Origin of the sequence: Pseudomonas lurida, from assembly GCF_013522705.1 — a bacterium.
Classification (GTDB): Bacteria; Pseudomonadota; Gammaproteobacteria; order Pseudomonadales; family Pseudomonadaceae; genus Aquipseudomonas; species Aquipseudomonas quebecensis.
Genome location: NZ_JAAMRE010000008.1, coordinates 1 through 57,508 on the forward strand (window position 1 = coordinate 1; position 57,508 = coordinate 57,508).

The 57,508-nt window shown below is 62.4% G+C and carries 54 protein-coding genes and 1 pseudogene (1 of these 55 cut by a window edge); 20 read left to right on the forward strand and 35 right to left on the reverse strand.

The features are described from left to right. Positions 1-380: 380 nt before the first annotated feature. The 13 genes from G7025_RS09060 to G7025_RS09120 all read right to left on the reverse strand — a co-directional run bounded on the left by G7025_RS09060 (position 381) and on the right by G7025_RS09120 (position 15,306). The gene (locus G7025_RS09060; protein WP_375139327.1) at positions 381-800 is read right to left on the reverse strand and encodes a group I truncated hemoglobin; all 420 of its coding nucleotides are present in this window, start codon (positions 798-800) and stop codon (positions 381-383) included. Beyond that, positions 800-1,657, reverse strand: coding sequence for a DUF3034 family protein (locus tag G7025_RS09065; protein ID WP_181078301.1), 858 nt, complete (start codon positions 1,655-1,657; stop codon positions 800-802). Before G7025_RS09065 ends, G7025_RS09060 begins: the two co-directional genes overlap by 1 nt. A gap of 10 nt (positions 1,658-1,667) precedes the next feature. Next, positions 1,668-4,019 carry a putative bifunctional diguanylate cyclase/phosphodiesterase gene (locus G7025_RS09070; protein WP_181078303.1) on the reverse strand — a complete coding sequence of 784 codons (2,352 nt, stop codon included), beginning with the start codon at positions 4,017-4,019 and terminating at the stop codon, positions 1,668-1,670. Further along, complete coding sequence (locus G7025_RS09075) at positions 4,003-4,680, reverse strand: methylamine utilization protein (protein ID WP_181078305.1); 678 nt, start codon at positions 4,678-4,680, stop codon at positions 4,003-4,005. Before G7025_RS09075 ends, G7025_RS09070 begins: the two co-directional genes overlap by 17 nt. Before the next feature lie 195 nt (positions 4,681-4,875). Then, positions 4,876-7,212, reverse strand: a complete 2,337-nt coding sequence (locus G7025_RS09080) for a putative bifunctional diguanylate cyclase/phosphodiesterase (protein ID WP_181078307.1) — start codon at positions 7,210-7,212, stop codon at positions 4,876-4,878. Positions 7,213-7,422: 210 nt separating this feature from the next. Then, a complete protein-coding gene (locus G7025_RS09085) occupies positions 7,423-8,601 on the reverse strand; it encodes an ABC transporter substrate-binding protein (protein WP_181078309.1) in 1,179 nt (392 codons plus the stop codon). Continuing rightward, positions 8,598-9,572 (reverse strand): CobW family GTP-binding protein, encoded by a 975-nt coding sequence (locus tag G7025_RS09090; protein WP_181078312.1) that lies wholly within the window; start codon positions 9,570-9,572, stop codon positions 8,598-8,600. Before G7025_RS09090 ends, G7025_RS09085 begins: the two co-directional genes overlap by 4 nt. Beyond that, positions 9,569-9,868 carry a hypothetical protein gene (locus G7025_RS09095; protein ID WP_181078314.1) on the reverse strand — a complete coding sequence of 100 codons (300 nt, stop codon included), beginning with the start codon at positions 9,866-9,868 and terminating at the stop codon, positions 9,569-9,571. Before G7025_RS09095 ends, G7025_RS09090 begins: the two co-directional genes overlap by 4 nt. A gap of 13 nt (positions 9,869-9,881) precedes the next feature. Next, entirely contained in the window at positions 9,882-10,631 is a 750-nt protein-coding gene (locus G7025_RS09100; protein WP_181078316.1) for an SDR family NAD(P)-dependent oxidoreductase, read from the reverse strand. A 317-nt stretch (positions 10,632-10,948) separates the two neighbouring features. After that, a complete protein-coding gene (locus tag G7025_RS09105) occupies positions 10,949-11,710 on the reverse strand; it encodes an SDR family NAD(P)-dependent oxidoreductase (RefSeq protein ID WP_181078318.1) in 762 nt (253 codons plus the stop codon). A gap of 10 nt (positions 11,711-11,720) precedes the next feature. Further along, entirely contained in the window at positions 11,721-13,061 is a 1,341-nt protein-coding gene (locus tag G7025_RS09110; RefSeq protein WP_181078320.1) for an MFS transporter, read from the reverse strand. Positions 13,062-13,084: 23 nt separating this feature from the next. Next, positions 13,085-13,963 (reverse strand): polysaccharide deacetylase family protein, encoded by an 879-nt coding sequence (locus tag G7025_RS09115; protein ID WP_181078322.1) that lies wholly within the window; start codon positions 13,961-13,963, stop codon positions 13,085-13,087. An 11-nt stretch (positions 13,964-13,974) separates the two neighbouring features. Then, positions 13,975-15,306, reverse strand: coding sequence for an amidase (locus G7025_RS09120; protein WP_181078608.1), 1,332 nt, complete (start codon positions 15,304-15,306; stop codon positions 13,975-13,977). A 336-nt stretch (positions 15,307-15,642) separates the two neighbouring features. On the opposite strand from G7025_RS09120, the gene G7025_RS09125 reads away from it, so the two are divergent. From G7025_RS09125 to cmoB, 6 genes are all read left to right on the forward strand, one after another. Continuing rightward, positions 15,643-16,632 (forward strand): GntR family transcriptional regulator, encoded by a 990-nt coding sequence (locus tag G7025_RS09125; RefSeq protein WP_181078324.1) that lies wholly within the window; start codon positions 15,643-15,645, stop codon positions 16,630-16,632. Between the two features lie 140 nt (positions 16,633-16,772). Beyond that, entirely contained in the window at positions 16,773-19,193 is a 2,421-nt protein-coding gene (gene lon, locus G7025_RS09130) for an endopeptidase La (protein WP_181078326.1), read from the forward strand. Positions 19,194-19,383: 190 nt separating this feature from the next. Continuing rightward, a complete protein-coding gene (locus G7025_RS09135; protein WP_181078328.1) occupies positions 19,384-19,773 on the forward strand; it encodes a protease inhibitor I42 family protein in 390 nt (129 codons plus the stop codon). A gap of 1 nt (position 19,774) precedes the next feature. After that, positions 19,775-20,431, forward strand: coding sequence for a lysoplasmalogenase (locus tag G7025_RS09140; RefSeq protein ID WP_181078330.1), 657 nt, complete (start codon positions 19,775-19,777; stop codon positions 20,429-20,431). Positions 20,432-20,467: 36 nt separating this feature from the next. After that, complete coding sequence (gene cmoA, locus G7025_RS09145; RefSeq protein ID WP_181078332.1) at positions 20,468-21,211, forward strand: carboxy-S-adenosyl-L-methionine synthase CmoA; 744 nt, start codon at positions 20,468-20,470, stop codon at positions 21,209-21,211. Then, positions 21,208-22,164 (forward strand): tRNA 5-methoxyuridine(34)/uridine 5-oxyacetic acid(34) synthase CmoB, encoded by a 957-nt coding sequence (cmoB, locus tag G7025_RS09150; protein ID WP_181078334.1) that lies wholly within the window; start codon positions 21,208-21,210, stop codon positions 22,162-22,164. Before cmoA ends, cmoB begins: the two co-directional genes overlap by 4 nt. A gap of 140 nt (positions 22,165-22,304) precedes the next feature. Here cmoB and tadA read toward each other — a convergent pair whose 3' ends face one another. From tadA to lptF, 10 genes are all read right to left on the reverse strand, one after another. After that, positions 22,305-22,802, reverse strand: coding sequence for a tRNA adenosine(34) deaminase TadA (gene tadA, locus G7025_RS09155; protein WP_181078336.1), 498 nt, complete (start codon positions 22,800-22,802; stop codon positions 22,305-22,307). After that, on the reverse strand, positions 22,802-24,184 hold the full coding sequence (locus tag G7025_RS09160; RefSeq protein WP_181078338.1) for a multicopper oxidase family protein: 1,383 nt from the start codon (positions 24,182-24,184) through the stop codon (positions 22,802-22,804). The genes tadA and G7025_RS09160 overlap by 1 nt, the downstream gene beginning before the upstream one ends. A 127-nt stretch (positions 24,185-24,311) precedes the next feature. Further along, positions 24,312-25,055, reverse strand: coding sequence for a pyridoxine 5'-phosphate synthase (pdxJ, locus tag G7025_RS09165; RefSeq protein ID WP_034096056.1), 744 nt, complete (start codon positions 25,053-25,055; stop codon positions 24,312-24,314). 52 nt (positions 25,056-25,107) lie between these two features. Further along, on the reverse strand, positions 25,108-25,797 hold the full coding sequence (recO, locus tag G7025_RS09170; protein ID WP_181078340.1) for a DNA repair protein RecO: 690 nt from the start codon (positions 25,795-25,797) through the stop codon (positions 25,108-25,110). 141 nt (positions 25,798-25,938) lie between these two features. Beyond that, on the reverse strand, positions 25,939-26,841 hold the full coding sequence (era, locus tag G7025_RS09175) for a GTPase Era (RefSeq protein WP_016978271.1): 903 nt from the start codon (positions 26,839-26,841) through the stop codon (positions 25,939-25,941). Continuing rightward, positions 26,834-27,523, reverse strand: coding sequence for a ribonuclease III (gene rnc / locus G7025_RS09180; protein ID WP_033902449.1), 690 nt, complete (start codon positions 27,521-27,523; stop codon positions 26,834-26,836). Before rnc ends, era begins: the two co-directional genes overlap by 8 nt. A 146-nt stretch (positions 27,524-27,669) precedes the next feature. Next, positions 27,670-28,524: a signal peptidase I gene (gene lepB, locus G7025_RS09185; RefSeq protein ID WP_181078343.1), complete on the reverse strand. Its 855-nt coding sequence runs from the start codon at positions 28,522-28,524 to the stop codon at positions 27,670-27,672. A 5-nt stretch (positions 28,525-28,529) separates the two neighbouring features. Then, positions 28,530-30,329, reverse strand: coding sequence for a translation elongation factor 4 (lepA, locus tag G7025_RS09190; RefSeq protein ID WP_181078344.1), 1,800 nt, complete (start codon positions 30,327-30,329; stop codon positions 28,530-28,532). Positions 30,330-30,480: 151 nt separating this feature from the next. Next, entirely contained in the window at positions 30,481-31,560 is a 1,080-nt protein-coding gene (gene lptG, locus G7025_RS09195; RefSeq protein ID WP_181078346.1) for an LPS export ABC transporter permease LptG, read from the reverse strand. Then, the gene (gene lptF / locus G7025_RS09200; RefSeq protein WP_181078348.1) at positions 31,553-32,671 is read right to left on the reverse strand and encodes an LPS export ABC transporter permease LptF; all 1,119 of its coding nucleotides are present in this window, start codon (positions 32,669-32,671) and stop codon (positions 31,553-31,555) included. Before lptF ends, lptG begins: the two co-directional genes overlap by 8 nt. Positions 32,672-32,956: 285 nt before the next feature. On the opposite strand from lptF, the gene G7025_RS09205 reads away from it, so the two are divergent. The 5 genes from G7025_RS09205 to rlmF all read left to right on the forward strand — a co-directional run bounded on the left by G7025_RS09205 (position 32,957) and on the right by rlmF (position 39,489). Further along, positions 32,957-34,447, forward strand: coding sequence for a leucyl aminopeptidase (locus G7025_RS09205; protein WP_181078350.1), 1,491 nt, complete (start codon positions 32,957-32,959; stop codon positions 34,445-34,447). Between the two features lie 60 nt (positions 34,448-34,507). Next, positions 34,508-34,936 carry a DNA polymerase III subunit chi gene (locus G7025_RS09210; RefSeq protein ID WP_181078352.1) on the forward strand — a complete coding sequence of 143 codons (429 nt, stop codon included), beginning with the start codon at positions 34,508-34,510 and terminating at the stop codon, positions 34,934-34,936. Between the two features lie 7 nt (positions 34,937-34,943). Next, a complete protein-coding gene (locus G7025_RS09215) occupies positions 34,944-35,333 on the forward strand; it encodes a DNA polymerase III subunit chi (RefSeq protein ID WP_181078354.1) in 390 nt (129 codons plus the stop codon). Positions 35,334-35,456: 123 nt separating this feature from the next. Beyond that, positions 35,457-38,303: a valine--tRNA ligase gene (locus tag G7025_RS09220; RefSeq protein ID WP_181078356.1), complete on the forward strand. Its 2,847-nt coding sequence runs from the start codon at positions 35,457-35,459 to the stop codon at positions 38,301-38,303. 169 nt (positions 38,304-38,472) lie between these two features. After that, positions 38,473-39,489: a 23S rRNA (adenine(1618)-N(6))-methyltransferase RlmF gene (gene rlmF / locus G7025_RS09225; RefSeq protein ID WP_181078358.1), complete on the forward strand. Its 1,017-nt coding sequence runs from the start codon at positions 38,473-38,475 to the stop codon at positions 39,487-39,489. Between the two features lie 68 nt (positions 39,490-39,557). Here the strand turns inward: rlmF and G7025_RS09230 are convergent, their stop codons facing one another. Beyond that, positions 39,558-39,839 (reverse strand): HU family DNA-binding protein, encoded by a 282-nt coding sequence (locus tag G7025_RS09230; RefSeq protein ID WP_003188840.1) that lies wholly within the window; start codon positions 39,837-39,839, stop codon positions 39,558-39,560. A gap of 396 nt (positions 39,840-40,235) precedes the next feature. On the opposite strand from G7025_RS09230, the gene yejK reads away from it, so the two are divergent. Both yejK and G7025_RS09240 read left to right on the forward strand, forming a co-directional pair. Next, positions 40,236-41,240, forward strand: coding sequence for a nucleoid-associated protein YejK (gene yejK / locus G7025_RS09235; RefSeq protein ID WP_123480628.1), 1,005 nt, complete (start codon positions 40,236-40,238; stop codon positions 41,238-41,240). Continuing rightward, positions 41,240-41,590 carry a glutaredoxin family protein gene (locus G7025_RS09240; protein ID WP_181078360.1) on the forward strand — a complete coding sequence of 117 codons (351 nt, stop codon included), beginning with the start codon at positions 41,240-41,242 and terminating at the stop codon, positions 41,588-41,590. Before yejK ends, G7025_RS09240 begins: the two co-directional genes overlap by 1 nt. On the opposite strand, the gene G7025_RS09245 is transcribed toward G7025_RS09240, so the two are convergent. The 5 genes from G7025_RS09245 to G7025_RS09265 are packed head-to-tail and all read right to left on the reverse strand — an operon-like array spanning position 41,591 to position 45,354. After that, the gene (locus G7025_RS09245) at positions 41,591-42,568 is read right to left on the reverse strand and encodes a FecR family protein (RefSeq protein WP_181078362.1); all 978 of its coding nucleotides are present in this window, start codon (positions 42,566-42,568) and stop codon (positions 41,591-41,593) included. Next, positions 42,565-43,140, reverse strand: coding sequence for an RNA polymerase sigma factor (locus G7025_RS09250; protein ID WP_219855228.1), 576 nt, complete (start codon positions 43,138-43,140; stop codon positions 42,565-42,567). The genes G7025_RS09245 and G7025_RS09250 overlap by 4 nt, the downstream gene beginning before the upstream one ends. A gap of 13 nt (positions 43,141-43,153) precedes the next feature. Then, complete coding sequence (locus G7025_RS09255) at positions 43,154-43,480, reverse strand: DUF3325 domain-containing protein (protein ID WP_181078364.1); 327 nt, start codon at positions 43,478-43,480, stop codon at positions 43,154-43,156. Next, complete coding sequence (locus G7025_RS09260; protein WP_181078366.1) at positions 43,481-45,055, reverse strand: PepSY-associated TM helix domain-containing protein; 1,575 nt, start codon at positions 45,053-45,055, stop codon at positions 43,481-43,483. Further along, on the reverse strand, positions 45,052-45,354 hold the full coding sequence (locus tag G7025_RS09265; protein ID WP_181078368.1) for a DUF3649 domain-containing protein: 303 nt from the start codon (positions 45,352-45,354) through the stop codon (positions 45,052-45,054). The genes G7025_RS09260 and G7025_RS09265 overlap by 4 nt, the downstream gene beginning before the upstream one ends. A gap of 171 nt (positions 45,355-45,525) precedes the next feature. On the opposite strand from G7025_RS09265, the gene G7025_RS09270 reads away from it, so the two are divergent. From G7025_RS09270 to fecA, 3 genes are all read left to right on the forward strand, one after another. Then, the gene (locus G7025_RS09270; protein ID WP_181078370.1) at positions 45,526-46,014 is read left to right on the forward strand and encodes a sigma-70 family RNA polymerase sigma factor; all 489 of its coding nucleotides are present in this window, start codon (positions 45,526-45,528) and stop codon (positions 46,012-46,014) included. Next, positions 46,011-46,949, forward strand: a complete 939-nt coding sequence (locus G7025_RS09275; protein ID WP_181078373.1) for a FecR domain-containing protein — start codon at positions 46,011-46,013, stop codon at positions 46,947-46,949. The genes G7025_RS09270 and G7025_RS09275 overlap by 4 nt, the downstream gene beginning before the upstream one ends. Before the next feature lie 90 nt (positions 46,950-47,039). After that, complete coding sequence (gene fecA / locus G7025_RS09280; protein WP_181078375.1) at positions 47,040-49,379, forward strand: TonB-dependent Fe(3+) dicitrate receptor FecA; 2,340 nt, start codon at positions 47,040-47,042, stop codon at positions 49,377-49,379. Here fecA and G7025_RS09285 read toward each other — a convergent pair whose 3' ends face one another. Then, entirely contained in the window at positions 49,380-50,252 is an 873-nt protein-coding gene (locus G7025_RS09285) for a LysR family transcriptional regulator (RefSeq protein ID WP_181078377.1), read from the reverse strand. Between the two features lie 105 nt (positions 50,253-50,357). Between G7025_RS09285 and G7025_RS09290 the strand changes: the two genes are divergently transcribed. Then, complete coding sequence (locus tag G7025_RS09290) at positions 50,358-51,866, forward strand: MFS transporter (protein WP_181078379.1); 1,509 nt, start codon at positions 50,358-50,360, stop codon at positions 51,864-51,866. Positions 51,867-51,926: 60 nt separating this feature from the next. On the opposite strand, the gene G7025_RS09295 is transcribed toward G7025_RS09290, so the two are convergent. After that, entirely contained in the window at positions 51,927-52,337 is a 411-nt protein-coding gene (locus G7025_RS09295; protein ID WP_181078381.1) for an HPF/RaiA family ribosome-associated protein, read from the reverse strand. A gap of 214 nt (positions 52,338-52,551) precedes the next feature. Beyond that, positions 52,552-53,499: a LysR substrate-binding domain-containing protein gene (locus G7025_RS09300; protein WP_181078383.1), complete on the reverse strand. Its 948-nt coding sequence runs from the start codon at positions 53,497-53,499 to the stop codon at positions 52,552-52,554. A gap of 137 nt (positions 53,500-53,636) precedes the next feature. On the opposite strand from G7025_RS09300, the gene G7025_RS09305 reads away from it, so the two are divergent. Together G7025_RS09305 and G7025_RS09310 are read left to right on the forward strand one after the other, a co-directional pair. Then, positions 53,637-55,013 carry an L-serine ammonia-lyase gene (locus G7025_RS09305; protein ID WP_181078385.1) on the forward strand — a complete coding sequence of 459 codons (1,377 nt, stop codon included), beginning with the start codon at positions 53,637-53,639 and terminating at the stop codon, positions 55,011-55,013. A 309-nt stretch (positions 55,014-55,322) separates the two neighbouring features. Next, a complete protein-coding gene (locus G7025_RS09310; protein ID WP_181078387.1) occupies positions 55,323-55,640 on the forward strand; it encodes a DUF3509 domain-containing protein in 318 nt (105 codons plus the stop codon). Here G7025_RS09310 and G7025_RS09315 read toward each other — a convergent pair. From G7025_RS09315 to G7025_RS09325, 3 genes and pseudogenes are all read right to left on the reverse strand, one after another. After that, positions 55,637-56,125, reverse strand: a complete 489-nt coding sequence (locus tag G7025_RS09315) for a phosphate-starvation-inducible protein PsiE (protein ID WP_181078389.1) — start codon at positions 56,123-56,125, stop codon at positions 55,637-55,639. The genes G7025_RS09310 and G7025_RS09315 overlap by 4 nt on opposite strands. A gap of 168 nt (positions 56,126-56,293) precedes the next feature. Next, a pseudogene (locus G7025_RS09320) lies at positions 56,294-56,554 on the reverse strand (type II toxin-antitoxin system RelE/ParE family toxin); the annotation flags it as partial. 154 nt (positions 56,555-56,708) lie between these two features. After that, on the reverse strand, positions 56,709-56,954 hold the full coding sequence (locus tag G7025_RS09325; protein ID WP_181078393.1) for a DUF6124 family protein: 246 nt from the start codon (positions 56,952-56,954) through the stop codon (positions 56,709-56,711). Positions 56,955-57,377: 423 nt separating this feature from the next. Here G7025_RS09325 and G7025_RS09330 point away from each other — a divergent pair, with 423 nt between their 5' ends. Then, a protein-coding gene (locus G7025_RS09330) for a YebG family protein (protein WP_012722374.1) crosses the window boundary here: on the forward strand, positions 57,378-57,508 show its 5' portion. Its footprint extends 130 nt past the window's final position; 131 of the gene's 261 nt are visible here — the first part of the coding sequence; the start codon lies at positions 57,378-57,380; its stop codon lies off the right edge, out of view.

The following is a 57,508-nucleotide window of genomic DNA, read 5'->3' on the forward strand; positions in this document are numbered from 1 at the left end:
ATCAGCGAATTCCATCAGGGACAGAGGCACCGCCTCACTTAAAGTCCGGATGTATGGCTGCAACCTTATCCCGTCTGTGTTTTCACGAATTGAGTGCTTGGCATACTGGGGGCGTCCATGTATGAGCAGACGTGATGTGGTGAGCAGGCTTGCCCTGCGCCGGGCTGCGAAGCAGCCCCTTTCCAGGCGATGTGGTCTTGTCTGGCACACCGTGGTGTCTTGGTTTGGGGCTGCTTCGCAGCCCAGCGCGGGGCAAGCCCGCTCACCACAACAAGCCTGCTCACCACAAGGTTGTGGGTCAGCCTGTGAGGTTTATATAGATGCCGCCGGCCATCCGGGGGCAAGCCCCCTCCCACATTGGAATGGGGTTGGAGCGGGGATCAGTGCTCGATCACTTCGCCGCGCATGGGCGCCAGGCGGGCGAGCAGGCGGTTTTGTGTGGGCACTGAGATCCCTTCGCTGTCCATCGCTTTGATCAGATCCTCCACCAATGCGTTGAAGTCACTGCGGCTGACGTTCTGGCCTTTGTGGCTCTCGGCCATGCTGTCGCCGGTGTAGGTGCATGGGCCACCGGCTTCGACGCAGAACTGTTCGATCAGTTTGTTGCGCAGGCGCTGGATGTCGATACGCCGGAAGCGCTCGACGATGCGGTCGTCGCGGGCGATGTTGAGCAGCATGCCTTCGACGATGCGAGTGATGCCGGGCATGGCGCCGAGGTCTCGGTAGAGGCTGTCGTCCTTGGGCGGTTGCTGGGCGCAGGCGCTGAGCAGCGCCAGCAGCAGCACGGGTAATACACGCATCAGAAACTCCCCTGGACGGACAGATAGGTGCCGTTCTGGTTATCCAACGTGGCGATCTCGCCAAGGCGGGCATAGGCCAGGACAAACGACACCTGCTTGCTGGGGAAGTAAGCCAGAAACACATCCGCCCAGTCGCTTTCACCGGCGAACGACAGGTTGTCGGGTTTCTCGCGGTACTCCACGCCCAATGCCCAGCGTGGGTTGAACAACAGCGCCACCGAGCCCTCCTTGAGCAGGCTGCGACGGTCGCGGCGGTCGCCACCGAAGCCGAGCAGGCCGGTTTCATTGGCGCGGCTGTAGCGCAGGCCGCCGTTGACCAGCACGTTGTAGCCAAAGGCTGCGCCCATGAACAGACGGCTGGCGGCCAGGTAGCCTTCCACGTCGCTGTCACGCTTGGCGCCGACCAGGCGCGGAATATCGAACGTGTTCTGATGCTTGTATTGGAGGCCTAGCGAAACCTGGGGCAAGCGGTCGTAGATCACATCGCCGAACAGCCGCACTTTTATCCCCAGCACATCCTGACCGAGGTGGTCGTCGGGCAGGTTCAGCTTATGCACCAAGGTGCCCAGGTCAAAACGTTGCCGAGCGAAGGAGACTTCCACGCGGTTGTCGTAGGCCAGCGCCAACCCGGCGACATCGAGCCGATAATCCGGCAGATTGACCGTGGTGGCGAACGCCGTCGCGCCCCATTCGTGCTGTTCGCCATAACCGCTGAGCACCGCCCACGGTGTGATGCCGCCGCCCGCAGCGCCTTCCAGGCTGCTGGCGCCGCCGGTGGCGATCAGGCGACCGTTATCGGCCAGGGCGGCGGGCACGTTCAGGGCGGCCACGCAGCCGATCAAAAGAGAAAGACGCACGTCATGCCCCTCAATGTACCCGCGAAGTTTGCGCACTGAGAGGCAAGGCCACCCAGGCTTCGAAAGCGTCGGCGCTCAAGGGCCGACTGATCAGGTAGCCCTGCGCCGTATCGCACTGCCAGCGCTCCAGCAGGCGCAGGCTGTGGGCGTATTCGACGCCTTCGGCGACCACCTTGAGGCCCAGGTTGTGGCTCATCTCGATGGTCGAGCGCACGATCACCGCGTCTTCACTGGTTTCATCCAGGTTGCGCACGAACGACTGGTCGATCTTCAATTCCTGCACCGGCAGGCGCTTGAGGTGGGCCAGTGACGAATAGCCGGTGCCAAAGTCATCCACCGACAGGCTGATGCCACAATCACGCAGCAGGTGCAGCACCTTCAGGGCCTTTTCCGGCTCGCGCATCACCGCACTCTCGGTGATTTCGAACACCAGTTGTTCGGCCGGCAGGCCATAGCGCCGCAGCAGCGTCGAGACGCGGTGGGCCAGCTCATCGCCGAGCAAGTCCTCGGCCGAGATGTTCAGCGACAGTTGCAGGTACAAGCCGCGTCGGTTCCATTCGCACAACTGGCGGATACCCTCCTCGATAACCCACTGGGTCAGCAACTGAACGCTGCCCGAGCGCTCGGCCAAGGGAATGAATTCCGCCGGCGAGACCATACCGAACTGCGGATGCTGCCAGCGCAACAGGGCTTCGGCCTGGCGCACGTGGCCCTGGCGAATATCCAGTTTGGGCTGGTAATGCAGCAGCAGTTGCCCCTGGCCGGGCGCATGGCGCAGGTCGCGGATCAGGGTGATCTGGCGACGATGGGCGAGGTCGCGCCCCGGTTCGTACACCTGCAGGCGACCGGGCATCTGCGCGGCATCCTTCATGGCGATCGCCGCGCGCTCAAGCAGGCTGTGGGCGGTGTCGCCATCGGCCGGATACGCCGCAATGCCCAGGCGGCAGTCGAGTGCCAGGTCGTGGTCGCCGATACGTTGCGGACGCAACAGCAGTTGCTGGAGCTTGTCGGCCAGGCCTACCGCTTCGTCGCGGCCCGCGCCATCGAGCAGCAGTAAAAACTCGTCGGCCATCAGGTGCGCCAGCGTATCGCGCGGACGCAACGCGGCCTGCAGGCGCCGGCTGACGTTGAGCAGCAGCGCGTCGACGGCCTCCGGCCCGGCGGTTTCGCTGGCGGCGCGCAGGTTGTCGATGCCCAGGCAAATCAACGCCATTGGCCGCTGCATGGCAATCGCACTGCCCAGGCGCTCCACGGCCAGCGCGCGGTTGGGCAACCCGGTGAGCCGGTCATGCAGCGCATTGTGGGCCAGTTGCCGCTCGCGCTCGGCGATGCCGCTTTGCATCGCATTGAGCGCCAGGGCCAGGCGACCCAGTTCATCGCTGCGGGTCAGGGTCACCGGGGTCTGGTAGTTGCCCTGCCCGATGCGCTCGGCCGCCTGGGCCAGTGTCTGCACCGGCCGCGATACACCACGCGCCAGCAGCAAGGCGCCGATCAACGACGCCGCCAGCGCGACCAGGGCGATGGCGAGGATCTTTTCATCCAGCGGCACAAAGGCTTGCATCGCCGAATCCAGTGGGCTTTGCAGCAACGCCAGCACCTGACTGTCGGCATTGGTGGCCAATACCAGCGATTGGCTGAGAAAACGGTGTTCGAGGTGCTCGGTGGTGGACACACCCTCATGCCTGGATGGCCCGAGCATCAGGCTGACGATACTGTCGCGCAGTACCTGGGGTTGGGTGCTGACCAGCGTTCCCGGCTGCTGGCGGTCGATGGCCAGGAACGACACCTCCAGGTTGCTCAACGAGCGCAATTCATCGGCGAATGCCGTGTCCATGCTGAAGCCCATCACCACCCGTGCGATCGGCAACGGCGCCAGCACCGGCGCTTCCACCAGCAGGTGCGGGGTGCCCTGCAATGGCACGATCAACAGCGCGGCCTGGCGCTGGCGGCGCATTTCGCGCAACGCCTGGTCATAGCGAAAACTGGAACCCTCGGCGACTTCGTCGACGGTGCTGGCCAGGACTGTGCCGTCCATGCCCAGCAGGATCATGTCGCTGGCATTGATGCGTTTGCCGTGGTTGAGCAGCACCGAGCGCATCGTCGCCGAATCGCCACTGGCCACGGCATCGCGAAAGCCAAAGTCGGCGGCCAGCAATTGCACACCGTCGGCCAGGCGCCGGCCGCGTACATCCAGCAAACGCTCGAACACCCGCGTCCCCACCTCCAACTGTGCCGATGCCTGGCCCTGGACAGCCTGGCGGGTGGCGACCTTGACGCTGAAATACAACGCACCGATCACCACCAGCAGCAGCAGGATCAGGACCGTGGCGACCCGCGCCTGGTAACTACTGCGCAGTTTCACGGGCAGCTCGATTGAAAGCGTCGCCGAAGGCCGTCGGGGCCGGGGGCAGGTCCGCCGACGCGGGCTCAAGTGTGAGCAGCACACGGTGGCTCAGGCCTGCGGCGGGAATATGCAGGGTGCCACCGTCCATCGGCTGCAGATCGGCCAGTTGCGGGTGCCACACCGTGGCGCGGTAATCGCCTGGAGTCAGTTGCTCCAGGCGCACGCGGCCCTGGGCATCACTGACGCCGAAGTGCGGATCGTCGGTCACGTAGATGTAGCCGAGCATCCAGTCATGGATATTGCAGCCCAGCACTACCACACCCGGCTTGTCGAACAGCAGCGGCGCCGTCGGCGTGCCTTCGTACAGGCGCAGCTCGAAGCGCTTGGCGGTCGAAAAGGAATACACCTGGTGGCGAATATTGTCGCTGTTGGGGAACCGCACCTGCGTGCCGGTATGCACCGCCAGCACATGCGGCGCGAAGCGCTGGCCGCGTTGGTCCATCTCGGCGCTGGATACGACGGCCGCCGCGCCGGCCGGGCCTTGCAGCGTCACCACCGCGTCGGCGACCGGGCGCCCGTCGGCCTGCTGCATCAGCACTTCAAGGGTCGCTGCCGAAGCAGGACCGGCCGCCGCCAGCAACAGTATTAGGTGGGATAACAGGTGAATACATCGGGCCATGGGAGATCCGGTAGAAAACGGCCAGCCTTGGCGAAAAAGAACGATCACAGCCATGATGCCGCAATCAAGGCAAAATGCCACCATCGAACCACGGGAGACGCCAAACCGTTGGTCGGTAAAAAACGCTGCAATCGGTCAGGCTCCATCACTGTTATCGACCCTCTGCGAAAAAGCTGAAGCCGGTCAAGGCGATTGCTAGACCGCCGTGCGTTCGCGCCGCATCCACATTTCAAAGGCCATCGCGTTGAGTGGCCGGCTGATCAGGTAACCCTGGGCGGTATCGCAGTTCCATTGCTTGAGCAGCCTCAGGCTGGGTTCGAACTCCACGCCTTCGGCGACCACCTTGAGTCCCAGGCTATGGCTCATCTCGATGGTCGAGCGCACGATCACCCCATCGCCGCCATCGCTGTCGAGGTTGCGCACGAACGACTGGTCGATCTTCAACTCCTGCACCGGCAGGCGCTGCAACTGGGCCAGAGAAGAATAGCCGGTGCCGAAATCATCCACCGACAGGCTGATGCCGCAGCCACGCAATTGCTCGAGTACGCTCAGGGCCTGCCGCGGGTCGTGCATGATCGCGCTCTCGGTGATTTCGAACAGCATCTGGCGGGCCTCCACATCATGCTGCGCGAGCAACGTGGTCACACGGATCGCCAGGTCGTCGTCGGCCAGGTCGTCCACCGAGATGTTCACCGACAGTTGAATCAGCAGGCCTCGCCGCGCCCAGTCGGCGATCTGGCGGATGGCTTCCTCGATCACCCACAAGGTGAGGCTGGACATACTGCCGGTACGCTCGGCCAGGGGGATGAACTCGGCGGGCGAGACCAACCCCAGCCTGGGATGCTGCCAACGCAGCAGCGCTTCGGCCTGGCGGACCTGGCCATGCTTGAGGTCGAGCTTGGGCTGGTAGCACAGGTGCAGCGCGCCTTCGGCGGCGGCGCGGCGCAAGTCGCGGATCAGGGTGATCTGGCGTTGGTGGGCCAGGTCGCGGTCCTGCTGATAGATCTGCAGATGGCCCGGCAGGGTCGCCGCGTCGTGACGGGCGATGGCGGCGCGGCTGATCAGCTCTTCCACCTGCTGACCATCGGTGGGGTACGCCGCGATGCCGATGCTCACTTGATGGCGCAGTTCGTCGCGGCCGATGCGCTGGGGTTCGGTGAGCAGCGCATAGAGACGGTCGGCGCGGGCCACGGCACGGCTGACCTGGGTATTTTCCAGCAACAGTAGAAATTCGCTGCCGGACACACGTGCCGCCGTGTCGCTGGCCAACAGGCTCATGGACAGGCAGCGGCTGGCTTCGCGCAACATCTCTTCGACGCCCTGGGGGCCGAAGCCTTCGTTGATTGCGCGGTAGTTTTCGATGCCCAGGTACAGCAGCACCACCGGCCGCCGCGCACTGATCGCACTGCCCAGGCGTTCCATGGCCAGGGCGCGATTGGGCAGGCCGGTGAGGGGGTCGTGCAGGGCGTTATGGGCCAGTTGCCGTTCACGCATGGCAATCGCGCTTTGCATGGCGTTGAACGCCCGCGCCAGCAGGCCGAACTCATCGTGGCCCCGCACCCGCACCGGCGTGCGGTAGTCACCGGCACCGATCCGCCCGGCAGCTTCCACCAGGGCAGTGAGCGGCCGCGACACGCGCCGCGCCAGGAACAATGCGCCGGCCAGTGACACCACCAGCACCGCCAGGGCAATCCCGAGGAATTGCCGATCCAGCGGCGCGAAGGCTTCCACGGCATGGTCCAGCGGGCTTTGCAGGAGCACCCGCACGTCATCGCCCTCGCCCGTGTTGCCCAGCGACCGCACCTGGCTGAGCACACGCTCGCCGTAGAAGCGATGGATATGCGCCTCGGTGTCCGGGTTAGCGCCACGCAACAGGTTGAGCACTGCGGCCTGATAGGCGTCGGGCTGGGTGCTGAACAATTGACCGGCCTCCCCGTCCCGCACGCTGAGGAACGACACCTCCAGGTTGCTCATGGAGCACAGCTCATTGGCGAACAACGTGTCCATGGGAACGCCCATGACCACACGAGCGATGGGCACGTCGTCGACCACCTCGTCCTGCACCAGCAGGTAGGGGCGCCGATCCATGGTCACAATCAATATTTGCAGGCCGCTGCGCCGTGCGCGACGCAGTGCGTCGGCATAGGGGAAGGCCTGGCCGCGGGTGAACCCAGGCAAGGTGCTGACCCTTACCGTGCCGTCCAGGCCCAGCACCAGCACTTCGCTGGAACGAATGCCGCTGCCGTGGCGCTGCAGCGCCGCCAGGATCGACGCGCTGTCGCCGTCGGCCACTGCACGGACGAAGGGGCCATCGGCGGTGAGCCAGTCAAGGTCGTATTGCAGGCGCCGGCCTCGCAGATCCAGCAGGCGTTCGAACACCTGGCTGCCGGTTTTCAGTTGGGCTCGCGCCTGGTTTTCCACGGCGCGAGTAGTGGCGGCCTGGACCGCCAAGTAGGTAGCCACGACCACCACCAGCAGCAGCAACGCCCACACGCCGGCGATGCGGGTCTGGAACGTATGGCGCCACGTCATCGGCGTGCCCTCTGGCAACGTTCGTATGTATGTGCCACTGCGTCCCTGTGTCATGTGCATTCCCTGCGACAGCTGACCTGGCGTCAAAAAATACCCGTCCCATTCGGGTATTCGTGTTGAGCAGATTAGCTCGCGGCAGGCGCTTGTCCACCCAATAAAACCGGGGGCCTGAGCGTCAGCTTATTGGCGACAGAGGGTTGGCTTTGCGCGTCAGGCCGGCCCTCGCGCGCGCATGAAATCCCCCCAGCGGCGCACCAGGTAATTGTGCTCGTCCATTACCGAGTTCCACACCGCGATATGGCCCATGCGCTGTTCGTAGGAACCGCCGTCGCGCACCTCGCCCCGGTCGATCAGCGGCAGGCCGTCGCTGCCCGGCAGTTCTTCGCGTGCGGGTTTGCCGGCGTACCAGTAATCCCACTCGGCGGCGCTCAGGTGGTCGCGACTACGGGCCGGGTTGCCGATGTAATAGCCCTGGCGCGCCATCACCGCACCGGGCCAGCCCGACAGCCACCAGTTGAGGTAGGCATAGGCGGCGTCCAGCACCGGACCCTGGGCATGGCGTGACAGCGACAAGCCACCGAACCAGGCGCGATAACCTTCACGCGGCACCGCCAGGCGGTATTTAACGCCGGCACGATGCAGGCGCATCAGGGTCGGCGACCACAGGCTCTGGATATCAATGTTCGGGCTGAGCATCAGTTGCGCGGCTTCTTTGTCGTCCGACCAGAACGCTGCGAAGTGCCCTTCCTTCTGCTTGCGCACCAGGATATCGGCGAGCACGTCGATGTCTTCGATGCTCATATTGCCTATGTCCTTGAAGCTGGCGAGCCCGGCGCCCTGCACCGCCAACGCGGCATCCAGCGCGCCGATGGCGGCGTCGCTTTGCAGCGCGGTACGCGCGCGCCATGCCGGGTCCAGCAGCCAGCCCCAGCTTTCATTGCCGTGGCAAAAGCCGTCGGGCAGACGCTCCGGGCGGTAGGCAAAACTGTCGGCATTGTGGGTCAGGGGCAGCATGCTGATGCGTTCGGTCACGGTGCTGCCGAGGCTGCCGTCGTGCTGCACGAACAGGCGCTCGCTGGGCACGCTGCCGCTGCCCAGGCGGTCACCGGGGCTGAGGCGCCCGCGCTTGGGCAGGTCGTTGATCTCGTGCCACAGCGCGATGCGTCGCGTGTCGATGGGCTGGATCGCCCGCGCCGGCCAGACGAAATCGACGTTATGGAACCATTGGTCATAAAGGTCGTAGCTGTCGGGTTGCATCACCGCAATGCGCTGTGCCTGCTCGACATCGTGCACCTGGTAGACCAGGCGGATGCCAAGTTCCTGCTCGGCCCGCACGCGCAAGGTTTCGAGCAAGGTCACGGAGGTGCCGAGGACGCGCAGCGTAATCATCGGGCGAACCGCCGCGAAAACACCTCGAACGATCGGCGTAACCGCGCGGCATCCAGGCCGCGCAGGATAAATACCAAGCGTGATTGGCGGTCGCTGCCCGGCCATGCAGGCAAGTGCACCGGCGCATGCAGGCAATGCTGCACGCCATGAATGACGATGGGGGCGGTACTGGCGTTCACGTTGAGCAGTCCTTTGACCCGGAGGATTCGGTCGCCGTGGCATCTTAGCAGCATCGACAACCACACCCCGAAGCCCACCCAGTCCAGCGGCTGTTCGAAGGTCAGGCAGCACACCTGCGCGGCGCCGTGGGTCGCGGTGGTGGATCGGTGCAATTGCCAGCGCTGCACCTCCAGCGCGGGCTCGGCGCTGCGCACACCTTCGCCCAGCAGCAATTGGTCGCCGCTGAGGATGGCGTGGGTATCGAGGATCGGTGTACCGGCGTTCAGCGCCCGCAAATGCGCGCGCAACCACGTGCAGTCGCCGGCCAGGTCGGTCTTGCTCAGCAGCAGGCGGTCGGCCGCCGCCACCTGAGCCAGCCACTCAGGGTGCAGGCGCTCCTGCAGGGCGGCGTGGCTGGCGTCCACTAACGTGATGACCAGGCCTATATGGAAACGCCCGCGCAGTTGCGCGTCATTGTTCAGTGTGGCCAGGATCGGCGCCGGGTCGGCCAGGCCGGTGGTTTCCAGGATCACGCGCTTGAACGCCGGGATCTCACCGCGCTCGCGGCGCTGCAACAGGGCCAGCAGCGCGTCTTTCAACTCGCCGCGAATCGAACAGCAGATACAGCCGCCGGGCAGCAGCACGGTGTCCGGCGCGACCTCTTCGACCAACAGATGGTCAATGCCCACATCGCCGAATTCGTTGATCAACAACGCCGTTTCGCCCAGGCTTTCACCTTGCAACAGGCGCGTGAGCAAGGTGGTCTTGCCGCTGCCGAGGAAGCCGGTGATGACATTCAAGGCAATGCTCATGAGGTTGACTCCAAGTGATCCAACAGCCTTGGGTCGAGCGGGTCCAACGGGCGGCCGAGCATGCTTTCGGCCGCCTGCCAGAGCTGATCCAGGCCGCTGGCCAGGGCCTGTTTGCCGGTCGCGCCCATCAGCAAATAGGAGGCGCCCTGGAAGTCTTCGACCTTGAGGCGGAACACTGCGAGCACCTGGTTGATCGCGGCGATGCGGCGCAGGCGCTCACGGCGCCTGGGCACGGCATCGCCCAAGGGGTCGCTCCAATGCAGGTCTTCGCCGAGCAGTCCGCAGAGTCCGCACATGGCTATACCCCGCTCATGGCATGACATCGCCGGCATTCGGGCCCAGCGTCTGGCCGACGAACAGATTGCCGCCCGGCTCGCTGGCCAGCAGCACGGCGGTGGGTGCCACTTCATCGGCCAGGCCGAAGCGGCCAAGCGGTAACTCGGCAGCCTTGGCGCGTTTCCAGGCCGCGCTGATCCCGCCTACCAACGGCGTTTCGATCGGGCCGGGGGCGATGGCGTTGACCAGCACGTTGTCCTTGGCGACTTCCAGAGCCAGGGATTTGGTAAAGCCAATCACCCCGGCCTTGGCGGCGGCGTAGTGGCTCAGCTCGGCGCCGCCCTTGATGCCCAATTGCGAGGCCACGTTGATAATCCGCCCCCAGCGCTGCGCCAGCATGTGCGGCAAGGCGCGCTGACTGGCGACGAATACGCTGGTGAGGTCGACGCGCAGCATGTCGTTCCACCTTTCGATGGACAGATCGACGCAACGCGCCTGGGTCAGCATGCCGGCGTTGTTGACCAGAATATCGATGCCGCCGAAGTGCTCGACACACCGGTCGACCCCGGCCTGAGCGCCTTCGACCGTACCGACATCGGCCACGCACTCGACCACCTCGGCCCCCAGGTTGCGGCAGGTGATGGCGGTTTCGGCGAGGCTGGCGGCATTGCGGTCGGCCAACAACAGGCGCGCACCTTCAACCGCATAAGCGCGGGCGATGGCGGCACCAATGCCGCTGCCGGCACCGGTGATCACAGTGCGACGATCAGTGAGTTGAGGCATATCGATTCTCCAGAAACAAACACAATTCCAATGTGAGAGGGGTCTGCCCCCCGATTGCAGCGGTTCAGCCAGGACAGCTGTGTCTGGCACACCCCCATCGGGGGCAAGCCCCCTCCCACAGTTGAAGCCAGTACATCCGCCGGGCCAGTGTCCTTCCAATGTGAGAGGGAGCTTGCCCCCTCCCACCGTTAAAGCGAGTACATCCGTCGTCCAGCGGCATTCCAATGTGGGAGGGGGCTTGCCCCCGATTGCGGCGGTTCAGCCAGGGCAGCTGTGCCTGACCCACCACCATCGGGGGCTTGCCCCCCTCGCACACATCAGTCAGGCCAGCGTACGGTCAGGCCACCGTCGATGACGATGCTCTGGCCGGTCAGGTAGCTGGACGCATCACTGGTCAAGAACTGCACCAGCGACGCCACTTCATCGGCGCGCCCTACCCGGCCCAGCGGAATAGCGCGGGCGGCTTTGGCCAGGCCTTCAGGGCCGAGGGAGTTTTTTGCGTCCAGGGACTGCGGCGTCTCGATCAGCCCCGGGATCACTGCGTTGCACCGAATGCCCAGTGGCGCCAGTTCCACCGCCAGGGAGCGGCACAACCCCGGCACACCAGCCTTGGCGGCGGCGTAGTGACTGTGGTCCTGCCAGCCGTACACGCCGCCGGCAATCGACGAGATTGCCACCAAGGCGCCGCCCTCGCGCATATGCCGGCTGGCGGCGCGGAACGTGCGCATGACGCCGGTCAGGTCGACATTGAGCATCTCGTCCCACAGCGCATCGGTCATCTCCAGCAACGGTGCGCGACGCAGCAGGCCGGCGTTGGCCACCGCATAGTCGAGCCGACCGAAATGCTGCATGGCCTGTGCGGCCAAGGCGTCCACCGAGGCGGTGTCGCCCACGTCCAGCAGCAGCATCAGGCACACGCCGCCGGCCTGTTGCACCAGGCTCACGGTGGTGTGCGGGTCATGGGGATCGGCCGGGAAATACCCGCCCACCACCGTCACGCCGCTGCGCGCATAGGCCACGGCGAGGGCTTGGCCGATGCCGCTGGCGGCACCGGTGATCAAGGCAACTTTACGATTCATCTCACACTCCTTACTGCACGGTTTCCGGGCGGACATGGCGCGCGGCGAACATCAGCGCACCGGACAGGAAGCACGGCACCGCGCCGAACCACAACGCGGCGGTCTGCCAGTCGCTGCCGGCGGACAACACCTGGGTGGCACCAAACCCTGCCACCACCGCACCGATAGGCCCCATGGCATGGATGATCGCGCCGCCGGTGGCGCGGATGCTGGTGGGGAAGCTTTCGCTGATAAAGAACAGCGCCGCCGAGTACGGCCCGATCAGGAAGAACAGGCCCAGGCTATACAAACCGACCACCATGGCCATGTTGCTGGGGCCGAACAGCATGCCGGCGAACGACAGGCCGCCAAGCATCCAGCCCAGGCCGATCACATTGCGGCGGCCGATCTTGTCGCCCATCCAGCCATGGCTGAGGTAGCCGCAGTAACCCACCAGGTTCGACAGCACCAGGATGATCAGCGAGTTCTCGAACGAGATGTGGTGCACGCTGACGATCACCGACGTGCCCAGCACACTGAACACCTGGATCGCCGCCCAGTTGAGCAACAGCGCGGCGCCGATCACCAGGGTGGCGCGGCGTGCCGGACCACGGAACGCGGCTTTGAGCCCGGCCTTGCTGTGTTCGTCGTAGTCCACGCCATAGGTCGCGGCGACGTTCTGCGCTTCGTTCACCGCGCCGCTTTTACGCAGCTCGCTGATGCGCTGATGGATCTGGAACTGCGGGCTCTCCTTGAGCTTGCGCGCCATGATTGCGATGACGATGGCCGGGATCGCCGCGAAGATAAAGCAGCCCTGCCAGCCGATGATCGGCAGCAACAACGCGGTCAACCCCGCCGCAATCAACGCCCCTACCGGCCAGCCGCCCTGCACCAGGCTGTAGATGAAGCCGCGACGTTTGGTCAGTCGCGGGTCTTGCGAGGCGCCGTACAGTTCGGTCAGGTAGGTGGCGTTGACGGTTTCTTCGGCATAGCCCAGACCGCCCAGGGAACGGATCAGAATCAGCGGCGACTTGCCCCATGCCCCGCCGATCGCGGTCAGCGCTGAACACAGCGCCGACCCGGCCACGGTGAAAATAATCCCTTTGCGTCGCCCCAACTTGTCGACGATGGGGCCGATGGCCAGGGCGACCACGGCGGTGCCCACCGCCACCCAGGTCGCGATCTCGGCTTGCTCCACTTCGCCCCAGCCGAAATGCCGGCCGATCTCCGGCAGCAAGGTGCCGAACAGGATGAAGTCATACACCGCAAACACCCAGGCGAAAAACGCGATCCAGGTGGCGAAGCGCACTTCCTGGGACGACAGTTGCCGGGGCTTCCAACCGGTCAGGTCAAGCTTGTTGTAGATGGACATGGGTGGCGCCTCAAGGGATGGGGTCAGGTACGCGGTTGACGACGGATAAAGTCGTCGGCGATTTCATCGAACGTGACAAAACGCACCCCGGCATGGCCCTGGATGTGCTCGATCAGGCGCTCGAGCATCAGCAGCACTTGCGGGCGGCCGGATACGTCGGGGTGGATGGTCATGGTGAACACCGCGTGTTCGTGTTCGCGGTAGACCCAGTCGAACTGGTCGCGCCACATTTCTTCGAGGTGACGCGGGTTGACGAAGCCGTGGCTGTTGGGGGCTTTCTTGATGAACATCATCGGCGGCAGGTCATCCAGGTACCAGTTGGCCGGGATCTCCACCAGGTCGGTTTCTTCGCCGCGCACCAGGGGTTTCATCCAGGTGTCGGGGTGCTGGCTGTAGTCGATCTTGGTCCAGCTGTCGCCCTTGCGCACGTAGTAGGGGTGGAAGTCGTTGTGCATCAGGCTGTGGTCGTACTTGATGCCTTTTTTCAGCAGCAGCTCGTTGGTGACCTTGCTGAATTCCCACCACGGCGCAACGTAGCCGGTGGGGCGTTTGCCGGTGACCTGGGTGATCAGCTCGATGGATTTATCCAGCACGATTTCTTCCTGCTCGGCGGTCATCGCAATCGGATTTTCGTGGCTGTAGCCATGCACACCGATTTCGTGGCCGGCGTCGGCCACCGCCTTCATCTGCTCGGGGAAGGTTTCCATCGAGTGGCCGGGAATAAACCAGGTGGTGCGCAGGCCGTAGCGCTCGAACAACTTGAGCAGGCGCGGCGCGCCGACTTCGCCGGCGAACAGGCCGCGGGAGATGTCGTCCGGCGAGTCTTCGCCGCCGTAGGAACCGAGCCAGCCGGCGACGGCGTCAACGTCGACGCCAAATGCACAGAGGATGTCTTTAGCCATGGTGTGTCTCCTTAAACGTTAAGTACGGATTCGACGGACAACGCGGCGCGCAGCAGGCGCGCGTCCTCCCCCGTCGGGGCGCTGAGCAGCATCCCGGTGGGCAGGCCCAGGGCGTCGCGGCCGCTGGGCAGGGTCACGCCGGGCATGTCCAGCAGGCTGCCGGGCATGGTCAGGCGCAGGGTGGCGAGGTTGGTGGTGGCGAAAAGTTGATCGTCGGCTTCCAGTGGGGCCAGGGGCGGGGCGACGTGGGCGACGGTGGGTGTGATCAGGATCGCGCCGTCGAGGTCGTCGACCACGTGTTGTTGCAGGCGTTGGCGCGCTTCGATCAGGCCGATCAACTGGCTGGCCGGCAGGCCGCGCGCGGTTTCAAGGCGGCGCCGCACGCGTGGATCAAGTTGCGCGGCGTTGCAGCTGTCGAGCAGGGCCTCGTGCAGGGCGAAGGCTTCGAAGGCACCGAGCCAGCCTTGTTGCTGGATCAGTTCCAGCGTGGCCTTGAAAGCGGGGCTTTCCCGATTTTCGATCAAGGCACCGGCGGCCTTCAGTTGCTCCACGGCGCGCAGCAGGTTATTGCCCACGGCCGGCTCAACGTTGCTCAGCACACTGTGCTCCAGCACAAACCGCTGCCCCTTGAGGCTGCGCGGCATGTGGCGTTGAGCTCGGCCGTGGAGCAGATCGTCCAGGGTCAGTGCATCGCGCACGCTGCGCGTCAACGGGCCAAGGCTGTCGAGGGAACGGGCCAGAGGGAAGACGCCGTCGCGGCTGTAGCGCCGGCTGCTGCTGCGATACCCCACCAGGCCGTTGAGCGCCGAGGGGATGCGGATCGACCCGGCGGTGTCGGTGCCCATGGCGATCGGCACGATACCGGCGGCGACGGCCACCGCCGAACCGGACGACGAGCCGCCGGGAATCCGCGGCTGATCGCTGCCATAGGGGTTGTGCGGCGTACCGTAATGCGGGTTGAGGCCCAGACCGGAATAGGCCAGTTCACTGAGGTTGGTTTTGCCGACGCTGACCATCCCGGCGCGGCACAACAGGCCGACAATGGGCGCATCGAGCACGGCGGCGGGCGCATTACGACGGTAGGCGGTGCCGGCGGTGGTGACGCTGCCGGCGACGTCGAACAAGTCTTTCCACACCAGGGGCACACCATCGAACCCGCTCAGTGGCTGACCGGCACGCCAGCGGGCGGCGGCGGCCTCGGCTTCACGGCGGGCGCGCTCGGCGGTGAGGCTGATAAACACGCTGCTCGACCGTTGGGCCTGGTCGAGCGCATGTTCAAGCGCTTGCACCGGATCGCTGCGACCGCTGGCGAAATCCTCGGCCATTGACGTGGCATCTGGCATCATCACACCCCACTCTAAAACGTACATATTAATAAAATGTACATTTTACAAAGGCAGTATCCGTGCCAGCCTGTGTTCGTGGGTTGACGATTAATCCGTGGCTGTCGCCAAGAATCGCGGGATAGAGGCTTTTCCAACGTTGGAAAAATCTGACGGGTAAAGGAAATCTCCGCCAGGCCCAAATAATGTATGTTTTATTAATAAATACATTTTGGTGCAGAAAAGTAACAACGCCTCGGCCAAGGCCCCAAAAAAGTGCCTCCGGCGTGGCGCAGAGTGACAGGCGCTTCTATGAGAGAATCCCCGGCCATCGTCCTACATGCCTTTGAGAAATCGATGAAAGCAGCATCCTCCTCGGCCTCCCGTTACGCGATGATTCACCAGGTGTTGCGTGACGCGATTGTCAGCGGCACCGCGCGGCACGGGCTGGTATTGCTGGAAGCGCCCCTGGCCGAACTGTTCGGCACCAGTCGCGTGCCGGTGCGCAAGGCGTTGGATCTGCTGCATGACGAAGGCCTGATCTGCCGCTTCAACGGCCGTGGTTATCTGATCAACCCCGAAGGCCTGGCGATGGAGCCGCTGCGCCTGCCCTTGAGCCATGCGCACCTGGGCCTCAATGGCGAGGCCGAACTGATGGACACTCGGCCGCTGGGCGAGCGCATCGTCGAGGAGATCGGCGCGGCGCTGTCCACCTGTATCGCCTTCGGCCATTACCGCCTGGATGAGCAAGCTGCCGCCGACCATTACGGGGTAAGCCGCGCGGTGGTGCGTGAGGCGCTGATGCGCCTGCGCGACCGCGGCCTGGTGGAAAAGGAGCCCTATTCCCAATGGCTGGCGGGGCCTCTGACCGCGCGGGAAGTCACCGAAGATTACGAATTGCGCGCCTGCCTGGAACCCGAAGCCTTGCGCCAGAGTGCACCGAACCTCGACCGCGACATGCTGGAAGCCATGCTGCAGCGCGTACTGGATGCCCAGGCCAGCCCCCAGTGCAGCCTGGAAGCCATCGAGCAGATCGAAGAGGACTTGCACCAGCGCTGCCTGGCCGGCCTGCAAAACCGCAAGATTGCCGCGTTGATTCGCCAGGGCCAGAGCCCGATGATCATCAGCCGGATCTTTTACCGATTGCTGGGGATCGGCGCCGACCCGGCGATGCTCGCCGAACATCGCTTGATTTTGGAGCTGCTGCTGCATGGCGCATTCGATGCGGCGGCGTTGAACCTGCGCGAGCACTTGCAACGGGCCCGGCAGCGGATGCTGCAGCGCTTGAAAGTGCTATCGGTGCTGCCGGAACAGCCACTCCCCGCCTACCTTCATAAAATCAGCTGACCCAATGTGGGAGCAGCCCCCTCCCCCATGAGCGGGTCGCCGCAGTAATTTCATGCAATATGTTGCTATCTCACCCCCACCATTGAAACCACCGCTACCTCGCCCCATCTAAGCACCATACTTCCTGATGCAGGTGCCCCATGAGCGACCAGCAAGAATTTCCCGATTACGACCTTAACGACTACGCCGATCCCGAAAACGCTGAAACCCCCTCGACCAATACCGGCCTGGCCCTGCCCGGTCAGAACCTGCCGGACAAGGTCTATATCATCCCGATCCACAATCGGCCGTTTTTCCCCGCGCAAGTGTTGCCGGTGATCGTCAATGAAGAGCCCTGGGCCGAAACCCTGGAACTGGTGAGCAAGTCCGAGCATCACTCCCTGGCCCTGTTTTTCATGGACACGCCGCCGGAAGACCCGCGCCACTTCGACACTTCCAGCCTGCCTTTGTATGGCACCCTGGTGAAGGTGCACCACGCCAGCCGCGAAAACGGCAAGCTGCAATTCGTCGCCCAGGGCCTGACCCGCGTGAGGATTCGCACCTGGCTCAAGCACCACCGCCCGCCGTATCTGGTGGAAGTCGAATACCCGCACCAGCCGTCCGAGCCGACCGACGAGGTCAAGGCTTACGGCATGGCGCTGATCAACGCCATCAAGGAACTGCTGCCCCTCAACCCGCTGTACAGCGAAGAGTTGAAGAATTACCTCAACCGCTTCAGCCCCAACGACCCGTCGCCGCTGACCGACTTTGCCGCCGCCCTCACCTCCGCCACCGGCAACGAGCTGCAGGAAGTGCTGGACTGCGTGCCCATGCTCAAGCGCATGGAGAAAGTACTGCCGATGCTGCGCAAGGAAGTCGAAGTCGCGCGCCTGCAAAAAGAGCTGTCCGCGGAGGTGAACCGCAAGATCGGCGAGCACCAGCGCGAGTTCTTCCTCAAGGAACAGCTCAAAGTCATCCAGCAGGAGCTGGGCTTGACCAAGGACGACCGCAGCGCGGACGTCGAGCAGTTCGAGCAGCGCCTGGAAGGCAAAGTGTTGCCGGCCCAGGCGAAAAAACGCATCGACGAAGAACTGAACAAACTGTCGATCCTGGAAACCGGCTCGCCGGAATACGCGGTCACGCGCAACTACCTGGATTGGGCCACCTCGGTGCCATGGGGCGTGTACGGCAAGGACAAGCTCGACCTCAAGCACGCCCGCAAGGTGCTGGATAAACACCACGCGGGCCTCGACGACATCAAGAGCCGCATCCTCGAATTCCTTGCCGTGGGCGCCTACAAAGGCGAAGTCGCCGGTTCCATCGTGCTGCTGGTGGGTCCGCCGGGCGTGGGTAAGACGAGCGTGGGCAAATCCATCGCCGAATCCCTGGGCCGGCCGTTCTACCGTTTCAGTGTCGGTGGCATGCGCGACGAGGCCGAGATCAAGGGCCATCGCCGCACCTACATCGGCGCCCTGCCGGGCAAACTGGTGCAGGCGTTGAAAGATGTGGAAGTGATGAACCCGGTGATCATGCTCGACGAGATCGACAAGATGGGCCAGAGCTTCCAGGGCGACCCGGCGTCGGCGCTGCTGGAAACCCTGGACCCGGAGCAGAACGTCGAATTCCTCGACCACTACCTGGACCTGCGCCTGGATCTGTCCAAGGTGCTGTTCGTGTGCACCGCCAACACCCTGGATTCCATCCCCGGCCCATTGCTCGACCGTATGGAAGTGATTCGCCTGTCGGGCTATATCACCGAAGAAAAAGTCGCCATCGCCAAGCGCCACCTGTGGCCCAAGCAACTGGAAAAAGCCGGTGTGGCGAAGAACAGCCTGACCATCAGCGACGGGGCACTGCGCGCGCTGATCGACGGTTACGCCCGTGAAGCCGGGGTGCGCCAGCTGGAGAAGCAGCTGGGTAAACTGGTGCGCAAGGCCGTGGTCAAGTTGCTGGATGCGCCGGACACGGTGATCAAGATCGGCAACAAGGATCTGGAAAGCTCCCTGGGCATGCCGGTGTTTCGCAACGAACAAGTACTGTCCGGCACCGGGGTCATCACCGGCCTGGCGTGGACCAGCATGGGCGGCGCGACCTTGCCGATCGAAGCGACGCGCATCCACACCCTCAACCGTGGCTTCAAGCTCACGGGCCAGTTGGGTGAAGTGATGAAGGAGTCCGCCGAAATTGCCTACAGCTACATCAGTTCGAATCTGAAATCGTTCGGCGGCGATCCGAAATTCTTTGACGAAGCCTTCGTGCACCTGCACGTACCGGAAGGCGCCACACCGAAGGACGGCCCGAGCGCCGGCGTGACCATGGCCAGCGCGCTGTTGTCGCTGGCACGCAACCAACCGCCGAAAAAAGGCGTGGCCATGACCGGCGAGCTGACGCTGACCGGGCATGTGCTGCCGATTGGCGGCGTGCGCGAAAAAGTCATCGCGGCGCGGCGTCAGAAGATCCATGAACTGATCCTGCCGGAACCGAACCGTGGCAGCTTTGAAGAATTGCCGGAGTACCTGAAGGAAGGCATGACGGTGCATTTCGCCAAGCGCTTTGCGGATGTGGCGAAGGTGCTGTTCTGATAGACCGTTAGCGCTTGCACTGGCCTCATCGGGGGCAAGCCCCCTCCCACACTTGAATGGGTTCACAACTCAACCTGTGGGAGGGGGCTTGCCCCCGATGGCGTAAGTGGCCGCAACCTGTATCCAGCGTGTAACACCCGGTCTTATCTTCGGTTATGCTCGGTCTTCGTCGCCAAACATCGGAGCCCTCATGACCGCTGCCCGCCTGCTTCTCCCCTTGAGCCTTGCCCTGCTGACCGCGTGTGCCAGCGCGCCGAAGCAAAACGTCAGCGTGGACAATCAGAGCGCCTGCCCGCTTCAGCTGAAAAGCGGACAAAACCTGATCCTCACCCTGCCCAGCAACCCCACCACCGGTTATCGCTGGGCCATCCAGGATTCAGCCGGCGGGGTGTTGCGCGCACTGAGTCCCGAGGTCTATAGCAGCAGCGAATCCGGGGTGATCGGCGGGGGCGGCCAATCGACGTGGCGCTTCCAGGCCTTCGCACCGGGCCAGGGCCGTTTGCGCCTGACTTCCCAGCAACCCTGGGAGCCCGAAGCCGAGCCCGTCGAGAGCTTCGACTGCGCCATTACGGTCAACTGACATGCCTTGGCTGATTCTCGCGCTGATGGGCGCCGGCACCTTTATCTACGGCCTGACCACTCACGCCACACTGTTGTGTCTGCTGGTCAAGCCGTTGCCGGTGCTGGCGCTGTTGGGCTGGCTGCATGATGCGCCACCCACCGACTATCGACGCTGGATCAGCCTGGGACTGATTTTTTCGCTGCTGGGCGATGTACTGCTGGCCTGGCCGGGAGACCTGTTTATCTTTGGCCTGGGCGCGTTTTTGCTGGCGCATCTGGCGTACCTCAAGGCTTATTTCAGCGATTGCCGGCGTCTGGCGCTGCTGCCGTTGATCCTCGCGCTGGGCGTGGGCGCCGTGTTGCTGAGCATCCTGATTGGCCACGGCCTGGGCGACCTGCTGGTGCCGGTGGTGGTCTACGCCCTGGTGATCAGCGCCATGCTCTGGCGCGCGCTGGCCCGCTTGGGCAGCGATGTGCCCAAGCGTTCGGCGCTGCTCGCCGCGGCGGGGGCGACATCCTTTGTGTTTTCCGACACGCTGATCGGCATCAATCGTTTCGTGGTGGCGTTTGAGGCAGCTCCCTATTTGTTGATTGCAACCTATTGGCTGGGCCAGTGGGGCATCACGGCCTCGGCTTTCCATCAGACAACCCGCGCATCCGCTGACCAACTTGGCTAAAATGCCGGCCTTTCCCCCATCGTCGCCGGAACAACCGTGAGCCAAGAACCCGATCGCCTATTCGCCCAGCCCCTTCCCCAGGTGCCGGACTTCGCCTTTAACGAGGACGTGGTGCGGGTGTTCCCCGACATGATCAAGCGTTCGGTGCCCGGTTACCCGACCATCGTCGAAAACCTCGGCGTGCTGGCCGCGCAGTTCGCCCAGCCCCACAGTGTGCTCTACGACCTCGGTTCGTCCCTTGGCGCAGTGACCCAGGCGTTGCGGCGCCATGTACGCACCGAGGGTTGCACGGTGATCGCGGTGGATAACTCGGCGGCAATGGTCGAGCGCTGCCGCCAGTACCTCAATGGCCAGGACTCGATGTTTCAGGAGTTGCTGCCGGTGGAGGTGGTCGAGGGCGATATTCTCGCGCTGCAATTCCAGCCGGCCTCGGTGGTGGCGCTGAACTTCACCTTGCAGTTCATCGCGCCCGAGGAGCGCCTGGCATTGCTCGGGCGTATCCGTCAGGCGCTGCTGCCCGGCGGGGCGCTGATCCTCTCGGAAAAACTGCGCTTCAATGACCTTGAAGAACACGCGCTGCTCACCGACCTGCACGTCGCGTTCAAACGCGCCAACGGCTACAGCGAACTGGAAATTGCCCAGAAGCGCAGCGCCATCGAAAACGTCATGAAACCCGACAGCCTCGAAGAACACCGCGAACGCCTGTTGGCGGCCGGATTCTCGAAAGTGGTGCCGTGGTTCCAGTGTCTTAACTTTGCCTCGTTGATTGCCTTGCCATGATTGATTTGTCCCCCCTCGCCCGCCATCTGGTCGGCACTCCCCTGGCCGTCTGGGCTCAGGGCCTGCAGGCGCAGCTCGACAGCAAGATGGAGAAGGGGCATGGCGACCTTGCGCGCTGGCAAAGTGCGTTGGATGCGCTGCCAGAGCTCCAGCCCAGCCAAGTCGACTTGCTCAATGGCCTGACCCTGGACGCCGATTGCGACGACGCCACCCGCGCACAGATGCACACCGCGCTGATGGGCCTGAGCCCGTGGCGCAAAGGCCCGTTCCATTTGTTCGGCGTGCATGTGGACACCGAATGGCGCTCGGACTGGAAGTGGTCGCGCGTTGCTCCGCACCTGGACCTCAAGGGCAAACGCATCCTCGATGTCGGTTGCGGCAACGGTTACTACATGTGGCGCATGCTCGGTGCCGGCGCCGACAGCGTGATCGGCGTGGACCCCAACTGGCTGTTCTTCTGTCAGTTCCAGGCTGTGCAGCGCTATCTGTCCGAGCCCAGGGCCTGGCACCTGCCGTTCCCCTTCGAAGACCTGCCGGCGAACCTGGAAGGCTTCGACACGGTGTTTTCCATGGGCGTGTTCTACCACCGTCGCTCACCCATCGAGCATTTGCTGGCGCTGAAGGACACCCTGGTCAAGGGCGGCGAGCTGGTGCTCGAAACATTGGTGGTGGAAGGCGATCAGCAACAGGTGCTGGTGCCGGAAGACCGTTATGCGCAGATGCGTAACGTGTGGTTCCTGCCGTCGGTACCGGCATTGATGCTTTGGCTGCGGCGTGCCGGGTTCAGTGATGTGCGGTGTGTGGATGTGAGTGTGACCACGGTGCAGGAACAGCGTGGGACGGAATGGATGAAGTATCAATCCCTCAGCGATTTCCTCGATCCGGATGATCACAGCAAGACGATTGAAGGGCTGCCGGCGCCTATGCGGGCCGTCATCATCGCCAAAAAGTAAGCCCCCGTCCCGCTGGAAAAATGAAGCTCAAAATATGGGTGGAGGCTTGCCCCCGATTTCAGAGTGTCGGTCAGCATAGCCTTAGCTGACCCGCCGTCATCGGGGGCAAGCCCCCTCCCACATTTGATCTGCTGTGTTCTTTAGAGGGCGGGTTTGGCCCGGCGGGCTTTGAAGAATTCGCTCAGCACCGTGCCGCACTCCTCGGCCAGCACACCGCCTTCAAACAACACCCGATGATTCAAAAAACCCTGGGTGAAAAACTGCCCCTGGCTTTGCACAATCCCGGCCTTGGGCTCCAACGCGCCATACACCACCCGCGCGATGCGTGAATGCACGATCAGCCCGGCGCACATGCTGCACGGTTCCAGGGTCACGTACAGCGTACTGCCCGGCAGGCGGTAGTTGCTGACAGCTTGCGCGGCGGCGCGGATGGCGACCATCTCGGCATGCGCGCTGGGGTCGTGGGTGCTGATGGGGCAGTTGAAACCACGCCCGATGATTTCGCCGTCCTGCACCAGCACCGCGCCGACCGGCACTTCACCCAGCGCCGCGCCTTGGGCGGCGAGGGCCAGGGCTTGGCGCATGAAGTCCTGGTCACGGCTGCGGTCGATGATTGCGATGGGGCGAAACTGGCGCATCACGCCACCTCGATGGCGGCCATCAGGCCGGTTTCCATATGGTCGATCACGTGGCAGTGGAACATCCACACCCCTGGGTTATCCGCCACCAGCGCTACGCGGGCGCGTTCGTTTTTGCCCAGCAGGTAGGTGTCGGTGAAGTACGGGATCACCTTGTGGCGGTTCGAGGCGATCACCTTGAAGCTCATGCCGTGCAGGTGGATGGGGTGCTGGTACTGGGTCATGTTCTTCAATTCGAAAATGTAGCTCTTGCCCTTTTCCAGCCTGGCGATCGGGCGGTCGGCGCAGGTCTTGTCGGTGATGTCCCAGGCCTGCCCGTTGATCTGCCACAGGCTCGGCGGCTTGCCGTTGTCGACATTGACCGAGACCGAACCGACCCACTCGAAATTGAAGTTGAGCTTTTCGGCATTGGCCAGGTCCGGCTCGCTGATCGGGTTGGCGGGCAACGCCGCGGGCCACTCGGCGGGCGCGTCGGAGCCAGGCACCGAACGAAAGGTGCCCAGGCGCACCGGGCCGTTGCGGATCGACAGTTCTTCACCCGCCGGCGGCGCCTTGATTGCCAGGCAGATGCGCATGCCCGGGCCCAACCAGTATTCCTTGCCCAGCGGGCGCGGTTCGACGGGATTGCCGTCCAGCGCGTAGATCCGTGCTTCGACGTCGGGAATATTGATGCGATAGGTCAGGGTGTTATCGAGGTTGAGCAGGCGCACGCGGGTAATCTGCCCGGCCGGCAGATCGATCACCGCCTGGGACACGCCATTGATCGTCGACAAGCGCCCGGCCGTACCGCCACGCGCGGCCTCACGGGGAATGCTGAAAGCGACAAAGGCGCCCTCGTCATCCACGTGCCAGCTTTTCAGGCTCAGGGTGCGTTCGTGCTTGAAACCGGTGGGTTCGCGCTCTTCGATGATCAACGGCCCGACCAGGCCCCGGCCAAGTTCTTCGCTGCTGTTGACGTGGGGGTGGTACCAGTAGCTGCCAGCGTCGGGCACGCGGAATATGTAGTCGAAATATTCGCCGGGCAGCACTGGCAACTGCGAGACGTAGGGTACCCCGTCCATTTCCAGCGGCAGGCGGATACCGTGCCAGTGGATGGTGGTGGCGACCGGCAGATGGTTGATAAAGCGCACCCGCAACCACTCACCCTGGCGCACACGCAACTCGGTGCCCGGCGCCGATGGGCCGAACGCCCAGGCTTGAGTCTTGTGTCCCGGCACCAGCTCAACATCCAACGGTGCCGCGATCAGTTCGTAATCGTGCCCCGCTTCGGCCTCGGCGACTTTCCCCAGCCAGTAGCGGTAGGCCCCACCGGCACCGACGCCCACTACGGCCAGGCCTGCCAGGCCACCCAGGATTTGTCGACGGGAAAAGGATCGGGACACAACAACCTCACGTATCGGCCGCAGGCATGTGGCCTGCAAAGGGCAGATACGATACACCTGCGCGGGCTAAACAGTAAGGGTTCTCATGTGGGAGGTGACGCCCTCCCACATTGCAGCTTGGCTGTTTTTAGTGCTTGGCGGCGGCCAGGATCAGGGCCTTCATTTCGGCAACCGCGCCTTTGAAGCCGACGAACAGCGCGTGGGCCACCAGGGCATGGCCGATGTTCAGTTCGTTGATGCCCTTGATCGCGGCGACGGCCTCGACGTTGTGGTAGTGCAAGCCGTGACCGGCATTGACGATCAAGCCTTCATTGAGACCGCAGTTCACGCCTTCGATAATGCGTTGCAGCTCGTCTGCGACCTCTGTCGGCGTGGTGGCATCGGCGTAGCGGCCAGTATGCAGTTCGATGGCGGGCGCGCCGACGCGGCGCGAGGCCTCGATCTGGCGCGGGTCGGCGTCGATAAACAACGACACTTCGCTGCCGATCTTCGACAAACGCTGCACCGCCGCCTTGATCCGCGCTTCCTGGCCCGCCACATCCAGGCCGCCCTCGGTGGTCAGTTCCTGGCGGGTTTCCGGCACCAGGCAGATATGCGCCGGACGAATGCGCTCGGCGAACGCCATCATTTCTTCGGTAACGCCCATCTCGAAATTCATACGGGTTTGCAGCACATCCTTAAGCAGCAGCACATCGCGCTCCTGAATGTGGCGGCGGTCTTCGCGCAGGTGCACGGTGATGCCGTCGGCGCCCGCTTCTTCGGCGTCCAGCGCGGCCTTGACCGGATCCGGGTAGCGCGTGCCCCGGGCCTGGCGCAGGGTAGCGACGTGGTCGATGTTGACGCCAAGAAGAATGCGATTGCTGGTGGTCACGGAAGCGCTCCTGAAAAGGGGAAAGAAACGCTGCACAGCATACACGGGGATGTCAGGGCTTTCGAAACAACTCGCGACTGACCAGCGGTCGCCCGCCCAGGTGCACGGCCAGGGCCTGGCGCATCAGGCGCTTGGCGGCGGACAAGGCGCCGGGCGCGGTCCAGTCGGCTTCGCTCATGGCCAGCAGCTCGGTGCCCTGAAATAGACCGGGTTGCAGCAAGTAGACACGCTCCAGCCCCGCGTCCACTTGCAGGCGATACATGCCATCGGCGGCGATGGGGTCGCCGTGCAGGTCGTTGTGCAGTTCGAAGCCGTAGCCCAGGTCGTCGAGCAGGCGCCATTCGAAGGCGCGCAGCAGCGGCTCCAACGCGCGTCCTTCGGCCAGGGCCAGCAAGGTGGCGGCGTAGTGATCGAAGACCGCCGGGTGCGGGTCTTCGGCGGGCAGCAGGCGAATCAGCAGCTCATTGAGGTAGAGACCACTGAACAAGGCATCGCCATTGAGCCAGGCCGATGTGCCGACACTTTCCAGGCGGCCGACGTTCTTCAGCTCGCCCTTGCCGCGAAACTCCACGTCCAACGCCACAAAGGGCCGCGCCAATGTCCCGGCCTTGCCCCGCGCGCTACGCAACACCGCGCGCAGGCGGCCTTGGGGCGTGAGAAAATCCACCAGCGCGCTGGTCTCGCGGTAGGCACGGCTGTGCAGGACGTAGGCGAGTTGGCTGGGGGGTTGGGATTGGGACATGGGTTCTCTATCGTGAAAACAACACAAACCTAATGTGGAAGGGGCTTGCCCCCGATGGCGGTGGCTCAGTCACGTATTTATTAACTGATCCACCGCTATCGGAGGCAAGCCCCCTCCCACATTTTTGGCCCTGCGGCGTCCTTACAGGTCGCCGTAGCCAAGGGAACGCAACGCGCGCTCGTCATCGGACCAGCCGCCTTTCACCTTCACCCACAGGTTGAGCATGATTTTGGAGTCGAACAGCAATTCCATGTCCTTGCGCGCTTCGGTGCCGATGCGCTTGATGCGCTCACCCTTGTCGCCAATGATGATCTTCTTCTGGCCATCGCGCTCCACGAGGATCAGCGCATGGATATGCAGGGTCTTGCCCTGCTGTTTGAATTCTTCAATTTCGACGGTGATCTGGTAAGGCAGCTCGGCGCCCATCTGGCGCATGATTTTCTCACGCACCAGTTCGGCGGCGAGGAAACGGCTGCTGCGGTCGGTGATCTGGTCTTCCGGGAAGAAGTGCTCGTTCTCCGGCAGGTGCTCGGCGATCACGCGCTCCAGGGCATCGAGGTTGTGGCCGTGCTGGGCGGAGATCGGGATGATCTGCGCGTTCGGCAGTTGTTCCTGCAGCCAGCTCAGGTGCGGCATCAGCTCGGCTTTGTCTTCGATGCGGTCGGTCTTGTTCAGCGCGACGATCAACGGGCCGGTGACGTATTGCACACGCTCCAGAACCATTTGGTCTTCGTCGGTCCACTTGGTGCGGTCGACCACGAAGATCACCACGTCGACGTCTTTCAACGCCGCCGAAGCGGTTTTGTTCATATAGCGGTTGAGGGCTTTCTCGCCACCTTTATGCATGCCCGGCGTGTCGACGTAGACCGCTTGCACGTTGCCTTCGGTCTTGATGCCCAGCATGTTGTGGCGGGTGGTCTGTGGCTTGCGCGAGGTGATCGCGAGTTTCTGCCCGAGGATGTGGTTGAGCAGCGTGGACTTGCCCACGTTGGGGCGGCCGACGATGGCAACATAGCCACAGCGTGTTGCGGTTGAATCAGTCATGGCCATTCTCCACGCCCAGGGCAATCAGTGCTGCGGCGGCCGCTACCTGTTCGGCAATACGACGGCTCACACCCTGACCTCGGCTTTTTTCGTTCAATAAGGTGATTTCACATTCCACGAAGAACACGCGGCAATGGGGCTCGCCCTGGATATCCACCACTTCGTAGCGTGGCAGTTCGCACCCGCGCGATTGCAGGAATTCCTGCAGACGGGTCTTGGGGTCTTTGTTGGTGTCGACCAGGGTAAGGCTTTCGATTTCCGACGTCAGCCACGCGGTAACCCGCTCCTTGGCCGCTTCCATGCCTGCATCCAGGTAGATCGCACCGATCAGCGCCTCGAGGGCATCGGCCAGGATCGATTCACGACGAAACCCGCCGCTTTTCAATTCGCCGGAACCCAGGCGCAGATATTCGCCCAAGCCAAAGCCACGAGCCAGTACGGCCAGGGTCTCGCCTTTCACCAGGCGTGCGCGCAAACGCGACAGCTGGCCTTCACGGGCTTGAGGGAAACGCTCAAACAGCGCTTCACCGGCAACGAAATTGAGAATGGCATCACCGAGGAATTCCAGGCGCTCGTTATTGCGCCCGGCGAAACTGCGGTGTGTGAGGGCAAGGACCATCAGTTCCTGGTCCTTGAAGGTGTAACCGAGCTGGCGCTCGAGACGACTGAGAGAAACGGTCACGGTTTATCCATATTGAGTTGGTGGCACCGGCGGCCATCGACGATTGACGCAGTGTTCAAATTCAAATCCTGGTGGGTGCTGCCTGAGGCCGGAATTGTCCACGCCCCAGAAAAGCATTCGGCGCTGTGTTCACAGCGCCGTCTGTATTACTTGATCAACCCGACCCGCGAGAAATTCGGCAGGTGGCTGAGCTTGGGTTCCGGCCAGCTCATCCAGACGGCGAAAGCCTTGCCGACGATATTCTCGTCGGGGACCATGCCCTGGAGCTCCTTGGGAATCGTTGCATCATCCCAGTAGCGGCTGTCATTGGAGTTGTCGCGGTTATCGCCCATCATGAAGTAATGGCCGGCCGGTACTTTCCACTGACCTCCCTGCATGGTGCGGCTCATGGCCTTGTGCACCAAGTGCTCGGAGTCTGCGCCCAGTTGTTCCTTGTACACGGCGACATCACCCAGTTGCGGGTCGTACGTGGTGCCGATCATCTGATCGGTGATCAATTGATCGTTCACGTACAGATGCTTGTCGTGCGTATAGCGAACGGTATCGCCGGGCAAGCCGATCACGCGCTTGATGTAGTTGACGCTAGGGTCCGCGGGGTAGCGGAACACCATCACATCGCCGCGTTGCGGGTCGCCGACTTCAATGACTTTCTTGTCGATCACCGGCAGGCGAATCCCGTAGGAAAACTTGTTCACCAGAATGAAGTCGCCCACGTCCAGGGTAGGTTTCATGGACCCCGAAGGGATCTGAAACGGCTCCACCAGGAACGAACGCAGCACCAGCACGATGAACAAAACCGGGAAGAACGACTTGCCGTATTCAACCAGCAGGGGCTCTTTGTTCAGCTTCTCGATCACCACGCCATCGGGCTGGCTGACGCTGCCCTGATAGGACGCGATAGCCGCCCGACGACGCGGGGCGAAGAACACCAGATCGAGCAACGCCAGGAGGCCGCACACGGCAACGGCGATGACCAGCAACAGCGGGAAATTTAGCGACATAGGACCTAACTATCCAACCTGAGCACCGCAAGGAAGGCTTCTTGTGGAACTTCCACGTTGCCCACTTGCTTCATGCGTTTTTTACCGGCCTTTTGCTTCTCAAGCAGCTTGCGCTTACGGCTTACGTCACCGCCGTAGCATTTGGCCAGTACGTTCTTTCTGAGTGCCTTGACGGAAGTTCGCGCGATGATCTGCCCGCCGATGGCGGCCTGGATCGCAACGTCGAACATCTGGCGCGGAATCAGTTCTTTCATTTTCTCGGTCAACTGGCGACCTTTGTAGTGCGCGTTGTCCTTGTGCACGATCAGTGCCAGGGCATCAACCTTATCGCCGTTGATCAACACATCCAGTTTCACCAGATTAGCCGATTGGTAACGGTCGAAATGGTAATCCAGCGAAGCATAGCCGCGACTGGTGGACTTGAGACGGTCGAAGAAGTCCAAGACCACTTCGTTCATCGGCATGTCGTAGGTCACTTGGACCTGGGTACCGAGGAACAGCATATCGCGCTGCACGCCGCGCTTTTCGATACACAGGGTAATGACGTTGCCCAAGTGTTCCTGCGGAACCAGGATATTGGCCCGCACGATAGGCTCGCGCATGTCTTCGATCGCCGACAGATCCGGAAGCTTGGAGGGGTTGTCGACGTAAATCGTTTCACCGGTTTTGAGCAACAGCTCGAAAATAACGGTGGGAGCGGTGGTGATCAGGTCCAGGTCGTATTCGCGCTCGAGGCGCTCCTGGATGATTTCCATGTGCAGCATGCCCAGGAACCCGCAGCGGAAGCCGAAGCCCAGGGCGTCGGAGCTTTCCGGGGTGTACTGCAACGACGAGTCGTTGAGGGTCAGCTTTTGCAGGGCTTCGCGGAAATCTTCGAAATCGTCGGAGCTGACCGGAAACAGGCCTGCATATACCTGCGGCTGAATGCGCTTGAAGCCCGGCAGCACGTCGACGTCCGGCGTGGAGCTGAGCGTCAGGGTGTCACCCACCGGCGCGCCGTGGATGTCCTTGATGCCAGCGATGATGAAGCCTACTTCACCGGCTTTCAGATCAACGGTCGCGGTGTGCTTGGGGTTGAACACCCCGACGCTGTCCACCAGGTGGATCTTGCCGGTGGACTTGACCAGAATCTTGTCGCCCTTCCTCACGCGGCCATGGCGCACGCGCACCAGGGAGACAACGCCCAGGTAGTTGTCGAACCAGGAGTCGATGATCAACGCTTGCAGCGGATCTTCGATATTGCCGGTGGGGGCCGGAATGGTGTGGACCAGGCGCTCGAGCACTTCGTCGACGCCCAGGCCGGTCTTGGCGCTGCAGGTGACGGCGTCGGTGGCGTCAATGCCGATGATCTTCTCGATCTCTTCCTTGACGCGCTCGGGCTCGGCCTGCGGCAGGTCGATCTTGTTCAGCACGGGCATGACTTCCAGGCCCTGCTCGATCGCGGTGTAGCAGTTGGCAACCGACTGTGCTTCAACGCCCTGGCCGGCGTCGACCACCAGCAGGGCACCTTCACAGGCCGCCAGGGACCGGCTGACTTCGTAGGTGAAGTCAACGTGGCCCGGGGTATCAATGAAGTTCAGCTGGTAGGTGATGCCGTCTTTGGCCTTGTAGTACAGCGTGACGCTGTGGGCCTTGATGGTGATCCCGCGCTCGCGTTCGAGGTCCATGGAGTCCAGGACCTGGGCTTCCATTTCACGCTCGGCAAGGCCGCCGCACATCTGGATGAATCGATCGGCCAGCGTCGACTTGCCATGGTCAATGTGGGCGATGATGGAGAAATTGCGGATATGACTCAAATCACTCACGGATCAACACTCAAAAAGGCTGCAGGCAGATTGCCCGCTGAAAAATAGCCGGGAATTGTACCTGATGGTCAGGCCAGGCGTCATCTTTGCTGACCAGAACAAAAATGCCCCGATCTTCCAACCGGGGCATTTTTTGTTCATAAGCGCGCTATCAACCGGCTCGACGCAGCAGCCAGAACCCGGCCAGGGCGCAGATGGCGGTGGGCACCAGCACTGCGAACAGTGGCGAGAAGCCAAACACCAGGCTCGAGGGACCGAGCAGGTCCTGGGCAATCCGGAAGGTAAAGCCCACCAGCACGCCGGTGAACACCCGCTGGCCAAGGGTCACGGAACGCAGCGGCCCGAAGATGAACGAGATCGCCATCAGCACCAGCGCGGCGGTCACCACCGGCTGCAATACCTTGACCCAGAAAGCCAGCCAGTAACGACCGTTATTCAGGCCCTGATCCTTGAGATAGTGGATATAGCTCCACAAACCGGAGATCGGCAGGCTTTCCGGGTTCATCACCACCGTATTGAGCAGTTCCGGCTTGAGGGCGATGTCCCAGGCCTCGGTCGGCACGTTGATCACTTCGGTGCTGGCCTTGGTGCCTTGGCCGGCGTTGCGGAAATAAGTGGTGGTGACATCGCTCAGTTGCCATTTTTCCGCGTCGTACTGCGCACGTTTGGCGAAACTGGACGACAACATGTGGCGTTCTTTGTCGAAGGTATAGCGCGTCACACCGATCAACAGGCCGCCAGGTTGCACGGCGTTGATGTGGATGAATTCTTCACCCTGACGATGCCACAGGCCGTGCTTGGCGCTTTGCGCGTCGCCCGAACCCTGGGCCAGGGCGCGGTTGGCCTGGGCCGTGGACTCGGCTGGCGGCGCCACGTATTCACCGATCAGCACGCTGCACAGCATCAACAGCAGCATGGGTTTCATCACCGCCCACACGATACGACCGATGGACACACCGGCGGCACGCATGATGGTCAGTTCGCTGTTGCTGGCCAGGCTGCCGAGGCCGATCAGGCAACCGATCAGCGCGGCCATCGGCATCATGTCGTACAGGCGACGCGGCGCGGTGAGCGCTACGTAGCTGAGCACGTCGGTGACCGTATAGGTATCGCTGACGTTACCCACTTCATCGATGAAGGCAAACAACGAGGCCAGGCCCAGGATGATGCCCAGTACCGCCAGGATGGCGATGAGCACACTGCTACCGATGTAGCGATCAAGCTTAGCCACGGGCCAACTCCTTCTGGCCACGACGGCTCTTCATCTTCAAACGAACAGGTTCCCAATAAAGCAGCCCCAGGCCGATCACCAGGAAGATTGCGTGCACCCCCCACAGGCCTAAGACCGGCGAAAGCTTGCCTTTCTCCAGGGAACCACGAGCGGAAATCAGCAGGGTGAGGTAAGCCATATACAGCAGAATTGCCGGCAACAGCTTGAGGAATCGGCCCTGGCGTGGGTTGACGCGCGACAGCGGCACGGCCATCAAGGTCACGATAAACACCAGCAGCGGCAGGGAAAGACGCCATTGCAGCTCGGCGATGGAGCGCAGCTCCGGGTTGCCGAACAGCTGCGCCGTAGGAATTGCGTCGCGGTCGGTGACTTCGTTGCTGACGTCCGGACGAGCCAGCATCACACCGTACGTGTCGTACTTGATCGCGCGGTAATCGGCCTGGCCCGGGCTGCCGTCATAGCGGTAGCCGTTTTCCAGGATCAGATAGCGGCTGCCGTCGGGACGCACTTCCTGGCGACCCGAGTCGGCCACCAGCACGGAAATGCCACGGTCCTTCTTATCCTGGCCCAGGCGTTTTTCGGAGATGAATACCCCACCCAGGTTGGCGCGGTCTTCGGTCATGGTTTCGGTGTAGGTCACCCGAGTGCCATCGCTGAGCGCCTGGAAACGGCCCGGCTCAAGGGTGTCGAACTCGGTCATGGCATCCTGTTTGTTCAGCACCAGCTGGAACTGCATGGCGCCCTGGGGGGCCAGGCTCAGGCTCAGCCAGGCTACGATCAGAGCAATGCCGGCTGCCGGGATCATGGTCATGGCCAGCAGGCGCTGCTGGCTCATGCCGGTGGCCGAGAGCACGGTCATTTCGCTTTCGAGGTAGAGGCGACCGTACGCGAGCAGGATCCCGAGGAACAGGCCCAGCGGCAGGATCAGTTGCAGGAACCCCGGCAGGCGAAAGCCCATGATCAGGAACAGTGAACCTGGGTCCAGGGCGCCGGAAGCCGCCTGGGCGAGGTATTTGACGAAACGACCACTCATGATGATGACCAGCAGCACCGCACTCACGGCACTCAGGGTCAACAGGACTTCGCGGGACAGATAACGGAAGACGATCAAACCAGACACTCCAGGGTTGTCAGGCTAAGGCGGCCAAACAAGCAAGCATACCGAGTCAGCCCCCTTTACGAGGGGCCGGCTAAAAAGATGGCGCATTATCCTGTGATTGACCGCGCCTGTCACTGCGCAACCTCACGTGCATGCACAAAGGCTGCGCCAAGGGTTGTCAGGCTCCGCCGGCGAGGTTCAAACTGCGGCCTTTGTCGCTGGCGGTTTACACGACTGCCAAGCTTTAAAGCCTGGGTACAGACGCCAGGCTCACAGACCTTTATAAGGGACCCGAACATGGAATTGGTTGTAAAAAGCGTTAGCCCCGAAACGTTGAAGACCGCCACCCTCGTGGTCGCCATCGGCGAAGACCGCAAGCTCGGTGTCGCCGCCAAGCAACTGGATGAGCTCAGCGGCGGCGCGATCAGCGCGGTGCTCAAGCGCGGTGACCTGGCCGGCAAAGTGGGCCAGAGCCTGCTGCTGCAAAGCCTGCCCAACCTCAAGGCCGACCGCGTGTTGCTGGTGGGCGTGGGCAAGGACGCCGAACTGGGCGACCGCCCGTTCCGCAAGATCATCAGCGGTGTGCTCGGCACCCTCAAGGGCCTGGGCGGCGCCGATGCGACGCTGGCACTGGATGAAATCGTGGTCAAAGGCCGCGACAGCTACGGCAAGACCCGCCTGCTGGCCGAAACCCTGGTGGACGGCGGCTACGTATTCGACCAGTTCAAGAGCCAGAAAGCCGAACCCCGTGCCCTGAAGAAAATCACCCTGCTGACCATCAAGGCCGCCCAGGCTGAAGTGACCCGCGCCGTGACCCATGCACAGGCCATCGCCAACGGTATGTCGTTCACCCGCGACCTGGGCAACCTGCCGCCGAACATCTGCCACCCGACGTTCCTGGGCGAGCAGGCCAAGGCGCTGGGCAAGGAATTCAAGGGTCTCAAGGTTGAAGTGCTGGACGAGAAGAAGATCAAGGACCTGGGCATGGGCTCGTTCTATGCCGTGGGCCAGGGCAGCGACCAGCCGCCACGCCTGATCGTGATGCAATACAACGGCGCCAAGAAATCCGAGAAGCCATACGCCCTGGTAGGTAAAGGCATCACGTTCGACACCGGCGGTATCAGCCTCAAGCCTGGCGCCGGCATGGATGAGATGAAGTACGACATGGGCGGCGCCGCCAGCGTGTTCGGCACCCTGCGCGCCGTACTGGAGCTCAAGCTGCCGATCAACCTGGTGTGCATCCTGGCGTGTGCCGAGAACATGCCGAGCGGCGGTGCTTCGCGACCAGGCGATATCGTGACCACCATGAGCGGCCAGACCGTGGAAATCCTCAACACCGACGCCGAAGGCCGCCTGGTGCTGTGCGATGCCCTGACCTACGCCGAGCGTTTCAAGCCGCAGGCCGTGATCGACATCGCCACCCTGACCGGTGCCTGCGTGGTCGCTTTGGGCGCTCACACCTCCGGCCTGTTGGGTAATAACGACGAACTGATCGAGCAACTGCTCAGCGCCGGCAAGGCCGCCGACGACCGCGCCTGGCAACTGCCGCTGTTCGATGAATACCAGGAACAGCTGGACAGCCCGTTCGCCGACATCGCCAACATCGGTGGGCCGAAGGCCGGCACCATCACCGCAGCGTGCTTCCTGTCGCGCTTTGCCAAAAACTTCAACTGGGCTCACCTGGATATCGCCGGTACCGCCTGGACCAGCGGCGGCAAAGACAAGGGCGCCACCGGCCGTCCAGTGCCGTTGCTGACTCAGTACCTGCTCGATCGCGCCAAAGCTTAACCAACGCCCCCTCCCCCCTTTGCCTCTATAAAAGGGGGGCGGGCCGTTGCAGGAACCCACATGCCCCAAGTCGACTTCTACATATTGCCCAGCGCCGATCCCTCCGCGCGCCTGGACTTTGCCTGCAAACTCACGGAAAAAGCCTGGCGCATGGGCCATCGCATCTACCTGCATTGCAGCGATGACGCCCAACGCGAGGAACTCGATGCCCGCCTGTGGCGCTTCAAAGGTGAGAGCTTCGTGCCCCACGGCCCTGCGGAAGCCGAACCCGAAGGCCGGGTGGTGCTGGGGCGGGGCGATAACTGCGGCGACCACCAGGACCTGCTGGTCAATCTGGACTTGAAAGTCCCGTCCTTTGCCGGAACATTCGCCCGCGTCGCGGAGGTGGTGGTGGAAGATCCGGCTATTCGTCAGGCTGCGCGGGAGAGTTTCCGTTTCTACCGCGAACAGGGCTATCCTTTGCAAGATCACCGGTTACAACGACTTTGAGCACACGATGGACACTTCCAACCCGTTAAAAAAAGATGACCACCTGCTGGACGACCTGGAGTCGATCCGTCAGTTGCTGGGTGATGAGGGTTTGCAACCGCCACTGCTGACCGAAGCGGTCAACGGTGAGGTACAGATCCCGCTGTTGTTCGACATGGTCGGCGGCAAGCCGGTTGCGCCGCAGCCGAGTGTCGAAGCCCCGGCCGTCGTGGAAGCCGCGCCTGCCGAAAAGGCACCCGACGCCTTGCTGCTGCACCTGGACAACGAACTGCGCGCCGCCGCACAACTGATCATGCAAGACGTGATCGACGACTTTGCCCCGCATATCGAAACCGAGATCAAACGCCGGATGGATGCGCGGATGGAGCGGCTGATCGCCGCTGCTACAAACAACTAGCCACAAGCCGCAAGTTAAAGCACTGCACGCCACTTGCAGCTTGTGGCTTATAGCTTGCAACTGCTTCACACCGCTATACTTGCCGGCTTTCCTGAATAAATGCCAACTAGGGTCCCGCCGCGCATGGATAAGACCTACCAGCCCCACGCAATTGAAACTTCCTGGTACCAGACCTGGGAGTCCGAGAACTATTTCGCCCCACAAGGTGCGGGCGAGTCCTACACCATCATGATTCCGCCACCGAACGTCACTGGCAGCCTGCACATGGGCCATGGCTTCAACAATGCGATCATGGATGCACTGATCCGTTTCCGCCGCATGCAGGGCCGTAACACCCTGTGGCAACCGGGCACCGACCACGCCGGTATCGCCACGCAGATGCTGGTGGAGCGTCAACTCGAAGCCACTGGCCAGAACCGCCATGACCTGGGCCGCGAGAAATTCCTGGAAAAGATCTGGGAATGGAAGGATCAGTCCGGCGGCAATATCAGCCGTCAGATCCGTCGCCTGGGTTCGTCCGTCGATTGGAGCCGCGAGCGCTTCACCATGGACGACGGCCTGTCCGAGGCCGTAAAAGAAGCCTTTGTGCGCCTGCACGAAGACGGCCTGATCTACCGCGGCAAGCGCCTGGTCAACTGGGACACCAAACTGCACACGGCGATTTCCGATCTCGAAGTGGAAAACCACGACGAGAAAGGCTTCCTGTGGAACCTCAAGTACCCGCTGGCAGACGGCGCCAGAACCGCCGAAGGCAATGACTACCTGATCGTGGCCACCACCCGTCCGGAAACCATGCTCGGCGACGCCGCCGTCGCGGTTAACCCGAACGACGCGCGCTACCAGGCGCTGATCGGCAAGTTCGTCGAGCTGCCATTGGTCGGCCGCCGCATCCCGATCATCGCGGACGACTACTGCGACCCTGAATTCGGCACCGGCTGCGTGAAAATCACCCCGGCCCACGACTTCAACGACTATGAAGTCGGCAAGCGCCACAACCTGCCGCTGCTGAACATCTTCGACAAGAACGCCACTGTGTTGCCGGCCTGCCAGGTCTTCAACCTGGACGGCAGCCTCAACGACAGTGTCGACGGCAAGATCCCGGCTGAATTTGCCGGTCTCGACCGCTTCGAAGCACGCAAGCAGATCGTTGCCGCCTTCGACGCCGCCGGCCTGCTGGTCAGCGTTGACGACCATGGCCTTAAGGTGCCGAAAGGCGACCGTTCCGGCACCGTGATCGAGCCGTGGCTGACCGACCAGTGGTACGTCTCCACCAAGCCGCTGGCCGAGCCTGCGATTGCTGCCGTGGAAGATGGCCGCATCCAGTTCGTGCCTAAACAGTACGAGAACATGTATTTCTCGTGGATGCGCGACATCCAGGATTGGTGCATCAGCCGTCAGCTGTGGTGGGGCCACCGTATTCCGGCCTGGTACGACGAGTCGGGCAAGGTCTACGTAGGCCGCGACGAAGCCGAAGTGCGCGCCAAGCACAACCTCGGTGCCGACGTTGCGCTGCAACAGGACAACGACGTACTGGACACCTGGTTCAGCTCGGGCCTGTGGACCTTCTCCACCCTGGGCTGGCCGCAGCAGACCGAATTCCTGAAGAAGTTCCACTCCACCGACGTGCTGGTCACCGGCTTCGACATCATTTTCTTCTGGGTTGCCCGGATGATCATGCTGACCATGCACCTGGTGAAGAACGAGGACGGCACCCCGCAGGTACCGTTCAAGACCGTGTACGTGCACGGCCTGGTCCGCGACGGCCAGGGCCAGAAGATGTCCAAGTCCAAGGGCAACGTGCTGGACCCGCTGGACATCATCGACGGCATCGACCTGGAGACCCTGGTTCAGAAACGCACCTCGGGCCTGATGCAGCCGAAACTGGCGAAGAAGATCGAGAAACAGACCCGCGACGAATTCGCCGACGGCATCGCCAGCTACGGCACCGATGCCCTGCGCTTCACGTTCTGCTCGCTGGCGTCTACCGGCCGCGACATCAAGTTCGACATGGGCCGCGTCGAAGGCTATCGCAACTTCTGCAACAAGATCTGGAACGCCGCACGCTACGTGCTGGACAAGGGCGAAGACTGCGGCCAGAACGGCGAAGCCTACGAGCTGAGCCTGGCCGACCGCTGGATCATCTCGCAGTTGCAGCGCACCGAAGCCGAAGTGACTCGCCAGCTCGATCAGTTCCGTTTCGACCTGGCGGCCCAGGCGTTGTACGAGTTCATCTGGAACCAGTATTGCGACTGGTACCTGGAACTGTCCAAGCCGGTGCTGTGGGACGAAAACGCGCCGGTGGAACGCCAGCGCGGCACCCGCCGTACCCTGGTGCGCGTGCTGGAAGTGGCGCTGCGCCTGGCCCATCCGTTCATGCCGTTCATCACCGAAGAAATCTGGCAGCGCCTGGCGCCGCTGGCCGGTATCGAAGGCAAGACCATCATGCTGCAACCTTGGCCGGTGGCCAATGAAGCCCGCATCGACGAGGCGGCCGAGAGCGATATCGAATGGCTCAAGACCCTCATGCTCGGCACGCGCAACATCCGCGCCGAGATGAACATAGGTCCAGGCAAGCCACTGGCCGTGTTCGTCAAGAACGCCAGCGCTGAGGACCAGCGTCGCCTCAGTGAGAACGATGCGCTGCTCAAGAAGCTGGCCAAGCTGGAGTCGATCACCGTATTGGCTGCCGATGCCGAAGCACCGCTGTCCGCCACCGCACTGGTCGGCGACATGGAAGTGCTGGTGCCGATGGCCGGGTTGATCGACAAGGGCGCGGAACTGGCCCGTCTCGACAAGGAAATCGCGCGCCTGCAAGGCGAAGTGCAGCGGGTGGGCGGCAAACTGTCCAACGCGGCGTTCGTCGACAAAGCGCCGGCCGAGGTGATCGAGAAAGAACGCGCCAAGCTGGCTGAAGCTGAACAGGCTTTGGGCAAACTGGCCGAGCAGCATGCGCGGATTTCCAGCCTCTAAGGCTTGATTCGCGTGAAGAAAGAGACCTTCGGGTCTCTTTTTTTGCCGGCATTTTCCCAAGCCCTTGCCTGCAACACCGCCATAGGGGCAAGCCCTCTCCCACATTTGCCCGAGTTGAGCTCAGGATGTGTGACAATGGCCGCCACATTGAGCCAAACCCAGAATCAACATGACCGCCCCCAGCACACCGAAACCTCCGCGCAAGAAGCCTAAATCCGCCGCCGCAGCCAAGCCGGTGGTGCCGCGCAAAGAGGCAACCCTGCACCCGCGCAACCGCCACACGGGCCGTTACGACTTCCCGGCCCTGATCAAGACCACGCCGGAACTGGCGCAATTCGTGATCATCAACCCCTACGGCAAAGAGAGCATCGACTTTGCCAGCCCGGATGCGGTGCGGGTGTTCAATCGCGCGTTGCTCAAGGCGTTCTATGGTGTCCAGCACTGGGACATTCCCGCCGATTACCTCTGCCCGCCGGTGCCGGGGCGTGCCGATTATGTGCACTTCCTCGCCGACCTGCTGGCCAGCGTCAACGACGGCAAGATCCCGCGCGGCTCGATCGTCAAGGTGCTGGACATCGGCATGGGCGCCAACTGCGTCTACCCGCTGATTGGCTACATGGAGTACCGCTGGAACTTCCTCGGTTCGGAGGTCGACCCTATCGCCGTGGCGGCGGCCAAGGCCATCGTGCAGTCCAACGACCTGAGCAAGGTGATCCAATTGCGCCAGCAGACCAACCCCAAGCAGATCCTGCTGGGCCTGCTCGAACCGGGCGAACGCTTTGACCTGACCATGTGCAACCCACCGTTCCACGCGTCCATGGAAGAAGCCACCAAGGGCAGCGAGCGTAAGTGGCGCGCCCTGGGCAAGGCCGACCCCAAGCGTAAGTTGCCGGTATTGAACTTCGGTGGCCAGTCGGCCGAGCTGTGGTGCGAAGGCGGCGAAGCGCGGTTCGTAACGCAGCTGATCGCCGAAAGCGCGCATTTTGCTCACAAGGTGTTGTGGTTCAGCACCCTGGTGTCGAAAGCGTCGAACCTGCCAGCCATCGAAACCGCACTGAAAAAGGCCGGGGTGCTGGAAAGCCAAGTGGTGGAAATGTCCCAGGGGCAGAAGCAGAGCCGCTTCGTGGCCTGGACCTTCCAGACCAAGAACGAGCAGCAGATCTGGCGCCAGCGCTGGGTGCGCTAGCGCCCGAATCGCAGGCAACAAAAAACCGTGCCCGGATCGCTCCGAAGCACGGTTTTTTTTGCTGCGTCTTACTTGTTAACAGCGTCGGTCAGGCCTTTGGCCACAACCAGCTTGATAACTTTCTTGGCAGCGATTTCGATGGCAGCGCCAGTCGAAGGGTTACGGCCAGTACGGGCAGGACGCTCGGTCACTTTCAGTTTGCCAACGCCTGGCAGAGTGATTTCGCCGCCGTTTTCCAGCTGATCGGCAACAACCTGGCTCAGTTGGTCCAGCAGAGCGCGCACGGTGGTTTTCGGTGCGTCTACTGCTTCAGCCAGATCAGCGATCAGTTGGTCTTTAGTAATAGCCATTGTGGTGTTCCTTCCCTATCAAATTCATATGGATTGCAGAGTGCAGTGTCAGCCGTCGAGCCCGACCGTCTAGGCCTGGCACCCCTGGCTATAACCGCGGAGATCGGGGTTATAGATGCTTGAAACGGGGATTGGTTCGACCTGACAAATGCTGAATGCACGCTTATCGCCGAGACTTGGCGTAAGACGGGGCAAAACTAGCACAGAGACGGGGAAATATCCGCTTCTACCTACCCATTTGGTCAGCTTTATCGCTCTAAACCGTGAAAAAAACGCATATGCCCCGTCGGACGGCATGCAAAAACCCCTTCCGGGCGCGTCTTGACCAATGGGTGCGGTACACTGGGCAACTTTTCGGGGAGGCCGACCGCTCCCCTTCAACCAGCCGAGAAGCCTATGCCGATCCGTCATTGCATCGTCCACCTGATCGACAAAAAACCCGACGGCACACCTGCGGTTCTCCATGCCCGCGACTCCGAGCTTGCCGAGTCCGCCGCCATCGAGAACATGCTCGCCGACCTCAACGAGAGCTATAACGCCAAACAAGGCAAGGCCTGGGGTTTCTTCCATGCCGAGTCCGGCGCGCACCCGTTCAGCGGCTGGTTGAAAGAGTATTTCGACGGCGGCCAGGATTTCACCGCGTTCAGCCGCACCGCGGTCGAGCACCTGCAAAAGCTGATGGAAGAGTCCAACCTTTCCACCGGCGGCCATGTGCTGTTTGCCCACTACCAGCAAGGCATGACCGACTACCTGGCCATCGCCCTGCTGCACCACAGCGAAGGCGTGGCGGTGACCGACGAGCTGGACGTGACGCCCTCGCGTCACCTGGACCTGGGCCAACTGCACCTGGCGGCGCGTATCAACGTCTCCGAGTGGCAGAACAACAAACAGTCCAAGCAGTACATTTCGTTTATCAAAGGCAAGAACGGCAAGAAGGTCTCGGAGTACTTCCGCGACTTTATCGGTTGCCAGGAAGGCGTCGACGGCCCAGGCGAAACCCGCACCCTGCTCAAGGCCTTCAGCGACTTCGTCGAAAGCGAAGACCTGCCGGACGAATCCGCCCGCGAGAAAACCAAGACCCTGGTGGATTACGCCAGCAGCCAGGCCAAGCTCGGCGAGCCCATGGGCCTGGAAGAATTGTCCGGGCTGATCGATGAGGACCGGCCCAAGGCGTTCTACGACCATATCCGCAACAAGGACTACGGCCTGTCGCCGGAAATCCCCGCCGATAAGCGCACCCTCAACCAGTTCCGCCGCTTCACCGGGCGCGCCGAGGGCCTGTCGATCAGCTTTGAAGCGCACCTGCTGGGCGACAAGATCGAGTACGACGAGGCCGCCGGCACCTTGATCATCAAGGGCTTGCCGACCCAACTGACCGACCAGCTCAAGCGCCGCAACTGATGCTTGGCGGGGTTTTCAAGAAAGTCCTGCTGGTGTTGCTGGTGGTGGTGGTCATTCAGAACTGGGGCAAGATCGAGCGGGTGTTCAACCCATCCCAGGCGGTGTCCGAGCAGGTACGCGCCCAGGCGCGCGTGGTGCTCTACACCACCGAGTGGTGTGGCTACTGCAAGCAGATCCGCCGCTTCCTGGACCAGAAAGGCATTCCCTACCAGCAATTCGATATCGAAAAAGACGCTCAGGCGCGCAAGGCGTACGAGGCGCTGGGCGGTGGCGGGATTCCGTTTGTGGACGTCAATGGCACGCTGATTCGAGACTACCAGCCTGAACAGATCATGGCGGCGCTGAAATAGTCAGCGCACCACGATCACCCGGTCCAATAAGCTGTGCTGTTCGAAGCCCAGCACCGCCTGCAGCGCATTCAGCACTGCTTGCGGGTCCTTGCTCGGGAAACTGCCGCTGACGCGCTTGGCGCCCATCTCCTTATTAAGCAACAGGATGCGGCCCGGGTAATAACGTCCAAGATCCTCGACCACATCGGCCAACGCAGCCTTGTAGTAATTGAGCCAACCGTCGCGCCAGGCCAGGCGCGATTCGCTGTCGACCGCTTGCAAGGGTTCGGCGATGCCATCGGCATAAGCTACCTGCTGGCCGGCGATCAGCACCTGCTGCTGGCCGTTTTTAGAGGGTGTGACCCCGACACGCCCGGTCAACACCGTCACCTGCGCGCCCGCCGGTTGCAGGCGCACTTCGAATTGCGTCCCCAGCACACGCGCTTCACCACTGCCGGCCTCCACCACAAATGGCTCACCGGTGTGGGCCACGCTGAAAAAGCCGGCGCCGCGACGCAACTGGATATGCCGCTCGCCGTGGCTGTAATCCACCGCGATGGCACTGTCGGCATCCAGGGTCACTTGAGTGTTATCCGCCAGGGTCACGGTCTTCACCTCCCCCGGCGCGCTCACATAATCGGCACCGAAGTCATCGATCCAGCGTGACGGCTGCCACCCGGCGCCCATCGAAATCATCAGCAGCAGGCACGCGGCCATGGCCAGTGCGCCGGACCAACGCAGCGCCCGCGAGCGCTTCGCGCGGTTCATGGCGTCGAGGTAGCCCTGCAGCGCCTGGGCATCTTCATGCACGAGCTGGCGCGCGGGCACTTCGCTCAACTCCCACAGCACCTGAGCCTGGGCGTAGGCTTCGACGTGGGCCGGGTCGGCGCGCAACCAGCGGCTGAACGTGGCCTGATCGCCACTGCTGGGCTGGTCGTGCAGCAGACTCAGCCAGGCCAGGGCGGCTTTTTCCTGCTCGGGCGTGGGGGTGAGGTTCACAGTGCTTTCCCTGGCGTGCGTGGGGTCGATGGCTCGCGAAGGCTGGCCTTGCAGGCTTCGAGGGCACGCATCATATGTTTTTCCACAGCGCTTTGGGACAGGCCCATGGCCTTGGCGATGTCGGCGTATTTACGCCCATGGATGCGGTTGAGCAGGAATATGTGCCGGGTGCGCTCCGGCAGGCTGCGCAGGGCGGCTTCGACATGCCGCAGATCATTGCCTGCCTCCAACGCGGCCTGGGGTTCGCAGCCATGATTGTCGCGCTGCTCCGGCAACCAGCCTTCGTTGCTGCGCACCCGCGCGCCTTCGCTGCGCAGGTAGTCGATGGCGATATTACCTGCGCAACGCAACAGGTAGGTGCTGAGCTCTTCGACCTGCACCAGGGGCCGGCGCCAGAAGCGCAGGAACAAATCCTGCACCAGGTCGGCCGCCGTGGCGCGGCAGCCGACGCGGCGATTCACCAGAGCTTCCATCTGCGCACGCTGGGACAGGAACACCTGCAGAAAATGCGCGCGCCCACCCGGCGTGTCGGGCTGGGGCGAGTCCTGGGAATCGGGTGGGTTGCCGATCATGATGCAAACACACTCAGAGGATGGCGAAGGCCGCAACGGGACTGGCCAGCAGGCCGGCGCCCGCCAGAATCAAGGCCAGCCTTGGCCGATACGGCAACAACAGCACCAATAGCAAAGCGCTGAGCATTAACACCGCGCACCACTCCACCAGGCCCTGGGCCCAACCGGACAGCCAGACCGCCGGCCCTATGGCCAGCGTCAGCAACAGCCCGCCCGCCACACGCAAGCCCAGGCGCCGAGCCGGCGACGGTTTGCTGCGCAGCAGTTCGCCATGATGACGGTCGGTGGCCAGGCACAATGCGGTGAAACCCGCGTAGCACATCAACATCGCGATCAGCATTCAGTGGGCCTCACGTTTGAGGGTCAACGGGCGTGCGCGCTCAGCCTTGGGCGCTGGCACGCCGCGACGCTGCATCTTGCGGGCTGCCCAGGCGAAAAATACACCGCAGGCCAGGCAGGTCAGGTCGAAACCGGCCATAGCCCAGTCGCCGCTGGCCAGTGCCACGCCCAGGTGATGGGACGTGGTCAACGCATTGATCACCGGGATCGCCATAAACAGCAGCGCGGCGACGCTCAGTTGCTCGACCCACCCCCGGCGGCCACGGCGCACACTCGCGTGCAGCAGGCTCAAGCCCCAGGCAATGAAGAAGGTCTGAACTTCCCAGCCGGAACGTTCGGCGAAGCTCACCGGCAGCAGACGATTGGCCCAGAAGAATGCGGCGATGGCGATCAGCAGGCCGGACATGCTGGCGATGTTCAACACCTCCACCAGACGCAATTCAAACGGCATTACGTGGGCTTTGGCATGCTTGAGTTGACGCTTGCCTAGCCAGATCACCAGCCCGGTGCCGATCATCGCCGTGCCCGCCAGGCCGCAGATAAAGTACAGCCATCGCAGCACCGGCCCGGCGAAACGGCCCATGTGCAGGCCATAGAAACTGCCGCCGACCACCGCCGGCAACGACGGCTCGCCGCTGACCCGCAGCAGCTCGCCGGTGGTGCCGCTGAACGACACGGTGCTGCCAAAGTCGTGCACCACGCTGTCGGAACCGGCGCGGAACACATTGACCGACGCATTTACGTCGCTGGGGTTAATTACCGCCACCCGCTCAACATGGCCACCCGCCCATTGCGCCCGCGCCTGTTGGTACATCGATGCCAGCGGCAGCAAGCGACCGGGCTGGCCGAGCGCGGGAGCATTATCGGTGGCCGGGAATACGTCGCTGAAAAACGCCTGGGTGTCATTGCCATAGGCGGCCAGAATCGGCGCCGGCATCACCATGCTCATGAAAATCACCAGGCTGCTGTAGGTAATCATCAGGTGGAACGGCAGCACCAGCACTCCCACGGCATTGTGTCCATCGAGCCAGGAACGCTGGCCTTTGCGCGGGCGGAAGGTGAAGAAGTCCTTGAAGATTTTCTTGTGGGTGATGATGCCGGTGATCAACGCGACGAACATCACCATCGCGGCCAGGGTGGAGAGCCAACGCCCCCACGGATAGGGCATTTGCAACTGGAAGTGGAAGCGATAGAAGAACTCGCCGCCCATGCTTTCGCGCGCCTGCACGGCAAGGCCGCTGACCGGGTCGAGGGTTTTGCGCATGAAATTGCCGCGCTGGCCGGGGTCGACCTTGTCCTGCCACATCACCGACAGGCCGGGCTCGCGGGCGTCCGGCAGGTTGATAAACCAGCGTGCGGCGGTCGGGGCGTTTGCCTGCAGGTACTGCTGCGCCACAGTCAGGCTGCGCACGTCATCGACCGGGTGGGTCTGTACTTCGGGCTGCATCCAGTGGCTGATTTCTTCCTTGAAATAGGCCAGGGTGCCCGTCAGGAAAATCGCGAACAGCAGCCAGCCGAAGATCAATCCGGCCCAGGTGTGCAACCAGGCCATCGCCTGGCGAAAGCCCTCTCTCATGTGCGCGTCATCCAAAAACCAACGCCCGCCAGGGTCGCAAACAGGGCACTGGGCAGCATCACGCCAAGCCATGCACGCGCGGCGCTGCGGCAGGCGAAGCACCAGAGCACCGCCAGCAGATAGAACACAAACGAGCTCATCATCCCGGTGATCACCGCGTCGGCACGCGCGGTGGGCAACCACAGTGCCAGGCAGATACTGGCCAGGGAGGCCATAAGGTAACCGCCAATCACCGCCGCCAACACGCGCGAGGTGACAGCAAAGCGGTAAGCCAGGGGCAATGAGGTTTTGCTTTTCATGGGGAACGGCGCCAGGTTCGTCAGCGCGCAATATTAATGATAAATATTCTCATAAGCAAAACAGAACGGATGAATCGCCGAGCCGTGCCGATTGCCGAACCTCGTTGCCCGCCCTACAATGCGAACAATTCTTGTTCTCTAACGCCTGCCGATGCCTGCGGAGTGTTCGCGTTGTCGCCGTCCAACACCGTCGAAGTTTTGTACAACGACCATCATCACTGGCTCACGGGCTGGTTGCGACGCAAGCTCGGCTGCCCGGAAAGTGCCGCCGACCTGGCGCAGGACACCTTTATCCGCGTGCTCACCGCCCGCGAAACGCCCACACTGATCGAACCGCGCGCCTTCCTTACCACCGTCGCCAAGCGCGTGCTGTACAACTTCTATCGCCGCCAGGATCTGGAGCGCGCCTACCTCGACGCCCTCGCGCAGATGCCCGAGCAATTAGCACCCTCGGAAGAGGAACGCGCGATCATCCTGCAAACCCTGATGGAGCTGGATCAACTGCTCGACGGCCTGCCCGTCCAGGTTAAACGCGCCTTTCTGCTGGCCCAGCTCGACGGCCTCACTTACGCGCAGATCGGTGCCGAACTGGGCATCTCCATCGCCACCGTCAAACGCCACCTGCATAAAGCGGCACTGCGCTGCTACTTCGCCCTATGAATATTTCCAGCCATGTCGCCGACCAAGCCGTGCATTGGCTGCTGGAAATGCAGCAAGGCACGCTCACCCCACGTCAACAGGCGGCCTGGCAGCAGTGGTTGAACGCCCACAGCGAACACCAGCGCGCGTGGGAGCATATCCAACGCGTCAATCAGCGCCTGCGCGGCATGCCCTCGCCCCTCGCCCATGCAACGCTTACTGCTCCTACCAGCAGTCGGCGTCAGGCGCTGAAGCTGTTGTTGCTCCTGGGTGCCGGCTCGGCCGCGGCCTGGGGCCTGCGCCGGCAGCACATCCTGCCGCCGCTGACTGCCGATTACCGCAGCCCCGTCGGCCAGCGCCGCCAGGTGCAGTTGGCGGACGGCAGCCAGCTGCAGCTCAACACCGGCAGCGCGGTGGATGTGCATTTCGATGGTGAACAACGCCTGGTGCGCCTGCTCGAAGGCGAGATCCTGCTCAGCGCCAACGCCGGCAGTTCCGCGCTGCAGGTACTGACCGGCCAGGGCCTGCTCAGCAGCCAGGCCGCGCGCGTCAATGTGCGTCAGTTCAACGACCACACTCAGGTGGCCGTGCTCAAAGGCCGCGTCGAGGTGATGCCCAACACCTACAGCGGCCTGCCGCTGGTGGTCGAAGCCGCGCGCCAGGTCAATTTCACCCGTAAGGGCTGGGATACCCCGCGCGCCACCGACGCCAACAGCGGCGCCTGGGCCGAAGGCATGCTGATGGCTGCGCATATGCGTCTGGAGGACTTCCTCGGCGAACTGGGCCGCTATCGCCGAGGCCAGCTCAACTGCGATCCGCAGGTAGCCAATCTGCTGATTTCCGGCAGCTACCCGCTGGATGACAGCGAACGCATTCTCGACCTGCTGGAAATCAGCCTGCCGGTGAAAGTCCGCCGCTTCACCCGCTACTGGGTCACGGTGCAGGCCCGCGCATAAATTATTTTTCAACACCGTGAGCCGTTTTCCGTACCTCGCGTGACAGAGAAGGAAAGCCCCCTTGATCCTTCCTTCTCAGGACCGCCCTTCATGCCCCAGCAACCGACCCTTCTTGCCCGCACCCTGCGCCAACTGCTGCTCGGCGCCAGCCTCAGCCTGACGGTGCTGCCGTCGGTCATGGCGGCCCAGACCCAGCCTTATCACATTGCCCCCGCCTCCCTTGAAGCAGCGTTGAATCAGTTTGGCCGCGAAGCCGGTGTGTTGATTTCGTTCGGCTCCGAGGTAACCGCCGGCCTGCAGAGTCGCGGCCTGTCCGGCAACTACAGCGCCGCCGACGGCCTGCAAACGTTGTTGGAAGGCACCGGCCTGCAAGCACGCGCCGAAGGCGCCAACGCCTACAGCGTGCAACCGGCCAGCGCGCCCGCGACCATTGAGCTTGGCACCTCCAGCGTGGTCGGCGACTGGCTCGGCGATGCGGCGCAGACCCATGTGTTCGAACACCCCGGCGCCCGTGACGTAATCCGCCGCGAAGACTTCGAACGCCAGGGCGCCACCCAGGCCCGCGACGTACTCAACCGCATCCCCGGCGTCAACGCGCCGGACAACAACGGCACCGGCAGCCACGACATGGCGCTCAACTTCGGCATCCGTGGCCTCAACCCGCGCCTGGCTTCGCGCTCCACCGTGCTGATGGACGGCATTCCGGTGCCGTTCGCGCCGTATGGCCAGCCGCAGCTGTCCTTCGCGCCGATCAGCATGGGCAACATGGACGCGGTGGACGTAGTACGCGGTGGCGGTGCCGTACGCTACGGTCCGCAGAACGTCGGCGGCGTGGTCAACTTCGTGACCCGTGCGATTCCGGATGCGCCCACCGTCAAAGGCGGCCTGCAGACTGAAACCAGCCCATCCTCCAGCCACGATGGCTTCAAGACCACCGGCAACCTGCTGGCCGGCGGCACTGCCGACAATGGCCTGGGTGGCGCGCTGCTGTACTCCGGCACCCGTGGCGGCGATTGGCGCGAACACAGCGACACACGCATCGACGACCTGATTCTCAAGGGCAAGTACCAGCTCGACGACGCCAACAGCTTCAACGCCATGGCGCAGTATTACGAAGGCCAGGCCGATATGCCGGGCGGCTTGAACGTCGCGGATTACAAGGCCGACCCGTATCAGTCCACCCGCCCCTACGACAAATTCTGGGGCCGCCGCACGATGTTCAACGTCGGCTACCGCTACGAGCAGGACCGTCGCGAGTTCACCGTCAACAGCTTCTTCACCAAGACCCTGCGCAGCGGCTACCTGGACCAGGGCTCGTTCCTGTCGTTGTCGCCGCGCGAATACTGGGTACGCGGTCTGGAAACCCGCTTCGCCCAGGGCTTCGACCTCGGCCCGACCAACCATGAAGTCGGCGTCGGCTACCGCTACATCAACGAAGCCGGCCACGAACTGCGCTACCGCACGCCGATCAACGCCAATAACCAGCAGATCCCGAGCACCGATAGCCGCAATGACCGTGACACCCGGGGCGGCACCGAAGCCAATGCGTTTTTCATCGATGACCGGATTGATATCGGCAAATGGACCTTAACCCCAGGCATCCGCTACGAGATGATCGAGTCCCAGCAGACCAACAACCTCAGCAACGTCAAGTACAAGGGGGATTACAACACCGCGCTGCCGGCGCTCAATGTTCTGTATCACGTGACCGACGACTGGAACCTCTACGCCAACACCGAAGGCTCGTTCGGCAGCGTGCAGTACAGCCAGATGCCCAACCGCGTGACCAGCGGCGAAGTCAAACCGGAAAAAGCCCGCACCTGGGAACTGGGCACCCGTTATGACGACGGTACCCTGCGCGCGGAAATCGGCGCGTTCCTGATCAACTTCGACAACCAGTACGAAAGCAACCAGACCAACGACTCGGTGATCGCCCGAGGCGAAACCCGGCACCAGGGCATCGAGACCAGCGTCAACTACGCGCTGGACGGTTTGAACCCGGCGCTGGCCGGCTTCGATGTCTATGCGTCCTACGCCTACGTCGACGCCACCATTCGCGAAGACGGCCCGAACAAAGGCAACCGCGTGCCCTTTTCCTCCAAGCACAAAGGCACGCTGGGCGTGGGTTACACCGAAGGTCGCTGGAAACTCAACCTGGACAGCAGCTACCAGAGCAGCCAGTTTGCCGACAATGCCAACACCCGCGCCGAATCCGCCGACGGCGCCAACGGACGCATCCCCGGCTACATGCTGTTCAGCAGTCGTGCGGCGTACGACTTCGGCCCGCAGCTGTCGGACCTGAACGTGGCCGTCGGGGTGAAAAATATCTTCAACAAGCAGTACTTCACCCGTTCGTTCGATGACAACAACAAGGGCAAATACGTCGGCGAACCGCGCACGGTGTATGTGCAGACGTCCATCGCGTTCTGATCAACTGCCCGCCAGGCACGACGGCGTGCCGGCCACCAGCGCATCGATGGCACAGCGCGTCTTGGCCGGCATGTGCGTGGCCGTCGGCCAGATCACATGGATCGGCGCAGGCTGCTCACGGCAATCCGGCAGCACCGCCTCCAATTGCCCACGCAGCACGTAATGCGCAATCAGCCAACTCGGCAACCAGGCCAGGCCGACACCTGCAATCGCGGCATCGGCCACGGCCTGGAGGTCGTCCATGATCAACGGCGAGGCGATACCGGCACGCTGCGAGGGTTGGCTGCGGTACGCAATGCCACGGTGCTCGGCGAGGTCTTCGACCCGCAGGATCGGCCCCAGGCGTTTGAGGTAAGCCGGGGACGCGGCCAGCCCCACCACCTGTTCGCCCAGGCGCCTGGCGCTGAGTCGATCGGTGTCGGGCAGCGCACCGATGCGTACGGCAATATCGAACCCTTCCTGCGCCAGGTCCGTCAGTCGATCGGCGAAGCAAATCTCCACCTCCAGCCCCGGATAACGGTCCATCAAGCCCCACAGCGCCGGCGCAGCATAGTGATGACCGAACGCCAACGGTACGCTCGCCCGCAGGCGCCCGCGCGGTTGCTGCCGACCGCTGTGCAGCACCGATTCGGCGGCCTCCAGTTCGGCTTGCGCGCGCAGACAATGCTCGTAGTACGCCTGGCCATCCTCAGTCAGACGCTGGCGACGGGTGGAGCGCTGCAACAGACAGGTGCCAAGCCGCGCCTCCAGCCGTGCCAGGCCCTTGCCGACGGCGGACCGGGTGAGGTTCAGGCGTTCGGCGGCCTCGGTCAGGTTGCCGCTTTCCACGATCTGCAAAAACAATTCAACGCCATCGAAACGGGGGGTGACCATAATGTGATTGTCGCCTTGAATTCCCTAACTGACGGAAAACTTATCACGGATAAAGAATTAAATTCCCCTGAAAATGGCTAATCCATCCGTTTACAGGAGAATCCCATGCCCGCCGCCGCTACCTTGACCGCCAGCCCCGAGCGCGCTCCCCGACAGGCCGTCGCCCTCACCGCGGTGTGCCTGGTGGCGCTGATGTTCGGCCTGGAAATCTCCAGCGTGCCCGTGCTTCTGCCCACACTTGAACATGCACTCGGCACGGGTTTCCAAGACGCCCAATGGATCATGAATGCCTACACCCTGGCCTGCACCAGTGTGCTGATGGCGGCGGGCACCCTGGCTGATCGCTTTGGCCGCCGGCGCGTGCTGGTGCTGTGCCTGTGGGTATTCGGGCTGGCCTCGCTGGCCTGCGGGCTGGCCGACAGTGCCGCCACGCTGATCGCGGCGCGCTTCGTCCAGGGCATCGGCGCCGGCGCAATGATGATCTGTCAATTCGCGATTCTCTCGCACCTGTTCCGCGAACCGGCGGCGCGGGCACGGGCGTTCGCCATCTGGGGCGTGATCGCCGGTATCGGCCTGGGCTTCGGGCCGATGGTCGGCGCGCTGATCCTCGCGGTCGCGGATTGGCGTTGGGTGTTCCTGGTGCATGTGCCGCTGACGCTGTTCACCCTGGTACTGCTGCGCGTCAGCGTGCAGGAATCCCGCGATCCGGCCGCCCATCGCCTGGATATCGGCGGCATGCTGACCCTGACGTTGGCGGTGTTTGCCCTGGTGTATTTCATCACCCAGGGCAGCGAAAACGGTTTCGCTACGCCGATGATGCTGGGCTGGGCAGGCGTGTCGGTGCTCGCCTTGCTGTTGTTTGTGCTGATCGAACGGCGCAGTGCGCACCCGATGTTCGATTTTTCGGTATTCCGCATCCGCCGCTTCAACGGCGCGTTGATGGGGTCGATCGGCATGAACGTCAGTTTCTGGCCGTTCATGATCTACCTGCCGCTGTATTTCCAGTCCGGCCTGGGCTACGACACCTTGACCACCGGCCTGGCCCTGCTTGCCTACACCCTGCCGACCTTACTGGTGCCGCCCTTGGCCGAGAGGCTGGCATTGCGCCATGGCGCCGAGCGCATCATTCCATTGGGCCTGGGTTTGATGGGGGCGGGTTTTCTGGCGATGGCGGCCGTCAACCGAGTCGAGCACGCTGCTGTCGGGTGGGTGCTGGCCAGCTGTGTGATCGCCGGGGTGGGCCTGGCGCTGATCAACTCGCCGACCACCAATACCACCACCGGTTCGGTGTCGGCTGATCGCGCGGGAATGGCCTCGGGCATCGATCTGAGCGCGCGCCTGATTACGTTGGCGCTCGCCATTGCGCTGATGGGCCTGGTGGTGTTGTTCGGCATTGGTCATTACCTGGCCGGCGTATTACCCACCCGTTCGGCGCAGGAATGGCGGGCCATCAGCCAGCACCTGGCGTCGGGCAAGCTTACCGCGGTGGGGCTGAGCTCGGCGGATGCGCAGGCGGCGCTGCGCCACGGAGCAGGCTGGGCGATGGTATTTGCCGGGCTGGGCGCGGCTGGACTTGGGCTATTGAGCAGGTATTTTTTCCGACGAACCCAGTAACGAAAAACGGGCCTGCATGTGCAGGCCCGTTTCCAGAGGGGATGACAGAACGGTCAGTGATCAGCCGTTGAAAACGGCGCGTTCTTTTTCCAGGAACTCCTGTTCAAGCTCATCTTCGTTGACTTTGGTGGTCGGCTGGCCTTTGCCGGCAGCGCGGGGCTTGCCTTGCAATTTGCCGAAGAGGTGTTCCAGCGCGTGGTCCAGCTTGGTCGCCGCACCGTCGATGGCCTGTTCCAGGGTATCGGCCTTGTGCAGGACCGACAGCGGTTGATGGCGTTTCGGCCGCGCTTCGAGGCGGCAACTCAGATCATGGGGGCCAGGCTTGTCGCCGTTCTCATCCCGCAGGTAGACCTCGACACGGGTCAGGTCTTCTTCATAACGTTCGAGCGTGCTCTCAATGGTAGTACGTACCCACTCCTCCAGTCGGATGCTGCTTTCAATATGGTTATCGCTATTGACTTGGATTTGCATAGTTCTTCCCTTATTTCAGCTAGCTCGCGAGAGGTCACAAACTGCAACACCGTTGTGGTGAAACCATGACCTCTTGATTACACAATTGAGCACCTGCGGAAACAATTCAACCCCTTTGCAAAGATAAATCCTACATTACAAATTAACCCTGACGACGAGCAAAAACGCTGTTAGGGTGGGGAGTTAGTTACATCTTCTTACGTCCTCTCGATCGTCATAATTGCCCCTCTCCCAACGGGTGCACACTGCGAAAAACCGCCGCTTCCTCCACCAGCCAGTCATGCACCGCACGCACGCCTGGGTGGTTCAACGCGCCTGGGGCATACAGCAATACGTAGCGTTTGTGGTTCGGCACGGCAAGGCCGAACGGTACGATCAAGGTGCCGCGCTCCAGCTCATCATTGAGCAGGGTACGTCGCGCAATGGCCACGCCCATGCCGGCGATGGCCGCCTCGATGGTCAGATGGTTACGGTTGAAGGTGTGGCCGCGTCGCACGTCGGCGTCGTGATAGCCGATGGCATTCAAGTAGAACTCCCACTCGGCGTACTCATAACTTCCACGCCAGGCGGTGATGTCGTGCAACAGAGGGAAATGCGCCAGGTCGGCGGGGCCGTGCAGCGGTGGCCGTCCGCGCAGCAGGCTCGGCGCGCACACAGGGAAGATCTGTTCGTCGAGCAAGGCTGTGGATAAAAGTCCAGGGTAGCTGCCGTCGTTGAGGTCGATGGCCAGGTCGAAGTCGCCTTCGTGCAGGGCGACGCTGCTATCTTCGGCGACCAAGCGCAGTTGGATATCCGGAAAGCGTTGCTGCAGACGCGGCAAGCGCGGGGTCAACCACTTGCCGAGAAACGACGGGATCGATCGCAGCCGCAAGGTGCCGCTGATCATGCCCGCGTCCAGCCGCTGCAACTCGGCGTCAATGCTGCCGTAGGCCTCCCCTACCGTCGCCGCTAATCGCTGCCCTTCGGCACTGAGTTCCACACCTCGGGCGCGCCGATGGAACAGGCGAAAGCCTAGGCGCTCCTCCAATTGACGAATCTGCTGACTCACCGCCCCCGGCGTGATGTGCAGTTCTTCGGCGCAGCGGGTGAACGACAAATGCCGCGCCGCACAGGAGAAAACATGCAGCCAGACGTAAGTCTGACCATGGAGTGGCCGAGCCATATGGTTTAGTCCTGCTAAAGAGTGTCTTAGGAGAATTCGTTGGTCAGTGGTGTTACAGGCGCTCAGTATCGCGCCAATTGCGCTCGTCCTACAAAAAATGGCAGCGATTCCTACTCCATTGCTTGTAAGGCTTTAGCATGGCTATCAGTGTTTTCGATCTATTCAAAATCGGCATCGGCCCGTCCAGCTCCCACACCGTCGGGCCCATGCGCGCGGCGGCGACCTTTGCCCAGGCGCTCACCGAGCAACAATTGCTCAGCCAAACGCGCCGGGTCGAAGTACGCCTGTACGGCTCGCTGTCCGCCACCGGCGTCGGCCACGCCACTGACCGCGCCTGCGTGATGGGGTTGATGGGCGAGTGGCCCGATCAGGTCGACCCTACCTCGATCAATCCGCGTATTCAGCAACTGCGCGACAGTAGCCGCTTACTGCTGGCAGGCACCGAGGACATTGCCTTCAACTGGCACACCGACCTGCTGCTGCTCGAAGAGAGCCTGCCCTACCACCCCAACGCCATGTCCCTGCACGCCTATGGCGACCATGGTCTGTTGTGTGAAGAAACGTATTACTCGGTGGGCGGAGGTTTCATCATCGAGGCTGCCGAGGCGGCGTCGGGCATCGCGCCGGTCAGCGATGTGGCATTGCCTTATGACTTTTCCAGCGCCGCCGAACTACTGGCCCTGTGCAAACAGCACGGCCTGCGGGTGTCGGAGCTGATGATGGCCAACGAACGGGCGTGGCGCAGTGACGAAGAGATCCACAGCGGCTTGCTGCATATCTGGTCCGTGATGCGCGAGTGCGTGGAACAAGGCCTGCGCGATGAAGGCATCCTGCCTGGCGGCCTCGACGTTCCGCGCCGCGCAGCGAAATTGCACCGTAGTCTGTTGGAAATCGGCAAACCAAATGTGATCACGTCCACCTTGTCGGCAATGGAATGGGTCAACCTGTTCGCCCTGGCCGTTAACGAAGAAAACGCCGCCGGGGGGCGTATGGTGACCGCGCCGACCAATGGCGCGGCCGGGATCATCCCGGCGGTGCTGCATTACTACATGAAGTTCAACGCCGACGCGTCCGACGATGACGTAGTCAATTTCTTCCTGGCGGCGGCGGCCGTCGGCATTTTGTGCAAGAAAAACGCCTCCATCTCCGGCGCCGAGGTCGGTTGCCAGGGCGAGGTCGGCTCAGCCTGCGCCATGGCCGCCGCCGGTCTGGCGGACATCCTCGGCGCCACACCCGAGCAATTGGAAAACGCCGCCGAAATCGGCCTGGAACATAACCTGGGCCTGACCTGCGACCCCGTCGGCGGCCTGGTGCAAGTGCCATGCATCGAGCGCAACGCCATCGCCGCGGTCAAGGCGATCAATGCCACTCAAATGGCCTTGCGCGGCGACGGCAAACACTTCATTTCCCTCGACCGGGTGATCCGCACCATGCGCGACACCGGCGCCGACATGCATGACAAATACAAAGAGACCTCACGGGGCGGCCTGGCGGTGAGCTGGGTGGAGTGCTGATTGCGCTGTGTGGGATCGTTTTGCTGACAGTGCCCTGAAATAGATCACGGGCCAGAAACAATTGTGGAAAGGGGCTTGCCCCCGTTATCGGCGTGTCAGCCAATAAATACTCAGCTGAAAGAGCGTTATCGGGGGCAAGCCCCTCCCACTTCAGGACGGTCGTTATACGGCACGGCCCTTGCTGTACAGCTCACGAGGCAAACGGAATTTGTGCCCCTCAGCGACGAAGTGGCCGGTGGTCAGGCGATGCGAACTAATCCTGACACCGGTCGTCAATGACTGCATGTTCTTATCAGGCGGTAACGCACCATGGACAATCCTTTTCAGATCATCACCGATACCTTCAGCCCAAAGTACCGCGTCAACTTGAGCATCCAACGGCTCGACGGCAGCATCATGCTCACCCTCTCGGATGAGACGGGCGTGGTGGCCAAGCGCATGATCAGCGCCGAGCAACGCAACGACCCCGAACGGCTCAAACGCCTGGTGCAGAGCATCCAGTTCGGAATCGCCATCGAGCAGGGCCACAGCGCCATGGAAATCCTGGCGGTGATGACCGACGGCGACAGCCACAAACTGATGCAGCCACCGCCGGCCCGCGACCTCCCGCTCAGCGTCGGGCTCTAGAGCTCGCCCTTCTCGGTCTCCAGGCTCGCCTCGCCCTTGCGGCGCGGGCCTTCGACCTTCACCGAGGGGAACGCCGACGACGCATAGCGCACCACCAGAATCGCGAACGCCAACAGCAGAATCCCGCCGCACAGGTAAATGATGCCCAGATCCGGCGGATTGTGGTGGGACACGTTCGAGATCAAAAGACGCGTGAGCGCGGTGATCGCCACATAGATCAGGAAGCGCACGGGCATGTGGTTGGTCTTGAAGTAAATCCCGACCATCGCGCCCAATTCCAGATAGATGAACAACAGCAGGATGTCATCGATCTTGATATGCCCGTTTTCCAGCATACCCAGAAACTCCATCACCGCTGCCCAGGCGGTTACCGCACCAATGGCGAACAGCGCCAGATAGTGAAACGACTCGACAAACAGATTACCCAGCGACTCCGCCAGGCCATGGACCTGGTGGCGCAGCTTTTCGGCCCAGTTGATTTTCACGATGATGCTTCCTTAGGTCGACTCGACCGGATAATGCGGGTTGGACGTGACGGTTGTTCTGCATGCAGAAAAAAGGCCAGAGGCGGGTATAAGATGATGGCGGGGTGACATGAGACACGTGGGAGGATGAGCAGAGTGGATACTTTGCCCATCCGAGAAGCGGATTTTTCAAGGATATCGCTGGCGGTCGTGTAAAACCGAGATGACCCGAATGTTGTCTGTCACTTTATAAACGACCAGATAATTCGGGTGTACCACCATCTCTCGCGTACCGATGACACGCCCAGGGCGGTAAAGATGGGGCCTACGAGAAAGAGCCAGCACGGAGGCTTCTATTGCTTGGTTTACCTCAAGCGCAGCAACTGGACTGCAGTCGCTGATGTAATCAGTAATTTGCCGGAGTTGCACCCGCGCTGCGGGAGCCCACTCAGCATCGCCTTACTTGCGTTTGGATTCGATGAAGAAGGAGTCTAGTCGCTGGAGTTTTACTGTCGTGCTCCGAGCGATGAAGTGAGCAACAGGAAAACTCGAAGCCATTTCTTGACCGCTCCCATAAACGCAGGAACGGTCAGAGGGCTTGGCATCAAACTGGTGCGACTTTCTCTAGCGCTTGGTCGACTAACAGACCGCCAATCTCAACCAATTGGTGAATGGCCAATACCAGACTTCGCTGCGGACCTTCAAGGTCGAATGCCAGCATATTAGCCATTTCACGGGCGCTGTTCAGGGTTTCGCTGGCGTTAGCCAGTAAGGTTTCTGTGTCAGCTTCAGGCGTAACGCTAAATAGCGTCGAATCGGTGGGCGAGGGGTTGGGAGTGATTTTTTTCATAGATTAGTTCCTTAGTTAAGAAACCATCACCGCCTGCCGCCAAGCAGGTTGGGTGACGGATTGCACAAGGTTGGCGGACCGGCAAGGAACAACCCGGCACCCCGAAGGGTCCATGCGCAACCCGCCATGACACAAGAATGCAAATGCAAAAAACGCCTGCAATCTTATAGGGGGGTTGTTGCGTTTCCTTGTTGGGCCGCCAAGCCCGCTAGCTGCATTTGCAGCGCCCGGTGAAAGTAAGCCACCGGACAAATCCAGCGCAACCCCGGCAAGTTGTCAGAAATTTCCGGTGTAGCAAACCCCCGTTTCCCAACTACATTAAAAAACTGCTACCCAAACCCCACGGTTTGGCTTACTCTTTTAGCTGTATATAAATACAGTAGTCGCAAAAGACAACTATCGTGAAGGCATGTGAGGTGGGGAATGGCCGTCGAAGTGGTATACCGCAGCAGCCGAGATCTGGAGCGTTTGTTCATGGATAAAGCCGAAGCTGACCGTCATGACAAAATGCTTGAACTCGCTGAGTTGCTGGCAGAAGTGTTGCAAAAAGCCGT

Excerpts from the sequence above, each read along its gene's own strand:
- G7025_RS09300 (WP_181078383.1), bottom strand. The coding sequence starts at position 53,499 with ATGGCTCGGCCACTCCATGGTCAGACTTACGTCTGGCTGCATGTTTTC.
- G7025_RS09125 (WP_181078324.1), top strand. The coding sequence starts at position 15,643 with ATGAAAGCAGCATCCTCCTCGGCCTCCCGTTACGCGATGATTCACCAG.
- yejK (WP_123480628.1), top strand. The coding sequence starts at position 40,236 with ATGCCGATCCGTCATTGCATCGTCCACCTGATCGACAAAAAACCCGAC.
- G7025_RS09210 (WP_181078352.1), top strand. The coding sequence starts at position 34,508 with ATGCCCCAAGTCGACTTCTACATATTGCCCAGCGCCGATCCCTCCGCG.
- G7025_RS09205 (WP_181078350.1), top strand. The coding sequence starts at position 32,957 with ATGGAATTGGTTGTAAAAAGCGTTAGCCCCGAAACGTTGAAGACCGCC.
- cmoB (WP_181078334.1), top strand. The coding sequence starts at position 21,208 with ATGATTGATTTGTCCCCCCTCGCCCGCCATCTGGTCGGCACTCCCCTG.
- lepB (WP_181078343.1), bottom strand. The coding sequence starts at position 28,524 with ATGTCGCTAAATTTCCCGCTGTTGCTGGTCATCGCCGTTGCCGTGTGC.
- G7025_RS09095 (WP_181078314.1), bottom strand. The coding sequence starts at position 9,868 with ATGTGCGGACTCTGCGGACTGCTCGGCGAAGACCTGCATTGGAGCGAC.
- tadA (WP_181078336.1), bottom strand. The coding sequence starts at position 22,802 with ATGCGCCAGTTTCGCCCCATCGCAATCATCGACCGCAGCCGTGACCAG.
- G7025_RS09140 (WP_181078330.1), top strand. The coding sequence starts at position 19,775 with ATGCCTTGGCTGATTCTCGCGCTGATGGGCGCCGGCACCTTTATCTAC.
- lon (WP_181078326.1), top strand. The coding sequence starts at position 16,773 with ATGAGCGACCAGCAAGAATTTCCCGATTACGACCTTAACGACTACGCC.
- recO (WP_181078340.1), bottom strand. The coding sequence starts at position 25,797 with ATGTCCCAATCCCAACCCCCCAGCCAACTCGCCTACGTCCTGCACAGC.
- G7025_RS09240 (WP_181078360.1), top strand. The coding sequence starts at position 41,240 with ATGCTTGGCGGGGTTTTCAAGAAAGTCCTGCTGGTGTTGCTGGTGGTG.
- G7025_RS09115 (WP_181078322.1), bottom strand. The coding sequence starts at position 13,963 with ATGGCTAAAGACATCCTCTGTGCATTTGGCGTCGACGTTGACGCCGTC.
- G7025_RS09250 (WP_219855228.1), bottom strand. The coding sequence starts at position 43,140 with ATGATCGGCAACCCACCCGATTCCCAGGACTCGCCCCAGCCCGACACG.
- G7025_RS09310 (WP_181078387.1), top strand. The coding sequence starts at position 55,323 with ATGGACAATCCTTTTCAGATCATCACCGATACCTTCAGCCCAAAGTAC.
- G7025_RS09285 (WP_181078377.1), bottom strand. The coding sequence starts at position 50,252 with ATGGTCACCCCCCGTTTCGATGGCGTTGAATTGTTTTTGCAGATCGTG.
- G7025_RS09230 (WP_003188840.1), bottom strand. The coding sequence starts at position 39,839 with ATGGCTATTACTAAAGACCAACTGATCGCTGATCTGGCTGAAGCAGTA.
- G7025_RS09220 (WP_181078356.1), top strand. The coding sequence starts at position 35,457 with ATGGATAAGACCTACCAGCCCCACGCAATTGAAACTTCCTGGTACCAG.
- era (WP_016978271.1), bottom strand. The coding sequence starts at position 26,841 with ATGACTGATTCAACCGCAACACGCTGTGGCTATGTTGCCATCGTCGGC.
- G7025_RS09100 (WP_181078316.1), bottom strand. The coding sequence starts at position 10,631 with ATGCCTCAACTCACTGATCGTCGCACTGTGATCACCGGTGCCGGCAGC.
- G7025_RS09085 (WP_181078309.1), bottom strand. The coding sequence starts at position 8,601 with ATGATTACGCTGCGCGTCCTCGGCACCTCCGTGACCTTGCTCGAAACC.
- rlmF (WP_181078358.1), top strand. The coding sequence starts at position 38,473 with ATGACCGCCCCCAGCACACCGAAACCTCCGCGCAAGAAGCCTAAATCC.
- G7025_RS09265 (WP_181078368.1), bottom strand. The coding sequence starts at position 45,354 with ATGAAAAGCAAAACCTCATTGCCCCTGGCTTACCGCTTTGCTGTCACC.
- G7025_RS09075 (WP_181078305.1), bottom strand. The coding sequence starts at position 4,680 with ATGGCCCGATGTATTCACCTGTTATCCCACCTAATACTGTTGCTGGCG.
- G7025_RS09080 (WP_181078307.1), bottom strand. The coding sequence starts at position 7,212 with ATGACGTGGCGCCATACGTTCCAGACCCGCATCGCCGGCGTGTGGGCG.
- G7025_RS09060 (WP_375139327.1), bottom strand. The coding sequence starts at position 800 with ATGCGTGTATTACCCGTGCTGCTGCTGGCGCTGCTCAGCGCCTGCGCC.
- G7025_RS09275 (WP_181078373.1), top strand. The coding sequence starts at position 46,011 with ATGAATATTTCCAGCCATGTCGCCGACCAAGCCGTGCATTGGCTGCTG.
- G7025_RS09255 (WP_181078364.1), bottom strand. The coding sequence starts at position 43,480 with ATGCTGATCGCGATGTTGATGTGCTACGCGGGTTTCACCGCATTGTGC.
- G7025_RS09110 (WP_181078320.1), bottom strand. The coding sequence starts at position 13,061 with ATGTCCATCTACAACAAGCTTGACCTGACCGGTTGGAAGCCCCGGCAA.
- G7025_RS09325 (WP_181078393.1), bottom strand. The coding sequence starts at position 56,954 with ATGAAAAAAATCACTCCCAACCCCTCGCCCACCGATTCGACGCTATTT.
- G7025_RS09305 (WP_181078385.1), top strand. The coding sequence starts at position 53,637 with ATGGCTATCAGTGTTTTCGATCTATTCAAAATCGGCATCGGCCCGTCC.
- G7025_RS09090 (WP_181078312.1), bottom strand. The coding sequence starts at position 9,572 with ATGAGCATTGCCTTGAATGTCATCACCGGCTTCCTCGGCAGCGGCAAG.
- G7025_RS09105 (WP_181078318.1), bottom strand. The coding sequence starts at position 11,710 with ATGAATCGTAAAGTTGCCTTGATCACCGGTGCCGCCAGCGGCATCGGC.
- G7025_RS09215 (WP_181078354.1), top strand. The coding sequence starts at position 34,944 with ATGGACACTTCCAACCCGTTAAAAAAAGATGACCACCTGCTGGACGAC.
- G7025_RS09260 (WP_181078366.1), bottom strand. The coding sequence starts at position 45,055 with ATGAGAGAGGGCTTTCGCCAGGCGATGGCCTGGTTGCACACCTGGGCC.
- fecA (WP_181078375.1), top strand. The coding sequence starts at position 47,040 with ATGCCCCAGCAACCGACCCTTCTTGCCCGCACCCTGCGCCAACTGCTG.
- G7025_RS09295 (WP_181078381.1), bottom strand. The coding sequence starts at position 52,337 with ATGCAAATCCAAGTCAATAGCGATAACCATATTGAAAGCAGCATCCGA.
- G7025_RS09135 (WP_181078328.1), top strand. The coding sequence starts at position 19,384 with ATGACCGCTGCCCGCCTGCTTCTCCCCTTGAGCCTTGCCCTGCTGACC.
- G7025_RS09290 (WP_181078379.1), top strand. The coding sequence starts at position 50,358 with ATGCCCGCCGCCGCTACCTTGACCGCCAGCCCCGAGCGCGCTCCCCGA.
- G7025_RS09120 (WP_181078608.1), bottom strand. The coding sequence starts at position 15,306 with ATGCCAGATGCCACGTCAATGGCCGAGGATTTCGCCAGCGGTCGCAGC.